The 57,671-nt window shown below is 73.2% G+C and carries 45 protein-coding genes (2 of these 45 cut by a window edge); 18 read left to right on the top strand and 27 right to left on the bottom strand.

Features of this window, described 5'->3' with window-relative positions; translation table 11 throughout:
* A protein-coding gene (locus ACPFP2_RS09575; RefSeq protein ID WP_424088117.1) for an AfsR/SARP family transcriptional regulator crosses the window boundary here: on the bottom strand, positions 1-10 show its start. The gene continues 2,855 nt to the left of window position 1, outside the view; only the first 10 of its 2,865 coding nucleotides appear in the window; the start codon lies at positions 8-10; its stop codon lies off the left edge, out of view.
* A 317-nt stretch (positions 11-327) separates the two neighbouring features.
* Between ACPFP2_RS09575 and ACPFP2_RS09580 the strand changes: the two genes are divergently transcribed.
* Together ACPFP2_RS09580 and ACPFP2_RS09585 are read left to right on the top strand one after the other, a co-directional pair.
* Positions 328-744 carry a hypothetical protein gene (locus tag ACPFP2_RS09580; protein WP_424088119.1) on the top strand — a complete coding sequence of 139 codons (417 nt, stop codon included), beginning with the start codon at positions 328-330 and terminating at the stop codon, positions 742-744.
* Positions 745-967: 223 nt separating this feature from the next.
* Complete coding sequence (locus ACPFP2_RS09585; RefSeq protein ID WP_424088121.1) at positions 968-5,341, top strand: tetratricopeptide repeat protein; 4,374 nt, start codon at positions 968-970, stop codon at positions 5,339-5,341.
* A gap of 3 nt (positions 5,342-5,344) precedes the next feature.
* Here ACPFP2_RS09585 and ACPFP2_RS09590 read toward each other — a convergent pair whose 3' ends face one another.
* Positions 5,345-5,899, bottom strand: a complete 555-nt coding sequence (locus ACPFP2_RS09590) for a DJ-1/PfpI family protein (RefSeq protein WP_424088123.1) — start codon at positions 5,897-5,899, stop codon at positions 5,345-5,347.
* 191 nt (positions 5,900-6,090) lie between these two features.
* Between ACPFP2_RS09590 and ACPFP2_RS09595 the strand changes: the two genes are divergently transcribed.
* Positions 6,091-6,471 carry an SCP2 sterol-binding domain-containing protein gene (locus ACPFP2_RS09595; protein ID WP_424088125.1) on the top strand — a complete coding sequence of 127 codons (381 nt, stop codon included), beginning with the start codon at positions 6,091-6,093 and terminating at the stop codon, positions 6,469-6,471.
* On the top strand, positions 6,468-8,507 hold the full coding sequence (locus tag ACPFP2_RS09600; protein WP_424088127.1) for a glycogen debranching N-terminal domain-containing protein: 2,040 nt from the start codon (positions 6,468-6,470) through the stop codon (positions 8,505-8,507). Before ACPFP2_RS09595 ends, ACPFP2_RS09600 begins: the two co-directional genes overlap by 4 nt.
* 166 nt (positions 8,508-8,673) lie before the next feature.
* Here ACPFP2_RS09600 and ACPFP2_RS09605 read toward each other — a convergent pair whose 3' ends face one another.
* The 5 genes from ACPFP2_RS09605 to ACPFP2_RS09625 form a co-directional block, all read right to left on the bottom strand.
* Complete coding sequence (locus tag ACPFP2_RS09605; RefSeq protein ID WP_424088129.1) at positions 8,674-9,252, bottom strand: AMIN-like domain-containing (lipo)protein; 579 nt, start codon at positions 9,250-9,252, stop codon at positions 8,674-8,676.
* Positions 9,253-9,444: 192 nt separating this feature from the next.
* Positions 9,445-10,353 carry an aminoglycoside phosphotransferase family protein gene (locus ACPFP2_RS09610; protein WP_424088131.1) on the bottom strand — a complete coding sequence of 303 codons (909 nt, stop codon included), beginning with the start codon at positions 10,351-10,353 and terminating at the stop codon, positions 9,445-9,447.
* Positions 10,354-10,454: 101 nt separating this feature from the next.
* The gene (locus tag ACPFP2_RS09615; RefSeq protein ID WP_424088133.1) at positions 10,455-11,552 is read right to left on the bottom strand and encodes a hypothetical protein; all 1,098 of its coding nucleotides are present in this window, start codon (positions 11,550-11,552) and stop codon (positions 10,455-10,457) included.
* Positions 11,553-11,652: 100 nt separating this feature from the next.
* Entirely contained in the window at positions 11,653-13,005 is a 1,353-nt protein-coding gene (locus ACPFP2_RS09620) for a glucose-6-phosphate dehydrogenase (protein ID WP_424088135.1), read from the bottom strand.
* Positions 13,006-13,429: 424 nt separating this feature from the next.
* Entirely contained in the window at positions 13,430-15,085 is a 1,656-nt protein-coding gene (locus ACPFP2_RS09625; protein WP_424088137.1) for a glycoside hydrolase family 10 protein, read from the bottom strand.
* Between the two features lie 438 nt (positions 15,086-15,523).
* Here ACPFP2_RS09625 and ACPFP2_RS09630 point away from each other — a divergent pair, with 438 nt between their 5' ends.
* Positions 15,524-16,756: a cellulose binding domain-containing protein gene (locus ACPFP2_RS09630; protein ID WP_424088139.1), complete on the top strand. Its 1,233-nt coding sequence runs from the start codon at positions 15,524-15,526 to the stop codon at positions 16,754-16,756.
* Between the two features lie 160 nt (positions 16,757-16,916).
* On the opposite strand, the gene ACPFP2_RS09635 is transcribed toward ACPFP2_RS09630, so the two are convergent.
* Complete coding sequence (locus ACPFP2_RS09635; RefSeq protein ID WP_424088141.1) at positions 16,917-17,984, bottom strand: DUF2855 family protein; 1,068 nt, start codon at positions 17,982-17,984, stop codon at positions 16,917-16,919.
* A 260-nt stretch (positions 17,985-18,244) separates the two neighbouring features.
* On the opposite strand from ACPFP2_RS09635, the gene ACPFP2_RS09640 reads away from it, so the two are divergent.
* Positions 18,245-19,018, top strand: a complete 774-nt coding sequence (locus ACPFP2_RS09640; protein WP_424088143.1) for an alpha/beta fold hydrolase — start codon at positions 18,245-18,247, stop codon at positions 19,016-19,018.
* A 24-nt stretch (positions 19,019-19,042) separates the two neighbouring features.
* Here the strand turns inward: ACPFP2_RS09640 and ACPFP2_RS09645 are convergent, their stop codons facing one another.
* Positions 19,043-20,419, bottom strand: a complete 1,377-nt coding sequence (locus tag ACPFP2_RS09645; RefSeq protein WP_424088145.1) for an FAD-dependent oxidoreductase — start codon at positions 20,417-20,419, stop codon at positions 19,043-19,045.
* A gap of 204 nt (positions 20,420-20,623) precedes the next feature.
* Positions 20,624-21,877, bottom strand: a complete 1,254-nt coding sequence (locus ACPFP2_RS09650; protein ID WP_424088147.1) for a family 16 glycosylhydrolase — start codon at positions 21,875-21,877, stop codon at positions 20,624-20,626.
* Between the two features lie 234 nt (positions 21,878-22,111).
* Between ACPFP2_RS09650 and ACPFP2_RS09655 the strand changes: the two genes are divergently transcribed.
* The gene (locus ACPFP2_RS09655; protein ID WP_424088149.1) at positions 22,112-22,954 is read left to right on the top strand and encodes a S1 family peptidase; all 843 of its coding nucleotides are present in this window, start codon (positions 22,112-22,114) and stop codon (positions 22,952-22,954) included.
* 301 nt (positions 22,955-23,255) lie between these two features.
* Complete coding sequence (locus ACPFP2_RS09660; RefSeq protein ID WP_424088151.1) at positions 23,256-24,692, top strand: non-reducing end alpha-L-arabinofuranosidase family hydrolase; 1,437 nt, start codon at positions 23,256-23,258, stop codon at positions 24,690-24,692.
* A gap of 75 nt (positions 24,693-24,767) precedes the next feature.
* Here ACPFP2_RS09660 and ACPFP2_RS09665 read toward each other — a convergent pair whose 3' ends face one another.
* Positions 24,768-25,754, bottom strand: a complete 987-nt coding sequence (locus ACPFP2_RS09665) for a LacI family DNA-binding transcriptional regulator (protein ID WP_424088153.1) — start codon at positions 25,752-25,754, stop codon at positions 24,768-24,770.
* Positions 25,755-25,962: 208 nt separating this feature from the next.
* On the opposite strand from ACPFP2_RS09665, the gene ACPFP2_RS09670 reads away from it, so the two are divergent.
* The 4 genes from ACPFP2_RS09670 (at position 25,963) to manD (ending at position 28,537) form a co-directional block, all read left to right on the top strand.
* Positions 25,963-26,328 (top strand): cellulose binding domain-containing protein, encoded by a 366-nt coding sequence (locus ACPFP2_RS09670; protein WP_424088155.1) that lies wholly within the window; start codon positions 25,963-25,965, stop codon positions 26,326-26,328.
* 261 nt (positions 26,329-26,589) lie between these two features.
* Positions 26,590-27,051, top strand: coding sequence for a LacI family DNA-binding transcriptional regulator (locus ACPFP2_RS09675; RefSeq protein ID WP_424088156.1), 462 nt, complete (start codon positions 26,590-26,592; stop codon positions 27,049-27,051).
* Entirely contained in the window at positions 27,030-27,254 is a 225-nt protein-coding gene (locus tag ACPFP2_RS09680; RefSeq protein ID WP_424088158.1) for a substrate-binding domain-containing protein, read from the top strand. Before ACPFP2_RS09675 ends, ACPFP2_RS09680 begins: the two co-directional genes overlap by 22 nt.
* A gap of 74 nt (positions 27,255-27,328) precedes the next feature.
* Positions 27,329-28,537, top strand: coding sequence for a D-mannonate dehydratase ManD (gene manD, locus ACPFP2_RS09685; protein ID WP_424088160.1), 1,209 nt, complete (start codon positions 27,329-27,331; stop codon positions 28,535-28,537).
* Between the two features lie 65 nt (positions 28,538-28,602).
* Here manD and ACPFP2_RS09690 read toward each other — a convergent pair whose 3' ends face one another.
* The 8 genes from ACPFP2_RS09690 to ACPFP2_RS09725 form a co-directional block, all read right to left on the bottom strand.
* Positions 28,603-30,822 carry an alpha-glucuronidase gene (locus tag ACPFP2_RS09690; RefSeq protein WP_424088162.1) on the bottom strand — a complete coding sequence of 740 codons (2,220 nt, stop codon included), beginning with the start codon at positions 30,820-30,822 and terminating at the stop codon, positions 28,603-28,605.
* Entirely contained in the window at positions 30,819-32,852 is a 2,034-nt protein-coding gene (locus tag ACPFP2_RS09695) for a beta-galactosidase (protein ID WP_424088164.1), read from the bottom strand. Before ACPFP2_RS09695 ends, ACPFP2_RS09690 begins: the two co-directional genes overlap by 4 nt.
* Entirely contained in the window at positions 32,849-33,538 is a 690-nt protein-coding gene (locus tag ACPFP2_RS09700) for a hypothetical protein (protein ID WP_424088166.1), read from the bottom strand. Before ACPFP2_RS09700 ends, ACPFP2_RS09695 begins: the two co-directional genes overlap by 4 nt.
* The gene (locus ACPFP2_RS09705) at positions 33,535-35,064 is read right to left on the bottom strand and encodes a GH39 family glycosyl hydrolase (RefSeq protein ID WP_424088168.1); all 1,530 of its coding nucleotides are present in this window, start codon (positions 35,062-35,064) and stop codon (positions 33,535-33,537) included. The genes ACPFP2_RS09700 and ACPFP2_RS09705 overlap by 4 nt, the downstream gene beginning before the upstream one ends.
* A gap of 79 nt (positions 35,065-35,143) precedes the next feature.
* Entirely contained in the window at positions 35,144-36,778 is a 1,635-nt protein-coding gene (locus ACPFP2_RS09710; protein ID WP_424088170.1) for an extracellular solute-binding protein, read from the bottom strand.
* 53 nt (positions 36,779-36,831) lie between these two features.
* The gene (locus tag ACPFP2_RS09715) at positions 36,832-37,740 is read right to left on the bottom strand and encodes a carbohydrate ABC transporter permease (protein ID WP_424088172.1); all 909 of its coding nucleotides are present in this window, start codon (positions 37,738-37,740) and stop codon (positions 36,832-36,834) included.
* Complete coding sequence (locus ACPFP2_RS09720; RefSeq protein ID WP_424088175.1) at positions 37,737-38,717, bottom strand: ABC transporter permease; 981 nt, start codon at positions 38,715-38,717, stop codon at positions 37,737-37,739. Before ACPFP2_RS09720 ends, ACPFP2_RS09715 begins: the two co-directional genes overlap by 4 nt.
* Positions 38,714-41,122, bottom strand: a complete 2,409-nt coding sequence (locus ACPFP2_RS09725; protein ID WP_424088177.1) for a beta-glucosidase family protein — start codon at positions 41,120-41,122, stop codon at positions 38,714-38,716. The genes ACPFP2_RS09720 and ACPFP2_RS09725 overlap by 4 nt, the downstream gene beginning before the upstream one ends.
* A gap of 292 nt (positions 41,123-41,414) precedes the next feature.
* Here ACPFP2_RS09725 and ACPFP2_RS09730 point away from each other — a divergent pair, with 292 nt between their 5' ends.
* Both ACPFP2_RS09730 and ACPFP2_RS09735 read left to right on the top strand, forming a co-directional pair.
* The gene (locus ACPFP2_RS09730; protein WP_424088179.1) at positions 41,415-42,440 is read left to right on the top strand and encodes an acetylxylan esterase; all 1,026 of its coding nucleotides are present in this window, start codon (positions 41,415-41,417) and stop codon (positions 42,438-42,440) included.
* Between the two features lie 172 nt (positions 42,441-42,612).
* A complete protein-coding gene (locus ACPFP2_RS09735) occupies positions 42,613-43,164 on the top strand; it encodes a dihydrofolate reductase family protein (RefSeq protein ID WP_424088181.1) in 552 nt (183 codons plus the stop codon).
* Here ACPFP2_RS09735 and ACPFP2_RS09740 read toward each other — a convergent pair.
* Complete coding sequence (locus ACPFP2_RS09740; protein WP_424088182.1) at positions 43,133-46,204, bottom strand: BTAD domain-containing putative transcriptional regulator; 3,072 nt, start codon at positions 46,202-46,204, stop codon at positions 43,133-43,135. The two genes, ACPFP2_RS09735 and ACPFP2_RS09740, sit on opposite strands and share 32 nt — an antisense overlap.
* Before the next feature lie 68 nt (positions 46,205-46,272).
* Here ACPFP2_RS09740 and ACPFP2_RS09745 point away from each other — a divergent pair, with 68 nt between their 5' ends.
* Both ACPFP2_RS09745 and ACPFP2_RS09750 read left to right on the top strand, forming a co-directional pair.
* Positions 46,273-47,049: an alpha/beta fold hydrolase gene (locus tag ACPFP2_RS09745; RefSeq protein ID WP_424088184.1), complete on the top strand. Its 777-nt coding sequence runs from the start codon at positions 46,273-46,275 to the stop codon at positions 47,047-47,049.
* A gap of 252 nt (positions 47,050-47,301) precedes the next feature.
* Entirely contained in the window at positions 47,302-48,135 is an 834-nt protein-coding gene (locus ACPFP2_RS09750; RefSeq protein ID WP_424088186.1) for a glycosyltransferase family 8 protein, read from the top strand.
* A gap of 127 nt (positions 48,136-48,262) precedes the next feature.
* Here ACPFP2_RS09750 and ACPFP2_RS09755 read toward each other — a convergent pair whose 3' ends face one another.
* From ACPFP2_RS09755 to ACPFP2_RS09775, 5 genes are all read right to left on the bottom strand, one after another.
* Positions 48,263-48,640 (bottom strand): VOC family protein, encoded by a 378-nt coding sequence (locus ACPFP2_RS09755; RefSeq protein WP_424088187.1) that lies wholly within the window; start codon positions 48,638-48,640, stop codon positions 48,263-48,265.
* Between the two features lie 17 nt (positions 48,641-48,657).
* A complete protein-coding gene (locus ACPFP2_RS09760) occupies positions 48,658-48,972 on the bottom strand; it encodes a DUF5988 family protein (RefSeq protein WP_424088189.1) in 315 nt (104 codons plus the stop codon).
* Positions 48,973-49,220: 248 nt separating this feature from the next.
* Entirely contained in the window at positions 49,221-49,958 is a 738-nt protein-coding gene (locus ACPFP2_RS09765; RefSeq protein ID WP_088978836.1) for an ABC transporter permease, read from the bottom strand.
* Positions 49,955-50,896 carry an ATP-binding cassette domain-containing protein gene (locus tag ACPFP2_RS09770; protein WP_424088191.1) on the bottom strand — a complete coding sequence of 314 codons (942 nt, stop codon included), beginning with the start codon at positions 50,894-50,896 and terminating at the stop codon, positions 49,955-49,957. The genes ACPFP2_RS09765 and ACPFP2_RS09770 overlap by 4 nt, the downstream gene beginning before the upstream one ends.
* Positions 50,897-51,041: 145 nt before the next feature.
* On the bottom strand, positions 51,042-51,797 hold the full coding sequence (locus ACPFP2_RS09775; protein ID WP_424088193.1) for an HAD-IA family hydrolase: 756 nt from the start codon (positions 51,795-51,797) through the stop codon (positions 51,042-51,044).
* A gap of 207 nt (positions 51,798-52,004) precedes the next feature.
* Here ACPFP2_RS09775 and ACPFP2_RS09780 point away from each other — a divergent pair, with 207 nt between their 5' ends.
* Complete coding sequence (locus ACPFP2_RS09780) at positions 52,005-53,414, top strand: acyl-CoA synthetase (protein ID WP_424088195.1); 1,410 nt, start codon at positions 52,005-52,007, stop codon at positions 53,412-53,414.
* An 82-nt stretch (positions 53,415-53,496) separates the two neighbouring features.
* Here ACPFP2_RS09780 and ACPFP2_RS09785 read toward each other — a convergent pair whose 3' ends face one another.
* Complete coding sequence (locus tag ACPFP2_RS09785; protein WP_424088197.1) at positions 53,497-54,159, bottom strand: 4'-phosphopantetheinyl transferase family protein; 663 nt, start codon at positions 54,157-54,159, stop codon at positions 53,497-53,499.
* 208 nt (positions 54,160-54,367) lie between these two features.
* Complete coding sequence (locus tag ACPFP2_RS09790; RefSeq protein WP_424088198.1) at positions 54,368-55,747, bottom strand: AMP-binding protein; 1,380 nt, start codon at positions 55,745-55,747, stop codon at positions 54,368-54,370.
* Between the two features lie 1,454 nt (positions 55,748-57,201).
* Between ACPFP2_RS09790 and ACPFP2_RS09795 the strand changes: the two genes are divergently transcribed.
* Positions 57,202-57,671, top strand: the 5' portion of a protein-coding gene (locus tag ACPFP2_RS09795) for an AAA family ATPase (RefSeq protein WP_424088200.1). The gene runs 2,302 nt beyond the window's last position; only the first 470 of its 2,772 coding nucleotides appear in the window; it begins with the start codon at positions 57,202-57,204; its stop codon lies off the right edge, out of view.

Consider the following 57,671-nt stretch of genomic DNA (forward strand, 5'->3'; position numbering starts at 1 on the left):
CCCGCACCACACCCCCATCCCGGCCGACCCGCCACCTCGGTGTCACTGAAAGTGCAGTTTAGGGAGGGCGGGCGGCAGGCGACCAATCATGATCGACGGTGCCACGGTCTGGGACCACCGCGGCCGTGCCGCGCCGACGGCGTCCCGACGCGGGCGGGTGCGGTCCGGCGGTGGTCGGCCCGGTGTGGGACCGGTCGCCGCGACTCGGCCTCCAGCTCGCCGCGACCCGCGCGTGAGCGGTGCGCCGATCGGACGCCCGTGGGCTCGGCGCGGTGTCCGCTCGTCGGGAGCCCGACCGGCAGCCGCGGTCCGTGGCCCCGACGGGTGATGATGGACGGCGTGGGCGGGCAGTGGTGGAACGGAGTCCGGCGCGGAGCCTGGGTGCTCGTCGCCATCGGCATCGTGGGTGTCGGCTCGTGGGTCGTCACGAAGGCACTCGGCGCGCGTGCCGGTGCGGACTTCGACCAGTGGGTGGGCTGGGCCAACGTCCTGGCACTGCCGGTCGGAGCCCTCGGCACCGCGCTGGTGCTCCTCGACCGGGCCACCCGTCATCGGGCCGGCAGCCGGCCGGCCGACAACGCGGACCTGCCGCCGGGGTCGGCGGGACCTGGCGCCGACGGTCCGCCGGCCGGCGTCCAGCAGACGCAGTACATCCAGGTCACCGGCGGCGGCACCGCGCAGGGCGTGATGAACGGCAACATCATCAACCACCCCGCGCCGACCCGGACCGACGACCCACGCTGACCCGGCGCAGCGCGCTGCCCGCCCTCTCGGTCACCGGCGTCCGCGACCTCGCACCGCTGTCGGCATCGCGACACGGCCGTCGGCGTCGTGCCGGGACGCCGCCTCGGCACACTGGGGCGACGATGCACGGCGACAGTGGAACGGTACCGATGACAGCGGTCGAGACAGCGCCGGTGACCGGCACGGCGGGCCACCTCGCGCCCGCCGCCCGGGGGGCCCGGCGGTGAGCGGGGCGCCGGGCGACGTCGTCCAGCACGTCACCGCCACCGCGGGCTTCGCGTACGGCGCCGTCGGCGCGGACGTCCACGTCCACGGCGACGGCACCCCGCTGTACCTGCTGCACGAGGAACAGCCCCGGCCCGGCTGGAGCGATGCCGACCTGCGTCAACTGCCCAGCCGCATGCTCGACGCGCAGGCGCAGGTGGTGCCGTTCACCGGCCGTGCCCGCGAGCTGGACGCGTTGCGCCGGTGGCGCGACGACGGCCCCCGGCTCGGCGTACGGCTGCTGCACGGCGCGGGCGGCCAGGGCAAGAGCCGGCTCGCCGCACGGCTCGCGGCCGACTCCCGCGCGGCAGGGTGGCGGGTGGTGCTGGCCGGTCTGGGCGTCGGCGCCGCGACGCCCTCCCCCGCTAGCCAGGACCTGCGCCTGGACGAGCACCGGGGGGTGCTGCTGGTGGTGGACTACGCCGACCGGTGGCCGCTGACCACGGTGGTCTGGATGCTGCGCAACAGCCTGCTGCACCGCCCGGACCGGCCGGCCCGGGTGCTGCTGCTGGCCCGCTCCGACGCCGGCTGGCCGGCGGTACGCGGGGAGCTGCGCAGGGCCGGGGTCCAGGCGGACGTCTCGGCGCAGGCCCTGCTGCCGATCACCGGCCGGGACCAGGACGAGCGGTCCACCATGTTCGCCGTGGCCCGGGACGCCTTCGCCGCCGTCCACGGCGTCGACGACCCGTCGGTCATCGCCGCGCCGACCGACCTGCGCCACGAGGACTTCGGGCTCACCCTGGCCCTGCACGTGGCGGCCCTGGTCGCCGTCGACGCCCACGTGACCGGGGCACGGCCGCCGGACGAGCCCGGCCAACTGACCCGGTACCTGCTCGACCGTGAAGAGGCCCACTGGTCCCGGCTGTACGAGGAGCGCACGCGGGGACTGGAGCACCACACCCCGGCGAGCGTCATGGCCCGCACCACGTTCACGGCGGTGCTGGCCGGGCCGCTGGCCTATCCCGACGCGGTCGCGCTGCTCGACCGGGTGGAGCGGGAACTGCCCGCGGACCGGATCATCACCGACCACGACCGCTGCTACCCCGCCCCGGACGAGGGTCGGCAACCGGTGGTGCTCCAGCCGCTGTATCCGGACCGGCTGGCCGAGGACTTCCTCGCCCACACCCTGACGCACCGGCACACCCGGCCCTGGGCGTCGACCCGGCTTCGCGAGGTGCTGCGGGAGCCGACCGCGCCCGGCGAGTACGCGTCGGTGGCGCGGGCGATGGTCTTCCTGGTGGCGGCTGCCGACCGCTGGCCCCGCCTCGCCGACGAGCAGCTCAACCCGCTGCTGCGCGAACGGCCCTGGCTCGCCGTGGTCGCGGGCAGCACGACGTTGAGCATGCTCGCCGCCAGCCCGCACGTCGACGTGGCCGTTCTCGAGGCCGTGGAGGCGGAGCTGCCCGCGGTCCCGTTCGTCGACCTCGACCTGGGCGCCGCCGACGTCGCCGAACGGACCGCGCGCGAGCGGCTGCGGCGGGCCGACGACGACACCGACCGGGCCGTCGCCTACGGGACGCTCGGTCGGCGGCTGGTCAACGCCGGCCGGTACGCGGCGGCGGTCGACGCGCTCGAGCGGGCCACCACGGCGTACCGGGCCCTCGCCGACGGTGACCCCGGCCGGTTCTCCGGCCACCTCGCCGCCTGCCTGGACGTACTGGGGATCGCCCTGGCGGGTCAGGGCCGTCGGGACCGGAGCACCGTCGTCGGCGGCGAAGCGCTCGCGCTGTACCGGCGTCTCGTCGAGTCCGAACCCGACCGCTACCGGTTCCCGATGGCGCTGTGCCTGAACAACCTCAGCAACTGGCTGGCGGACCAAGGCCGGGGCGAGCAGGCGCTGACCGCCAGCCAGGAAGCCATCGAATTGTTGCGTCCGCTCACCTCGACCGACCCACAGCGGTACGAGTCGCATCTCGCCTCGACGCTGGACACCGTGGGTAACCGGCTGCTCGAGGCCGACCGGCCGGACGAGGCCCTCACCATCACGCGGGAGGCCATCGCGCTGCACCGCCGTGGGGTGCGGACGAGCCCGGGCGCGCACCTGCCGCAGTACGCCCGAGCGGTGGGGAACCTCGGCGCGCGTCTGCTGGCGGCGGGCCGGCGGGACGAGGCGGTGGCTCCACTACGGGAGGCGCTGCGGCTGCTGCGGGAGCTGGACCGGGACAACCCGCTCATGAACCGGGCGGAGCTGGCCCACGCGTTGCTCAACCTCGCCTCGGCCGAGAGCGGTCAGCCGGCGCGGGACGCGGCGGCGGAGGCCGTCCAGCTGTATCGCGCGCTGGCCGCCGACAACCCCGACGCCCACCGTGGCGGGCTGATCCTCGCACTCGTGCAGTCGGGCACGCTCTCCGAGCGGGAGGGCGACGACGATGCCGCTCTCGACAGGTACGCCGAGGCCCTCGGGCTGCACCGCGATGGGCCCGGATCGGTCGCGGCCATCTACCGCCCATCGCTGGCGGTGCTGCCGGGTCGGCTCGCCGGCCTGCTGGCCGCGTCCGGGCGGTCGGCCGAGGCCGCCGCCGTCCTGGCCGAGCCGGTGGACGCCGACGAGCTCGCCTGGCTGACGTCGGCCCCGGCCCCGGACCGGGCACTGGTGCTGGTGCAGCGCAGCCTGTCGATGATCAGGGAGGGTTCGCTGGACGAGGCCCAGCAGTCGCTCTCGCAGGTCGCCGACCTGTACCGGGAGCTGGGCGGCGGCGAGTCGACGGGGGTGATCGCCGATGTCGGGGAGCTGCGCGCCGAACTCCTCGGGCGGCTGGAGGACCACGAGTCCGCTGCGGTGGCGGCCCGGGAAGTCGTCCAGTTGCGCCGCGAGCAGCACGGCGGTGATACGCCGACCCACCGTGCGGATCTGTTGCGGGCCCTCGAGCTGCTCGCCGGAGCGTCGGCCCGGTCCGGTCACCACGACGAGGCGCTGGCAGCGACCCGCGAGGCGGTGATGCTGTCACGACAGCTCGCCGAGACCGATCCCGCGCACCTGCCGCAGCTGGCCCGGTCCCTGGACCAGTTCGTCCGGGTCCGCCGTGGCGCTCGCGTCGAGCAGGCCGACGCTCTCGACGCGGCACACGAGTCCGTCCGGGTCCGACGGCGGGCGAACCGGACCGATCGGGCCGACCATCTGGCGCACTTCGGCGCGCTGTACGCGCTCGGGGAATTGCTGCACGAGTCAGGGCGACATCAGGAGGCCGCCGCCACCACCGAGGAGTGCCTGCTGCTCTGTCGGCGACTGGCGCGGTCCGACCCGCGCGAGCACGGCAGGTGGGTCAGCGCCGTGGCCACCGAACTGAGTCGGCGCCTGTGGGACCTGGGACGGGGTGAGGAGGCGCTGGCCGCAGCCTCGGAGGCGGTGACCGTCCTCGAACCGCCGGCCGGGACCGACGACCATCGGGCCGACCACGCCACGTCCCTGTGGAACCAGTACGTCCTGCTCCGAAAGATGGGACGCGCGGACGAGGCCGGGGTGGCCCTCGAGACGGTCCTACCGGTCTACCGTCAGCTCGCCGACGAGGATCCGGACACCCACTCGGCGGACCTCGCCACCTGCCTGAACGACCTCGCCGTCACCCTCCGACGGCAGGGCCGCCTCGAGGGGGCGCTCTCCCCCGCCGAGGAAGCCGTCACCCTCCGCCGTCGCCTGGCGGCGACGGCGCCGGAGCACCTGCCGGACCTCGCGACGTCACTGCACAACCTCGGCAACCTCTGGGCCGACCTCGGGCGCGGACGGGACGCGCTCGGGCCGGTCGAGGAGGCGATCGCCATCCGGCGGCGACTGGTCGACCCGGACGCGCACCGGGGCCTGCTGGCCTGCGCCCTGGACGACCTCGGGGTGCTCCTGTCGGACCTGCGACGGCACGACGAGGCGTTGGCCCCCGCGACGGAGGCCGCCGACATCCGCCGGCAGCTCGCCGCTGCCGATTCCGACGCGTACCTGCCGGACCTGGCCGTGTCGGCGCACAACCTCGGCCTGCTGCTGGCCGACCGGGGGCAGGGCCGGGAGGCATTGACGGCGGTCGCCGAGGCGGTCACCATCCGCCGCCGGTTGGCCGGGCGGGACCGGCCCACCTACCTTCCCCTGCTGGCGCGGTCACTGTCCGCATACACCCATGTCTGCCTGCTGACCGGCCGGAACCTGCCCGGCGCGCTCAGGGCGGCGAGGGAGTCGGTCGAGCTGCACAGGACGCTCGCCGAGCGCGACCCGCAGCGCGCCGGCGCGGCGTACCTGCAGGCGTACCGCTTCCTGGCCGAGGCGTTGGAGAGGTGCGGCGAGCCGGCGGAGGCCACCGCCATCCGGCAGCGGATCGGTACGCCTCCCGGCGACGGCGCCGATCCCTGACGGTCACTGGCGGGACCGGAGGATCCTGAGGAATTCCCGCATCCACGGTGGATTGGCCGACCAGGCCGGCGCGGACACCTGGAGACCGTCGACCAGCACCTCGGTGTCGACGTACTCCGCACCGGCGGCCCTGATGTCGGGCGCGAGCGCCGGGTAGGCCGAGGCGCGCCGACCGTCGAGCGCCCCTGCGGCGGCCAGGATGAGCGGCCCGTGGCAGAGGTGGGCGATCGGCTTGTCCGCCTCGACGAAGTGCCGGACGATCCGCAGGCAGTCCTCGTCGTTGCGCAGATACTCGGGTGCGCGGCCGCCGGGCAGGACCAGTGCGAGGTAGTCCGCGGGGTTCACGTCCGTGAACGCCAGGTCCGCCGGGAAGGCGTATCCGGGCTTCTCGGCGTACGTGTCGAAGCCCTCGACGAACTCGTGGATGACGAACTGGAGCTTCTTGGCGGCCGGTGCGGCGATGTGGACGTCGTACCCCTCCTCGAGCAACCGCTGGTAGGGGTAGAGGACCTCCAGTGACTCCGCCGCGTCCCCGGTGATCAGCAGCACCTTCTCCATGCTCGCCCCGTCCCGCTACTGCTCTGCCGCTGGTCCGCCAAGACGGTGGACCAGCGGAACCTCATGCCTGAGAGCGATGGTATCGATCATAAGGGTCGAATGGGGGCACTTCGTGCGATGATGGCAGGCGATCGGCGGGGCCGGCGGAGGTCGGCCTCGGGCACCGCCGGCGAGCGACGAACGGGGAGCCGATGTCAGCCTCGATCGAGGAGTTCCTGGGCGAACTGGCCGACTGCCCGTACCTGCAACGGCTCGCCAGGGTCGACGGCACGATCCGCCTCGATCTCACCGAGGACGGGCAGATCCACCACTGGCACATCACCATCGCCTCCGGCACGATCACCGTCTCCCGGGAGAACCGCCCGGCGGACTGCGTCCTGCACGGCGACAAGGCGTTGCTGGACGCCGCCGCCCGGGGCGAGCGGAATCTCACCACGGCCTGGCTGACACGAAATCTCGTCCTCGAGGGCCGGGTGGAACTGTTCCGACTGCTGGAGCGGCTGTTCCCCGGCCCACCGGCTGCCCGCAGTCCGCGCGACCTGGTGCCACCGCCGCCGGGAGGGCAGCGGTGAGCGACCTGGTACGCATCCTGGACGGCAACTCCTTCGTCGTCACCGACCGGCGCGGGGACTTCAGCGCCTCGCCGACCTTCCCCACCGGGCTCTTCTCCTGGGACACCCGGTTCCTGTCGAAATGGCAGCTGACCGTCAACGGCAGGTCGCTCTACTCCCTGTCCCTGGACGACCTCCAGTACTACCAGGCCCGGTTCTTCCTCGCCCCGGCGAGCGCCACCCACGACTTCGACTCGACCATGTCGATCATCCGCCAGCAGACGATCAACGACGAGTTCGAAGACCAGTTGACCATCATCAGCCACGGCGACGAGCCCACCGATCTCGTCGTACGGCTCGACGTGGCCAGCGACTTCGCGGACATCTTCGAGATCCGGCATCAGACGAAGAAGAAGGGTGGCTACTCCTCCCGGATCGAGAACGGCAACCTGTTCCTCGGGTACCAGCGGGAGGACTTCCACCGCGAGGTGATGATCAGCTGCGACCTGGGCAGCGAGATCGACCCGAGCAACTGCCGCAGCGACGTCGATCTCGACGGGTTGACCGCCACGGCGCGGCTCGAGCCGAAGAAGATGTGGGTGCTGAAGCTGCGGGCGTCGATGCTCGGCCCGCAGCGCCGTACCGTACGGGCCAGCCTGGGGGGCACCCCCCGACGCAGGCCGCCCCTCGCCGAGGACCTGGAGCTGTGGTTCGACAACGCCCCTCGGCTGGAGACGGACCACGAGTCGCTGATCGGGACGTACCGGCGCAGCATCGCCGACCTGGCTGCGCTGCGCTACACCCCGCTGGTCTCCGCCGGGCTGAGCGTGCCGGCCGCCGGGCTGCCCTGGTTCATGACCATCTTCGGCCGGGACAGCATCATCACCAGTTTTCAGGCGCTCCCCTTCGCCCCGCAGCTCGCCGCGGCCACCATCTACACCCTCTCCATCCCGCAGGGCAGCCGACTGGACGACTTCCGGGACGAGGAGCCGGGAAAGATCCTGCACGAGTTCCGCTACGGCGAGAGCGCCGCGTTCGAGGAGCAGCCCCACACCCCGTACTACGGCTCGGCGGACGCCACCCCGCTCTACGTGGTGCTGATGGACGAGTACGAGCGGTGGACCGGGGACGCGACCATGGTGCACCGGTTCGAGCGGGAAGCGCGCGCCGCCCTGGACTGGATCGACACCTACGGCGACGCTATGGGCAACGGCTACATCTGGTACCAGCGGCGCAGCGCCCGGCGGGGGTTGCAGAACCAGTGCTGGAAGGATTCCGACGACGGCATCTGCTACCGGGACGGGCGGCTTCCCGGCTTCCCCCGGGCCACCTGTGAACTCCAGGGTTACGCCTACGACGCCAAGATCCGCGGCGCTCGGCTCGCCCGGGAGTTCTGGGGCGACCCGGCGTTCGCCGAACGGCTGGAACGGGAGGCCGCCGACCTGAAGGCACGCTTCAACCGGGACTTCTGGATAGAGCGGCACGGCTACTACGCCCTCGCCCTCGATGCGAACGGCGACCAGGTGGACGCGCTGACGTCCAACATCGGCCACCTGCTGTGGAGCGGCATCGTCGACGAGTCCCGCGCCGATGAGGTCGCGCGGCACCTGATGAGCCCGGAACTCTTCTCCGGCTGGGGAGTACGCACCCTCGCCACCGACCAGGCCCGGTACAACCCGATCGGCTACCACATCGGCACGGTGTGGCCGTTCGACAACAGCCTGATCGCCTGGGGGCTGCGCCGCTACGGCTTCGACCGGGAGTCCGCCCGGATCGCCATCGCGATCATCGAGGCGGCCGGCTACTTCGCCGGTCGACTGCCCGAGGCGTTCGGCGGCTACGAACGCGACCTGACCCGCTATCCCGTCGAGTACCCCACCGCGTGCAGCCCACAGGCGTGGTCCGCCGGAACCACGCTCCTGCTGCTGCGGGCGATGCTCGGGTTGGAACCCGTCGGCGACCACCTGGTCAGCCGCCCCAGCCTGCCCGACGGTCTCGACCGGCTGGTGCTGCACAACGTGCCCGGTCGCTGGGGCCGCAAGGACATCTCCGCCTGAGCCACGGAACGACACCGGTCCGAGATCCACCGCCCTCAGCGGTGCCGGAGTCCCACCCGGGTCGACCGCGTCCGGTGTGCGGCACACAGCGGGCGGGCCGCTGTGCCCTGACGGACGGCGACGCTCGAGGGCCCGGCCGGAGCCGGACCCTCGACCTGTCGTCGGATCACTGCTGCCACTGGTGGGCGATGTCGAGCACGATCCGGCTGTGCGTGCCCGGACCCACCAGCACGAACACCCGGAACGGCAGCCGGGCGCGCACACCGACCGCGAAGGTGGTGTAGCCCTCGAAGCTGCCGCCGAAGACCACGTCCCGCAGCGTCGGCGAGCGCAGCGCGTTCACGACGTGCTCACCGACCCGGTACGGGACGGTGGCGACGTGCTCGTCGTCGTACGCCGGGGCCCGCAGCGACACCCGCAGCAGCTCGTCGCCGGCGGTGTACGGCGACAGCGCCAACCCCTCCCCCTCGGTCCAGGTCTCGCCGTAGGCGACCGAGTAGCCACCGACCGCTCCGGCGAACTCGAACACCACCCGGTCGAAGCAGTCGTGCCGTCCGGCGCGCACCTCGATCAGCGGTGCGGCGCTGAGCGTGCCGGCCGACTTCTCCGCGCTGCCCCAGGTGATCCCGCAGTACGGCGATCCCGTCGCCGCGGCCGTGCTGCTCGCCGCCGCGCCGGTGCCCGCGCCGGCGACCAGCCCGGCGAGCACGACGACCACCGCCATGAGTCCGCTTCTGATCCGCATCGTGTCCTCCCGTGGTCTCGCTCCGGTGCTCTCGCCGGCGTCGTCGCCGGCGACCTCGGATCCACGGTGGAAGGTGTCTGCGGCAGCAGCTTCGCTCTCCGGTAACTGCCACGTAACAGTGGCCGGCGGGGTCGGGTACGCGCCGATAGACCGTCGGGACCGGCGTGCGGCCCGCGCCGGGCACGGCGCCGCTCAGCGGGCGGCGGCGTCGGCGCAGATGGCCTGGAGTCGCGCCTGGCACTCGGCGACGAACTCCGGGTAGGTGTGCCAGTAGTAGGAGACCCCGCTCACGCCCACCGCGATCGCCCAGGCGCGGGCGCGGGCCCAGGTCGGCTCGTCGAGGCGCAGGCTGTCCCGGTAGGTGTGCCGGGCCTGGGGCGGCAGGTCCCAGACCGGGGCGTGCTCGGCGTCGGGGAAGCCGATCGAGAGGCCGCCGAAGTCGATGACCGCGTGCAGCCTGCCGTCGCGCGCCAGCAGGTTGGTGGGCCTGAGGTCGCCGTGCAGCCACCCGGGGAGTGCGGTGGGCTCCGGCAGGGCCAGCGCGGCGTGCCACAACCGTCGCAGGGTCGGCACGTCCAGCCGTGACCCCATCAGGGCGCGGCACTCGTCGAGGGACCTGCCGACCCACTCGTCGCAGGCCCGCAGGCTGCCGCCGCGGTACCAGCTGAGGTCGTCCGTGCGGGTCGCCCCCATCAGGTCGACGGCGTGCAACTGGCGTACGAAGTCGGCCAGGTCGGCGCCGAAGGCCGCCCAGTCCCGCACGCTCGCCGGGCTGACGTCGTCGCCGTCGATCCAGCGGTACACCGACCACACCAGCGAAAACGCCGTGGTGGGTGTGCCGGCGTGGACGGGCTCGGGGACGGGCCAGGTCAGCAGCGGCGCCAGGCGGGGCAGCCACCGCTGCTCCTTGCGCACGGACCGCGCCTTGTCCGCGGTGCGCGGCAGCCGTACGAGCAGGTCGTCGCCCAGCCGGTACATGGTGTTGTCGGTGCCCGCGCCCGCCGGGGACAGCCGCAGGTCGGCCCACTGCGGGCACTGTGCCCGCAGCAGCGACCTGACCGTCGTCTCGTCGATCGGAATCTCGTCCTGGTGCAGCGTCACGCCGGAAGTCTCGATGCTGACGGCGCGCGGAGCCAGTCAATTCCTGGCGGACCCGACGCACGGTGCAGCCGGTCGGGTGCCTGACCGGCCGCAGCGGCGAGTCACCGGCGGCGGCGACGTTTCAGGGCCAGTCCGAGCAGCACCAGCGCGGCCACGGCGAGCCCGACCACGCCGACCCCCACGGCAGCCGTGCCGGACTGCCGGCGGTTCGCGGGCGCCGGCGCCGCCCCCGGGCGAGTACCCGGCCCGACGGAGGTGGCCGCCGGGGCCGGCCGGGTCGGGGCGGCGGCCGGGGCGGAGGGCAGCGGATAGCGCAGGATCGTGGGCCGGGTGCCGGGCGGCTGGTCGGCGGTCTCGGAGACGGTGAGCAGGAACCGCCCGTCCCGGCTGTAGGTGACCGATTCGCCCTGCGGCTCGTCCGGCAGCGGGACCACGCGCGGTCTGCCGCTGGTCAGCGCGGCGATCACGTCCCCGTCGGGGACGTCGTACTCGAACGCGTCGGCGTAGGTGCGCAGCACCACCCGCCGCCGGTCCGGCGCGCCCGCCGCGCCGGTGACCAGCCCTCGGCCGAAGAAGCCGTACGGATTGCGGGTCGTGCTGTCGGGCAAACGCACCTCACCGACGCGGGACAGCGGCACGGTCGCCCCCGCGCGCAGCGGTGTCGCCGGGGCGTACAGTCCGGCGGCGCCGCCCTGCTTGGTGACGATCAGCGGCCGGCCGTCGCCGGTGACCAGCAGCGCCTCGGCGTCGTGCGGGCCGTCCGGGTACGTCATCCGGTGCAGCGCCGGCCGGCGGCTTCCCGGGCGCAGCACCCACAGCGCGACCGTGTCGCGGGCGCGGTCGTTGTCGCCGATGTCGGCCACCCAGACCGTGCCGTCGGCGGTGACCGCCAGGTCCTCGGTGTCCCGGGGACGGGAGGGGAACCGCACCGTGCGCAGCACCGCGCAGTCGGCGTCGAGAAAGAAGATCTGGCGGCGGGACTCCTCGTCGCTGCCGTCGTTGACGGCGACGAAGCCGTCGTCGGTGGCGGCCAGCCCCGAGATCTCGTCCAGCCGCTCGTCGGCCACCCGGCACACCGCCGTTGCGGCGGCTGTCGGCGCGGCCGTCGCGGCGCCGGGAATGACGACCAGGGTGACGACGACGCCCGAGGCGAGCAGCGCGGCACACCCCCGCCGGATCCCCGGGTCGAGTTCCCGCATGCCCGCCTCCTCCGCGCCGACCTGAAGGATGGCATCCCGGGGCCATCCGGTGCGGCCCCACCGGACGCTCGCGACGTCACCCGCGTCGCGGACGGGTGGATCAGGGGCCGTCGGATCCGGCAGGGTACGTCAGCATCGGGACCGCACCGTCGGACCAGGCCTTGAGGACGGGTTCGACGATGCGCCAGCCCTCCTCCGCCTCGTCGCCGCGGATGGACAGCGTCGGATCGCCGTGCAGGACACCCAGCAGCACGTGGGCGTAGGGCGGCAGTTGTTGGGCGGGGAAGCGGGCGTCGAGGTGGACACGTTCCAGGCAGAACGGGTCGCCGCTCCCGTTGAGGTTGATGTCCAGGCTGATGGCGTCCGGGTCCAGCCGCATCCGCAGCCGGTTGGCCGGTGCCGTGTCGGGGAAGGGCTGGTGCGGGACGGGCCGGAACCGCACGACGATCTCGCGACGCGCCTTGCCGAGGGCCTTGCCGGTGCGCAGCCGGAACGGCACACCGGCCCACCGCCAGTTGTCGACGAACACGGTGACCTCGGCGAAGGTCTCGGTGTCCCGGCCGGGATCCACCCCGGGCTCGTCGACGTAGGCGGGCACGGACCGACCGTCGACACGGCCGGCGGTGTACCGGGCGCGGCGCGTCAACGTCCCCATCCGGTCCGCCGCCGGAGGGCGCACCGCACGCAGCGCGTCGATCTTGCGGTCCCGCAGGTCCCGGTGGCCGGTGCTGGTCGGTGGTTCCATGGCGACGAGGGCGAGTAGTTGGAGCAGATGGTTCTGGGTCATGTCCTTGAGCGCTCCGGCGCCGTCGTAGTAGCCGGCGCGGCCCTGCAGGGCGACGGTCTCGTCCCAGACGATGTCGACGGCGGCGATGTGCAGGGCGTTCCAGACCGGTTCGAACACCCGGTTGGCGAAGCGCAGGCCGAGGACGTTGAGCACCGTCTGCTTGGCCAGGAAGTGGTCGACGCGGAACACGTCGTCCTCGGCGAAGCAGCCGTGGATGGTCTCGTTGAGCTGCCGGGCATCGGCGAGATCGGCGCCGAACGGCTTCTCCACGATCAGCCGGCTGCCGGCCGGCAGGCCGCTCGCGGCCAGGGCTCGCACCGCGCCCTGGAAGATGGTGTTGGGCAGGGCGAGGTAGACCGCGGCCGGCCCGGTCAGGTCGCCCAGTGCGGCGGACAACTGGGCCGCGTCGGTGACGTCGGCGCTGCGGTGCCGCAAACGGTCGGTGACGCCGCGTACGTCCCGGGCGCTCAGGTCGGGCGCCTGTCGGGCGAGCCGGGCCCGGGCGGCGGCGCGGAACTCCTCGTCGTCGCGCTCGTCCCGGTCGATGGCGAGGATGGTCTGCCGGTCGTCGAGCAGCCCGGCGGCGTGCAGCCGGGCCACCGCGGGCAGCAGGTACCGGGCCGAGAGGTCGCCCGACGCGCCGAGGACGACCATGTTCTGGATCATCGGACGCTCCGCCGACCGGGTGCCGGGGACGGGCCGCACCGGTGCTCCTCGCGTGCCTGGTGGCAGCGGGGGTGCGTCACCGTCGGCCCGTTCACGATGTGCTCCTCGAACTGTTCCGCGCAGGCCCGGGCCCCCGCCGCCGACCGTCGACGGTGCGCCGGTGCCCGATCCGCAGGCGCGACGCCGGCGCGGATCGTCGTTGCCGGCGCGGACACTTCCGAGGCGAAGTGAACGCCACCGCCGGTCCCGGCGCGGCCGTACCGGAGATTCGTCCTCCGATCGGAGGACGGGGTGCGCAGTCACCGCGCCCCACGCCGTGCCCGGGGTGGCGGTGGCGGTGCGGTGGCGGTGGCGGTGGCGGCCCGACGATCTCTCGGTCCGGATCCGGGTCGGGTGTCGCCGGCTCAGCCGTGCCGGGGGCCGCTCACGGCGCGGTGACGGGCACCGGTGCGCTGAGCGGGCCCTCGTTCCCGCTGCGGTCGAGCCCCGACACGCAGTAGGTGAGCGCACTCCCGGCCGGCGCGGTGCGGTCGACCCAACCGGTGCCGCGCGTGGTGCCCACGAGCCGGGCCGTGTCGCCGTCCACCCGGTACACGGCGAAGCTCACGGCGTCCTCCCCGCGCCAGGTCAGCGCCACCTGACCGGCGTCCGCGCGCCGCGCCTCGGTGACCGCCGGTGCGGCCGGCGGGGCTGCCGGCAGGTGCGCCATCACCGGCAGCAGCGCCGGGCCGGCGTAGTGCGCCGCGCGGTAGCGGCTGACCGCCCCGAGCCTGTCGGCGCGTACCTGTCTGGCGCTGAAGTGCACGCTCCCGCTCACCCCGTGCCGGCGGTTGAGGGCGAGTTGGCGGTCCAGCTCGCCCGGGTCGCGCCAGGCGCCACGCTCGCCCACCCGGTAGTCGGCCTGCCCGATGTAGAGCTGCACCCGGGTGCCCCGCACCGTGGCCGTCCACCACGGCAGCAGCTTGGCGTAGTCGGCCTTGCCGAACCCGATGTGCCAGTAGAGCTGCGGCACGACGTAGTCCAGCCACTGCTGCCGTACCCAGAGCCGGGTGTCGGCGTAGATGTCGTCGTAGCTCTGCAACCCGGCCGTCGCCGAGCCGGCCGGATCGGTACGCGCGTTGCGCCAGATGCCGAACGGGCTGATGCCGAACTTCACCCACGGCTTGAGCGCCTTGATCCGCTCGCTCATCTCGCGGACCAGCGTGTTCACGTTGTCTCGGCGCCAGGCGTCCTTGTCGGCGAACCCCCGGCCGTACCGGGCGAACGCGGCGTCGTCCGGGAAGTCCTGCCCGGCCTCCGGGTACGGGTAGAAGAAGTCGTCGAAGTGCACCCCGTCGACGTCGTAGCGGCGGACCGCCTCCAGCATGGAGTCCTCGACGAACGTCCGCGCCTCGGGGATGCCCGGGTTGAAGTAGAGGCGGCTGCCGGGCCGGTCGGCGCTCGGATAGGTCACCACCCAGTCGCGGTGCCGCCGCAGCGGGTGCGTCGGCGCGAGCTGGTCCAGCCGGGGGCCGGGGCCGCCCACCGTGGCCGGCTGCCCGCCCCGGTACGGGTTGAACCAGGCGTGGAACTCCAGGTTGCGGGCGTGCGCCTCGGTGATCATGAACTCCATCGGGTCCCAGCCCGGATCCCTGCCGTCGCGGTGTCCGGTCAGCCACTCCGACCACGGCGCGTACGCCGACGGCCAGAGCGCGTCCCCGCTCGGGCGCACGTGCACGAAGACGGCGTTGTGGTGGTGCCGCACGGCCAGGTCGAGCCAGCCGCGCAACTCGGTGCGCACCGTCTCGGCCGGCAGCCCGCGCCGGCTCGGCCAGTCGATGTTGTTCACCGTGGTGATCCACATGCCGCGCAGCTCGCGGGGCGACCGGGCCGGCCGGCCGGCGCAGGTGGGGGCGCCGCCCGCCGGAGCGGCGTCGGGCGTCGCCCCGGCGCGGTGGGGCGCGCCGCCGTCGCCGCCCACCCGCTCCCGCAGCGACCAGGCGCCGGCCGTGACCGCCACGGCGAGCGCGGCTGTCACCGCGACGAGGGCCTTGGTGCGACGACGGCGGACGGGCTCGGCGGACGGGTCGGCGGCGATCATCGACCCAGTCTGCCCAGTGCGGCCCGCCGGGTGAACCGTTTCGCCCGTTACTTAACGGCCGGCTAAGGCCGACCGCGCCCTCGGACTGGGCCGTCCCGTGGCCTGGACCGGACGTCACAGCGCTACCGGTCCGTTCGCCGCGCCCGGCCCCCGGGGCCCCGGCCGCCTCGGGCGACCGGGGTTGCGCACGACGACCGCCGAGCCGTCGACGCCGGCAAACCGACGGAGTTCATCGATGCATAGCGATATCCAACCCCGCCACTCTGGTCGCCGCGAGCCGTTTCGGCAAGGCGTTCGACCGGTAACGACGAGGGCCGCCAATCGCGGGTCGGGCGGCTTGCCTCCGGCACGCGATTTAGTTTGTATTCCCGTCAATCTTTTCCCTCGCCCGGCGGCCCCCGTCCCGATCACCGCCGGGCACGACGCGGAGGATCATCCATGACACCGTCCAGAACCGGCGCCCGCCTCGCCGTGGCCCTGGTCGCCACCCTGGCCACCACCGGCGGCGCCGCACTCGCCGTCACCGGCGCGCAGGCCGCCGCCAGCGGCTGCCGGGTCGACTACCAGGTCACCAACCAGTGGTCGGGCGGCTTCGGCGCGAACGTGACCGTGACCAATCTCGGCGACCCGATCAACGGCTGGACCCTGACCTGGGCCTACACCGCGGGCCAGACCGTCACCCAGGCGTGGAACGCCACCGTGACCCAGAGCGGCAGCCGGGTCGGCGCGACCAACGTCGGCTACAACGGCAGCCTGGGCACCGGCGCGGGGACCTCGTTCGGCTTCAACGGCTCCTGGGCCGGCAGCAACCCGGCGCCCACCACGTTCGCCCTCAACGGGGTGACGTGCACCGGCGCGCCGAGCACACCGGCGCCCACCACCCCGGCCCCGACCACACCGGCGCCCACGCCCACCACGCCGCCACCCACGTCGGGATGGAACCCGCCGGCCCACCTGGTCACCCCGCTCGGTCAGGTCTGGACGCACCAGGAACAGACCTACACCAACCTGTACGGGTTCCGTAACTACGGCTGGGACCAGGTGACGGCCAACCGGGGCTACCTCAACTTCTGCGTCCGGTGGGACTCCGGCGCGACCGTCACCGCCGCCCAGCGCGACCAGATCCACGCCACGCTCGCCCGGCAGTACAAGAAGTGGATGGACGTCATGGCGGGCCACAACGGCTGGCCGTACGCCGACGTGCCGGTCAGGGTGGTCGGCTGGGCGGTACGGGACCGCAGCCAGTTGCAGTGGTCGGACACCTCGGTCGACATCTACGTCAACGACATCCGCGAGAACGCCCCCCAGTGCGCCGAGCCCTGCGGGCGGTTCTTCCACCAGAACGGCCAGTACCCCGACTGCCCCGGCGGCGCCGACCGGCACTACGACCAGTCACTGTGGCTCACCGACGGATTCTCCGGCGGCGCCGGCGGTGACTGGGGCCAACGGATGGGCCGCGAGTACTTCATGGCCAACCTGAACTCCGACAACGTGCACATCCTGCTGCACGAGATCGGCCACACCTTCGGCCTGGACGACTTCTACGACTGGACCCCGAGCGGCGTCGGCGGATTCCTCATGAAGGCCGGCAGCGCCACCTCGATCACCGAGTTCGACGCCTGGATGCTGCGCGACTGGTGGCGTCACCTCAAGAGCCGCTACGGCTACTGACCGCACCGCCGGCGCCGTCGGCGTACGGTGCCATCGGCCCTCGCTCCGGCGGACGCGCCCCGGCGGCCCCGCGCACGACCTGCCGGCCGGGGGCGTCCGGACCGGAGCCGGCCGCGACGCCGCGCAGCGACGGCACGTGCTGCGCGGCGCCGCGTCGCCGTCACAGCTGGACGACGTGACCCACGCGCGGCGGGGTGCGACCCGCGAGGACCTCCCGCCACGCGGTCCGCAGTGCGTCGGGCCCGGCGCCGACACGGACGTCGAGCCATTCCCCCACCACCTCGGCGAACCGCCGCCAGGCGTCGGTGAAACGCCGGTCGAGCCCGTCGGCGCCCCAGTCCTGGCGGCGCTTGCGCATCTGTACCGGGGCGAAGAACACCTCCCCGGCGGTGTCGGCGTTCGGCACCCGACTGGTGAGCCCGACCGCGACGTCGCGTACCAGCCGGTCGCCGAGGCGCCGCCGCAGGGCGGCCCGGGTCGAGGGCGCCCCCGACAGGTCGAGATAGGCGGTCGGCACCGCGTCGAGCAGGCCGATCTCGTCGTAGGAGACCACCTCGTCGTAGCAGCCGAGCGACTGCGCGAACTCCCGGTTGCCGGGCGAGGTGAGCCCCACCAGGCGCGGACCACGGCCGTGCAGTTCGAACGCGGTGGCGTACGCGGTCTTGCTCGACGCCGAGGACAGCACCACCGACTCCGCCCGGTGGAAGTCGTTGTCGACCACCTGGTCGGCCAGCATGAAGGAGGTGAAGAACAGCGGCCTGAACAGGATCAGCAGATCCTCCTGGTCCGACCGGTAGGCCGGGTCGCCCGTGGTGGACCGGTACGCCTGGTACGGCGAGGGCAGCTCGGCCCGGTGCCCGCTCACGTCGCGGAACCCGTGCGTGTCCACCCGGCCCGGCCGCACCACCAGGTGACCGGCGGGTGGGAGGTAGCCGTAGACGCGTTGCCCCGTCGCGACCCCGGGAACCGTCGACGCGACGACCTCGGCGAAGCCCCACAGCGGCGGGAGCCCCCACTGCGGCCCGAGTCCACGGGGACCGGGCGGGAAGAACTCCCAGTACCGCATCGAGTCGCCGAGCACCGCGTAGGTCACGTTGTTGGCGGTGAGGCCGACGCGGTCCACGCGGAGCAGCGCCTCACCCTCGGACGGATCGGCCGTCGCGCCGTCGACGAGCGCCGTGCGGCCGAGGTCGTCGCGCGCCACGGCGAATGTCCAGGAAGCAGGCATGGTGTGACGCTAAGCGGCGCCGAAACCCGAGACAAGTGCACTGTGAGTGCAAAATCCCACTCCGGGCGGCACCGGCGTCCGCCGCGGGCGCACAGACCACACCCGAGCGACGACGGACCGGGCCGTCCCGGCCACGGCCGCCCTTCCGTTCGGCGCACGTGCCGACTACGGTCGATCCCACGTCGCCGGCACCCGCGTCGCCGGCTCTCACGTCGTTCACCTCGCGTCGCGGCTGCGCGGCAGTGGAAGGGGTCGCCGTCATGACGATCAGCGACAGCACCGGCTCCGCTCCGGTCGTCGTCGGTCAGGGGCCACGCAGGGTGTTGGCCCTGCACGGGTGGTTCGGGTCGGCGCAGGGCTGGGGATGGCTGCCGGAACTGGTCGACACCGAGCGTTTCACCTGGGCGTTCCTGGACTACCGCGGGTACGGCGCGCGGACCGGGGTGGCGGGTGAGCACAGCATCGCCGAGATCTCCCGCGACGCCCTGGACCTCGCCGACTCCCTCGGCTGGGACACGTTCTCGGTGGTCGGGCACTCCATGGGCGGCAGCGCCGCGCAGCGGGTGCTCGCCGACGCGCCCGGACGGGTGGAACGCCTCGTCGGCATCAGCCCGGTCCCGGCCGGCGGGGTGCCCTTCGACCTGCAGAGCTGGGCGCTGTTCGACGGCGCGGCCGCCGACCCGGACAACCGGCGCACGATCATCGACCTCACCACCGGCAACCGGCTCTCCGGTCGCTGGCTGGACGAGATGGTCCGGTTCTCCCTCGCGCACTCCACCCCGGAGGCGTTCGGCGCCTACCTCACCGCCTGGGCGCGGACCGATCTCACCGACGAGGTGAAGGGCAATCCGGTGCCGGCGCTCGCCGTCGTCGGCGAGCACGATCCGGCGCTGGGCGCCGACACGATGCGCGAGACCTGGCTGCGTCACTACCCCAACGCCCGGCTCGAGGTGCTCGCCAACGCGGGGCACTACGCGATGTACGAGACCCCGGTCCGGCTGGTCACGGTGCTGGAGGAGTTCCTCGGGCAGTGACCGCCGGTCACCGGGGACCGGCGCTCACCGTGCCCTCCGGTTGGCGCGCACCGCGCCCAGCAGCACCCCGGGTGTGGCCAGCGAGCGCGGGTGCTCCCGCATGGAGACGACCTGGTTGAACTGCCGCGCGATCGCCACGTCCGTGACGGTCGCCGTGACGATCTGCCTGCTCACCCAGCTGGACATCCGGTAGCCGCGCGGGTAGGGCCCGTCGACGTGTGGAAGCGCCAGGTCGGCGGAGGTCGACATCGACCAGGCGGCGTCGACCACCACCTTCTGCAACGCGAAGAACCGGCGCGCGGGCGCGCCGAGGTCCGCACCGGAGCGCAGGTACACCGACAGGCAGGCCGCGTGCAGGGCCGCCGCGGTCATCCCCTGCCCGTACACCGGATTGAACGACGCGACCGCGTCACCGACGCCGACCAGCCCGGCCGGCAGCCGCGTGAGGGCGTGGAAGTCCCGTCGCCGGCTGTCGGCGTGGGCGTAGGTCCGGACGTCGCCGAGCATCTCGTTGCCGGCGACCTCGCCGAACTCCGGCGGGAACTGCTCGCGCAGCCGGCGGACGAAGTCCTCGGCGGTGCGCCCGGGGCGGTTGTCCCCGTAACCGGCCATCATGGCCATCCACCGGCCGTCCTCCACCGCGAAGTACGCGGCGCCGGCAACGTCCGTGGCCGTCCTCGGAGTGTGCAGCGCCAGGACGACCGCCGGGTCCGGGTCCGTCTCGAAGCGCCGGAACAGCGCCGTGGCGTAGTTGAGGTGCACGGCCATCCGCCGGGTGACGGGCCGCTCCCAGCCGGCCTGCTCCAGCCACTCCGACAGCCTGCTCGACCGTCCCATGGCGTCGACCACCAGGTCGGCGCGCTCGATGCCGGACACCCCGCCGGTGTCACAGCGGACGCCGGTGGTCACCGTACCGTCGATCACGAGACCCGTGGCGCGGGCGGTGACCGTCTTGACGTTGGGCAGGGCCAGCACCCGCTGACGGATCAGCCCTTCCAGCAGGGGCCGACTGCCCGCCAGGCTGTCGTCGTCGTCGGGCACGACGACCTTCAGCCGGCCGTCGAGGTAGTTGCGCCGGGCGGCGGGGGGAGCCTCGACCGCCCCCTGCGCCACGGCCTGCGCGCGGAATCCGGGGAACAGCTGCTCCAACTGGTGCAGGCCGCCGGGCAGCAGCGCGTGCAGCTGCGTCCCCTGTGGCACGCCCGGCCGGACGCCGGTGACGTGCAGGTCGTCCCGGTCGATGACGACGACGCTCTCCGCGTGGTCGGACAGCACCCGGGCGGCCAGCAGCCCGGCGACACTGCCGCCGAGCACGACGGCCTTGCCCAGTACCGGGGACGCCTGGTCGGGCGGTCGCACCGCGTTCAGCGCGGCGAAGACCCGAGCCGGGGAGCGGGACATCGTGCTCTCCAAGGGGGTACGAGGTGTGGCGCCCGTCGACGACCACGCCGGCGGGACGGGCCTTCGACGATCGTCGCACAGACACCGCTCGCTGCCGGGTAGACCCGCTGGCCGCGCAGTCCTCGGGCCCTCGTCACCTTCTTCCGGCCGTCGCCGTGCCGCGGCCACCCGCCTTCCCGCGCGGGCGGCCGCGGAGCCCGGCGCTCAGTATCGGGACCACTTCTGGTTGGCCGCGCCGGTGCAGTCCCAGAGCTGGAGCTTGCCGCCGTTGTTCGGGTTCGCGTCCCGCACGTCCACGCACCGGTTGGCGCTGAGGTTGACCAGGTCGCCGGCGCCGTTGAGGGTGAAGCGTTGCACCGGGTTGCCGTTGCAGGTGACGAGGTTGACCTCGGTGCCGTTGGCGGTGCCGGCCCAGGCCGGGTCCATGCACTTGCCCATCGCCCGTACCGTGCCGTCGGCCGCGAAGGTCCAGGCCTGGGCGGCGGTGGTGTTGCAGTCCCAGATCTGCAGCTTGGCGCCGTCGACGGGGTTCGCGCCGGGGATGTCGATGCAGCGTCCACTCTGGGCGCCGCGGATGCGGGTGGTGCCGGGCGGCGGGTTGCCGCCGGGGACGTACCCGGAGACGCGGACGTAGTCGACGAGCATCTGCTGCGGGAACCGGGTCGAGGCGTCGGGGTAGCCGGGCCAGTTCCCGCCGACCGCCACGTTGAGGATCATGAAGAAGGGGTGGTCGAAGACCCAACGGTTGCCGCCGAGCCGGCCCGGGTCGACCCGGTGGTACTCGACGCCGTCGAGGTACCAGACGATGGAGTTCGGCTGCCAGTCGACCCGGTAGGTGTGGAAGCCGTCGGCGAGCGGGCTGCCGATGGTCCGGCTGCCGGTGATCCCGCCGCCGCCGGAGTAGCCGGGGCCGTGGATGGTGCCGTAGACCGTGTTCGGCTCCCGGCCGATGTTCTCCATGATGTCGATCTCTCCGGCGGCCGGCCATCCCACGCTGCCCATGTCGTTGCCGAGCATCCAGAACGCCGGCCAGATGCCCTGCCCCCGAGGGATCTTGATGCGCGCCTCGAATCGGCCGTACGCCTGGGTGAAGGTCTGGGCGGTCAGCAGCCGCGCGGAGGTGTACTCGCACCGGCCGTAGTGGCACTGGTAGTTGGCCGGGTTCTCCCGCCGGGCCGTGATGACGAGGTTGCCCTGGCCGTCGTGCACCGCGTTGCTGGTGCTGCTGGTGTAGTACTGCCGCTCGTTGTTGCCCCAGCCGCTGCCGCCGATGTCGAACCGCCACCGGCTCTGGTTGACCGGTGTGCCCGCCGGTTCGTTGAACTCGTCCTGCCAGGTGAGCCCGCCGATGTCCGCCTCGGCGGGTCGGGGCGGGGTCCACCAGACGAGCGCCACGGAGATCGCGACCGCGAGCGCGGTGACGATCGCCCAGGCGCGGCGGGCGCGGGTCGGAACCATGGCTACCTCCTCGGCGACGGACGCCCTCCCCGACCGTCCACAGCTGACAGCCGACCCAGAGAGCGCTCTCAGGGAAGTCTGTCGACTTGTTCATCTACTGTCAACACTCTTTGCAGTTTCGCCGCCCGCCTCGGTGGGCCCTTCGCGGGACCGACGTCCAGTGGTGCTTGAATCCGTGGCGCGGAGGGCGGATGCTGGCATATACATCGACGTTCAACGATCGCAGGTGAGGGCATGCGTCGTCTTCCGCCCGTCGTCCTCGCACTCGCCCTGCTGCTCCCGGCCACCCCGGCGGCCGCGCACGACGGCGTCACCGCCGCACCCGGCTCGCACACCCTGGACGAGGTGCGTACGGCCGGCACCGCATGGGGCCTCGACCCGGCCACCGGCCGGACCGTCCTCACCGTCGACGAGTCGGTCACCGGGACCCAGGCCCGCGCGCTGCGCGCGGTCGCCGAGCGGGCCGGGGCGACGGTGCGCCGGGAACCCGGGCGTCTGCGCCTGCTCATCGCCGGCGGACAGGCCATCTACGGCGCCGGCGCCCGGTGCTCCCTCGGCGTCAACGTCCGCAGCGGTGGCACCTACTACTTCATCACCGCCGGGCACTGCACCCGCGTCGCCGCCACCTGGTACGCCAACAGCAGCCAGACCGCTGTGCTCGGCAGCCGTACCGGCAGCAGCTTCCCCGGCAACGACTACGGCATCGTGCGCTACAGCGGCACGGTCAGCCACCCCAGCGCGGTGTACACCTACCCGGGGACGGTCACGATCAACGGCGCCGGCACCGCGTACGTCGGCCAGGCCGTGTGCCGCAGCGGCGCCACCACCGGCGTGCGGTGCGGCTCGGTGACCGGGCTGAACCAGACCGTGAACTACGCCGAGGGCAGCGTCTCCGGGCTCATCCGCACCAACATCTGCGCCGAACCCGGAGACAGCGGCGGACCGCTCTACTCCCCGGCGACCGGCACCGTCCTCGGCATCCTGTCCGGCGGCAGCGGCACCTGCGCCACCGGCGGGACGACCTACTACCAGCCCGTCACCGAGGCACTGGCCGCGTACGGGGCCACCGTCCCGTAGACCGGCGACCCGTCCACACCACTTGAGCATGTTATCGATAACATGCTATTTTTCCCGGCAGGAGCGAAGGGCACGCTCCGAAGGATCACCGGTCACGCAGCGGGCGCCGGATCGTCGGCGCGGCCGTCGTCGGTGACCCGGTCCGGGCCAGGCAGGTCAGTCACCGCGCCGCCCCGACGACCTCGCCACCAGCCGGTCATCGGCAGCACGTGGCCCCTTCCCCGGCAGCGGATCGCGCCGGGCGGCGTCACGTCGACGTCGCCACCCGATCCCGGCGTCCCCACCACCGAGGAGGACCAAGATGCCCACCACCTGGAGAGCGAAGGCCACCCTGTTCGTGGCCGCCACCGGCCTGGTCGCCGCCGCCGGCGCCGCCAGCCTGCCCGCACACGCCGCCACCACCGGCTGCGCGGTCAACTATTCCGTGTCGTCGCAGTGGCAGGGCGGCTTCGGCGCCAACGTCACCGTCACCAACCTCGGCGACCCGATCAACAGTTGGACGCTGACCTGGTCGTACGGCGCGGGACAGCAGGTCACCCAGGCGTGGAACGCCACCGTCACGCAGAGCGGAGCCCAGGTGACCGCGAGGAACGTCAACTACAACCCCGGCATCGCCACCAACGGCACCGTGTCGTTCGGTTTCAACGGATCCTGGGCGGGCAGCAACCCGACCCCGACCGGCTTCACCCTCAACGGCACCCTCTGCACCGGCGGCACGACCACCCCGCCGCCGAGCACGCCACCGCCCACCACGCCACCGCCGAGCACGCCACCGCCCACCGGCAGCCTGCCGAGCAGTTTCCGGTGGAGTTCCAGCGGTTCGCTGATCGGCCCGAAGGCCGACGGTCGGGGCATCGCCGGGATCAAGGACCCGTCGGTGGTGTACCACGACGGGCGGTACCACGTGTTCGCCAGCACGGCGAAGTCGTCGGGCTACAACCTGGTGTACCTGAACTTCACCGACTGGTCGCAGGCCAGCTCGGCCACCTTCCACTACCTCGACCAGTCCCCGATCGGCGCCGGTTACCGGGCCGCGCCGGAGGTCTTCTACTTCGCCCCCCACAAGCTGTGGTACCTGGTCTACCAGACCGGCAACGCGTCCTACTCGACCAACCCCGACATCGGCAACCCGAACGGGTGGAGCGCGCCGAAGCACTTCTACAGCGGCATGCCGGAGATCATCCGTCAGAACATCGGCAACGGCTACTGGGTCGACATGTGGGTGATCTGCGACAGCGTCAACTGCCACCTGTTCTCCTCCGACGACAACGGCCACCTCTACCGGTCCCAGACCAGCGTGGCGAACTTCCCCAACGGGATGAGCCAGCCGGTCATCGCCATGCAGGACGCCGACCGCAACCGCCTGTTCGAGGCCGCCAACGTCTACAAGGTCGCCGGCAGCGACACCTGGCTGCTGATCCACGAGGCGATCGGCAGTGACGGCCGCCGCTGGTTCCGCTCCTGGACGGCGGGCAACATCGCCGGGCCGTGGCGGGCGCTGGCCGACACCGAGGCCAACCCCTTCGCCCGGGCCAACAACGTCACCTTCCCCGCCGGCGCCTGGACCCGCGACATCAGCCACGGGGAGATGATCCGGACCCAGACCGACCAGACCCTCACCATCAGCCCGTGCACCATGCGCTACGTCTACCAGGGCCTGGACCCGAACGCCGGTGGCGACTACAACAGCCTGCCCTGGCGCCTCGGGCTGCTCACCCAGACCAACTCGACCTGCTGAACACAGCCGACGATGTCCCGCGGCGGGCGGGCGGAGGCTCGTCCGCCGCGGGGTGGCCGGGGGACGCCGGGCAGGTCAGCGTGGTGGCGCGGCGACGCTGTCCCGGGCCACCAGGGTCGGCGCGATGGTCCGCCGCAGCCCGCCGCCCGGGTCGCCCTCGATCTGGGCCAGCAGCATGTCGAGGCTCGCCCGGGCCACCGCGGCGAAATCCGGCCGTACGGTGGTCAACGGCGGGATGAAGTAGGCGGCCTCCGGCACGTCGTCGAAGCCCACCACGCTGATCTCGTCGGGCACCCGCCGGCCGTACTCGTGCAGCGCCCGCAGCACACCGAGCGCGAGGTGGTCGTTGGCGGTGAAGACCGCCGTGACCTCCGGCATCCGGGCCAGCATCTGCCCGCACCGGTAACCGGACGCCGCGGACCAGTCCGCCGGCACCGGCTGCGGCAACTCCGCCCCGGCCTCCCGCAACGCCTCCCGCCACCCCTGGATACGACCGGCGCTGTCGAACCAGTCGGAGGGCCCGGACACGTGCCAGACCGTCCGGTGACCGGCGTCGAGCAGGTGTCGGGTGGCCTCCCGGGCGCCGGCGACCTGGTCGACGGTGACCAGCGGCACCGACCCACCCGGGTCTCCGTCGACGGTCACCAGCGGGACGTCCTTCGGGAGGCGTTCCAGCGCCTCGCCGGCCGACTCCACCGGTGCGATCACCACGAGACCGGCGACCCCGTGGGCCAGGTGCCGCTCCACCACCGCCGAGACCGACCGGTGGTCGAGATCGCGCACGCTGCCCACACTCACGGCGAAGCCCGCCTCGGCGGCGACCTGCTCCAGGGCGGCGAGCAGCGACGCCGGCCCGTACAGGGTGGTGTTCTGCGCGACGACGCCGATCACCTGGGAACGGCCGGTGACCAACGCACGGGCCGCCCGGTTGGGCCGGTAGCCCAGCTCGGCGATGGCGGCCTCGACGCGCAGTCGGGTCTGCTCCCGGACGTAGGGGTGCCCGTTGAGCACCCGCGACACCGTCTGGTGGGAGACGCCGGCAAGACGGGCCACATCCGTCATCGCTGGACCCCGCACCGCCATCCCACTCCCCCCGCCTGCCGGCCGCCCTGGCCCGCCGGGACGAGGGACACCGATGCCCGATCGCCTCGCGGCATCGGCACCGGTGCGCGCCTCAGCGGGCGTAGAGCGCTGGAGCCAACACTCTACGCCAGCGCCCGACCCTGCAGCCGGGAGGCCGCCCGGCGCACGATCGAGTCGGGCAGCGCCGGTGTCCCGATCTTCCGCGGCATCCCCGGCGAGTCCGCCGCCCACCACGCCGCCGTCGACCACCCCACCGGCCAGCGGCAGCTGCTCGGCGTCGGCGTCGATCAACCAGTGGACGGGTGGCTTCGTCGCCACCGTACGGGTCGCCGCCGGCTCCTCGCCGGTCAACGGCTGGACGGTCGCCATGACCCTGCCGTCGGGCGCCGCCGTCACCAACACCTGGAACGCCACCGCCGGCGGGAGCACCGGCACCGTGCAGTTCACCAACGTCGGTCACCACGGCGTCCTCGCCGCCGGCCGGTCGACCGAGTTCGGCTTCCAGAGCACCGGCACCGGCACGGGGATGACTTCCACCTGCGCGGCCAGGTAGGCGCCGGGGATCGTCCGGAAGGGCCCGGTGTGCAGACGTGTGCCTCCCACCGGGCCTTCGCGAGCGAGCCGGACGACCGCTCGCCGGCAGTCCACCCTCGCCCGCCGCCGCGCTGCCCGCAGGCCGGCCTGCAACACGCTCGGCGGGGCCGAACCGTTACACCACCTGGGATACGAGCCTCGCGACGTGACACCTTGACACAAAACTGCAAACGGTTTCAGACTTGCCGGGGCAGTCGACCGGACGCCCGGGAGGTGAGCCGTGCGGGCGACGATCCGTGAGGTGGCCCGCGCCGCGGGCGTCTCCGCCTCCACCGCGTCACGGGCGCTGTCCACACCGGACGTCGTGCGGTCCATTACCCGCGAGCGGGTCCTGCGGGCGGCCCGGCAGCTCGGGTACGCGCCCCATCGCGCCGCCCGAGGGCTGGCCACCGGCCGCACCGGCAACCTCGGCGTGATCGTGCCGGACCTGGCGAATCCGGTCTTTCCCAGCGTGGTCAGGGGCGTGCAGGCCCGGGCCCGCGAGTCGGACCACGCCGTCTTCCTGGCCGACAGCGACGAGGATCCCGCGGCGGAGGTCGACCTCCTGCGTGGCCTCGCCAAGCAGGCGGACGGGCTGGTGCTCTGCTCACCCCGGGCCACCGAGCAGCAGCTGCGTCAGGCCGCTGCGCACACCCCACTGGTCACGGCCGGGGCGTACGTGTGCCCGGCGACGTCAGCGTGATCGGCGTCGACGACATCCCGATGGCCGCGCTGTCCACACCGGCCCTGACCACCGTCGCCGCCCCACAGGAGCAGGCCGGGCGCGCCGCGGTCGACCTGCTGCTCAGCCTGCTCTGCTCGCCCGACGGCGATCGCCCCGCCCGACGCGAGCTCCCCACCCAACTGCTCGTGCGCGACTCGACGGGGGTCGCGCGCGACACCTGACCACCCGGCCGCAGCGCGGCGGCCGTCCCACCGTGGCCGCCCCGCCGACGCCACGGACGCACGAAGGAGACCGAGTGAGGATCGTCGACGCCCGGGTCATCGTCACCTGCCCGGGACGCAACTTCGTCACCCTGAAGATCGTCACCGACGAGGGCGTCACCGGCGTCGGGGACGCCACCCTCAACGGCCGGGAACTGGCCGTCGCGTCGTACCTGCGCGACCACGTCGTACCGCTGCTGATCGGACGCGACCCGGCCCGGATCGAGGACACCTGGCAGTACCTGTACCAGGGGGCGTACTGGCGACGAGGGCCGGTGACGATGAGCGCCATCGCGGCCGTGGACACCGCGCTGTGGGACATCAAGGGCAAGGTCGCCGGTCTGCCGGTCTACCAGCTGCTCGGTGGCCGGTCGCGCGAGGGCGTCACCGTGTACGGCCATGCCAACGGCGAGACGGTCGAGGAGGTGCTGGCCGAGGTGGCCCGCTACGTCGACCTGGGCTACCGCGCGGTGCGGGTGCAGTGCGGTGTGCCCGGCCTGCCCAGGACGTACGGCGTCAGCGCCGACAAGCTGTTCTACGAGCCGGCCGACGCCGCGCTGCCCAGCGAGGCGACCTGGTCGACGGAGCGGTACCTGGCGCACGTGCCGACGGTGTTCGCCCGGGTCCGTGACGAGTTCGGGCCCACCGTGCGGCTGCTGCACGACGTGCACCACCGGCTGACCCCGATCGAGGCGGCCCGGCTCGGCCGCAGCCTGGAGCCGTACGCGCTGACCTGGATGGAGGATCCCGTCCCCGCCGACCTGCAGGAGGGCTTCCGGCTCATCCGGCAGCACACCACCACGCCGATCGCCGTCGGCGAGGTGTTCAACACCGTCTTCGACGCCGCCCAGCTCATCCGGGAACAGCTCATCGACTACGTACGCGCCACGGTGGTGCACGCGGGCGGGATCACCCACCTGCGTCGGATCTTCGACCTGGCCGCCCTGCACCACGTGCGCAGCGGCTCGCACGGGGCCACCGACCTCTCCCCCGTCTGCATGGCCGCCGCGCTGCACCTCGACATCGCGATCCCCAACTTCGGCCTGCAGGAGTACATGCGCCACACCGACCCGACCGACGAGGTCTTCCCGCACGGGTACCACTTCGCCGACGGCTACCTGCACCCGGCCGAGACACCGGGCCTCGGGGTGGACATCGACGAGGAGGCGGCGGCCCGGCACCCGTACTCGCCGGCGTACCTGCCGGTGAACCGGCTGCCGGACGGGACCGTGCACCCGTGGTGACCGCGCCACCGGTGGCGTGACCCGCCGGTGGGGTCCTCGACGGCCCCCACCGGCGGCCGGCGCGGTCAGTGGATGCGGCGACCCCGGGCGTCCGGCACCCCGGACTTGCGGAAGAAGTACGTGTTGACCTGGTCGCGCCACTCCTCGGCGCAGCGCACCTGCTCGTCCAGACGCTCCGCCACCCGCTCGTGCACCGCCGGGTCGATCAGCCCGGCGAGGCGCCGCCACCGCAGGCGCGTCCGCCGCACCTGCTCGACCCCGGCGAAGTGGGTGTCGTAGATGTGCTGCACGACGCTGGTGCCGCTGCGCAGCAGGTGCCCGTACGGGACGTGGTGGAAGAAGAGCAGCAGCTCGTCGGGGCAGCGCTCGGGTGACTCGTACACGTCGGACCACGGGGGCGGGTACTGGCCGGTGAAGCCGGTGCCGGTGGCCCGGGTACGGTCCACGCCGACGCCGTCGCGGTCGGCGAAGTGGTACGTGCCCCACGGCGTGTACTCGTAGCCGTCCACGTCGGGGCCGTAGTGGTCGCCGGGGCGGACCATCCACCCGACGCCCAGCGGGGCGGTGTACCGCTCGTAGGTGCGCCAGGAGTCGTCCATCACCGCGTGCAGCGTCGCGCGCACCAGCTCCGGCTGGCCGGTGGTGGCCGGCGGGAAGGTCAAGGTGATCCACTCGTCGAGGACGGCGATCGGGTCCAGCCGAGGGTCCCAGGCGAGCCGGCCGAAGGCGTACAGGTTGGCCTGCGCCAGCGGATGCCCGGTCCAGAACGGGTCGTCGCCCACGTTGGCCACCGCGACCAGGCCGCCGCCGGCCGTCAGGTCGGCCACGGCACGCCCGTGCGGCCCCCAGGGCCGGAAGCCGAGCACCTCGCTCCACCAGGGACCCAGGTAGCAGACGTGCCGCTGCTGGCCGGTGTACTCCTGGGTGACCTGCAACTCCACCGCCAGCCGGGTGTGCGGCATGACCGCGATCACCGGGGAGACCGGCTCGCGCACCTGGAAGTCCATCGGGCCGTACTTGACCTGGAGGATCACGTTGTCCCGGAACCGGCCGTCGAGCGGGGCGAAGTGGTCGTGGGCGGCCCGGGCCCGGTCGGTGGAGCGGTCCCGCCAGTCCTGGCGGTGGTCGTAGACGAACGCCCGCCAGTGCACCACTCCCCCGTGCGGGGCGAGCGCCCCGGCGAGCAGGTTCGCCCCGTCGGCGTGGTCCCGGCCGTACGTGAACGGGCCGGGCTGCCCCTCCGAGTCGGCCTTCACCACGTATCCGCCGAAGTCCGGGATGCGCGCGTACACCCGCGCGGTGGTGGTGGCCCACCAGGCGCGCACCGTCTCGTCGAGCGGGTCGGCGGTGGGCAGTCCGCCGAGGAGCACCGGGGCGGCGAAGGTGACCGACAGGTGCACCCGCACGCCGTACGGGCGCAGCACGTCCGCGATCCAGGCGACGTCGTCGAGCCGGTCGGTCAGCAGCCGCGCCTCGACGGCGTGCACGTTGACGTTGTTCACCGAGATCGCGTTGACCCCGCAGGCGGCGAGCAGCCGCGCGTACGCCCGGACCCGGGCGAGGTCGCGCAGGGCGGACCCGTCGCGCCAGAAGATCGAGCCGCCCGCGTAGCCCCGCTCCACCTGCCCCATCACCGGGTGCACGGCGACGTTGTCCCAGTGGTCGAGCATCCGGCTGCGCAGCGCGGGCCGGTGCCGGCGCGCGGGCACGCCGGCGGCGAAGGCCGCCTCGCCGAGCCGGACCAGGTGGAACAGCCCGTACAGCAGGCCGGCCGGCGCGTCGGCGAGCAGCACCGTCACGTCGCCCGCGCGGGTCACCAGGAACCCCTCGTCGCCGAGCGCCGCGCCGTCCCCGCCGGGTGTCAGCGCCGCCTCGGCCCGGACCACCGCAGCGGGCAGCGGGCCGGCGTCCCGTAGCGCGAGGACCAGGTCTACGCCGTCGTCCGCCGGGCCGGGGTCGACCGTCGACGACGGCCCACCGGGGGACGCCTGCGCCGTGCCGTGGCCGGCCCCGGGCGACGGCCCACCGGCGAGCACCCGCACCGTGCCGTGGCCGACCCTGGGCGACGGCCCGCCGGCGGGCGTCGGGACCGTGCGGCGGGCTCGGCCACCGTGGTCGGCGCAGGCCCGGGCGACCTCGTCGAAGACGGTGTCGACGAGCAGCCCGGCGCCGTGCACCAGCACGCGGCGCGCGCCGAGCGCCCCGAACGCCTCCGGGGGCAGCCAGGCCGGGTGCACCGAATGGTCGACGTCCCGGCTGCCGCGCTGCCCCGCGGGGGCGCTCACCGCTGCTCCCGCAGCACGACGACGCCCCGCGCCGGCAGCCGCAGCGGCCGGCCGCGGGTGATCCGGTCACCGGTGAGCAGGTCCACCCCGCTGCCGGCGGCCGTCACCCGCACCGGCTCGGCCCGGTGGTTGAGCAGGAACAGCAGCCGCGTCCCGTCCGGGGCGACCCGTACCGCCGACTCCAGGTCCGCCACGTCCGGGTACGGCCCCAACAGGTCGTGCCGGGCCAGCACCTGCCGCACCACCCAGGAGACACCGGCCTGCTCCAGGTCGGTGGCGACGTACCAGCCGTGTCCGTCGCCGAAGCAGTTGCGGGTCACCGCCGGGGTGCCGGCGTAGAAGTCGGCCCGGTAGGTGCCGAGCACCTCGGCCCCCTGTGGGATGACGATCTCGAACAGCAGCCGGGCGGCGACCTCGATCCGGTCGTCGCCGGCGCCGAGGCGGACCGGGTTGACGACCTCCGGGCCCCGGGCGTCCCACTCGTCGACGCGTACCCCCGTCAGCGGCCCCAGCGGCCCGGGCACGTCCGTCAGGAAGGCGTTGTCGTTCTCGTCCACCCGCCCGGACAGGAACGTGGTGAGCACCGAGCCGCCCCGCGCGGCCACCGCCTCCAGCCGCTGCGCCAGGTCGCCCTTGACCATGTGCAGGGCCGGTGCGACGACGACGTCGTAGCCGGACAGGTCGGCGGTCACCGCGGCCACGTCCAGGTCCACCCCGGCGTCCCACAGCGCCCGGTGGTACGCCAGTACGACCTGCTGGTAGCGGACCAGCCGGGAAGGGCCGTCGGAGATCTCCAACGCCCACCAGCTGTCCCAGTCGAACAGCAGCGCCACCCGGGCCGGCGTCCGCGCGCCCAGCGAGGCGGGGCCGAGCCGCTCCAGTTCCGCGCCCAGCTCGGCGACCTCGCGGAACACCCGGGTGTCGGAGCGGCCGGCGTGGCCGATGACCGCGCCGTGGTACTTCTCGCAGGCCCCCCGCGAGGCACGCAGCTGGAAGAAGAGCACCGCGTCCGCGCCGTGGGCCACCGCCTGCCAGCTCCACAGCCGCATCAGTCCGGGCCGCTTGAGCGGGTTGACGTCCCGGCAGGCGGTGACGCTCGGGGTCTGCTCCATCAGCCAGAACGGCTGGCCGTCCTTGAGCCCGCGCATCAGGTCGTGGGTCAGCGCCATCCGGGCCGCCGAGTCGTCGTCCGGCGGGTAGTTGTCCCACGAGACGAAGTCCAGGTGCGGCGCCCAGCGGTGGTAGTCGATCGGCCGGTACATGCCCATGAAGTTGGTGGTGACCGGCACGTCGGGGCTGGACTCCCGGATGGCCGCCTTCTCGTCGAGGAAGTTGGTGAGCATGGCGTCCGACATGAACCGCAGATAGTCCAGGGTGATGCCCTGGAAGGCGGTGTGGTCCGGGCCGCGCCAGTGCTCGGTCAGCGCGGACGGGGGTTCGATCTGGTCCCAGTCGGTGAAGGTGTGCGACCAGAAGGTGGTGTACCAGGCCGTGTTGAGCGCGTCGAGGCTGCCGTGGCGGTGGCGCAGCCAGTCCCGGAAGGCGGCGGCGCACAGGTCGCAGTAGCAGGCGCCGCCGTACTCGTTGCCGACGTGCCAGGCGACGACGGCGGGGTTGCCGGCGTACCGGCGGGCGACCCGGCGGGCCAGTTCGGCGGAGAGCCGGCGGAACACCGGCGAGCTGGGGCAGGAGTTGTGCCGCTGCCCGAAGCGGTGCCGGCGTCCCTCGAAGTCCGTCCGGGTCACCTCCGGGTACGCCCGCGCCAGCCACGGCGGGTGCGCGCCCGTCCCGGTCGCCAGGCAGATCTGCCGGCCCCGCGCGGCGGCCCGCTCGACGATCCGGTCCAGCACGGAGAAGTCGTAGACCTCCTGGGCCGGTTGGGTCAGCGCCCAGTCGAACACGCCCAGCGTCACGGTGTCGATCCGGGCGGCGTCGAAGAGCAGGTCGTCCTGCTTCCACACGTCCTCGGGCCACTGCTGCGGGTTGTGGTCGCCGCCGAAGGGCACCTTCGAGGTGACGGGCAGGCTCATGCGGTGAAGTCCTTCCGGATCGTGTCGACCATCGGCTCGGCGGTACGCAGCAGGGCCAGGACCAGGACCGAGCCGAGCATCGCGAGCACCGCGTCGGACCCGACGGCGGTGATCCCGGCCGCCGCGGCCAGCAGGGCGGCCGTGCCGACCGTCACCCCGGGGGCACGCACGAGGAAGTGCAGGGCCAGCCGCAGCACGTCGCGGGTCCGGAAGGCGAACAACGAGGTGATCACCAGGGCGTTGGCCGCGCCGAGGGTCACCCCCACGCCGACGAGCACCAGCGGCGCCACCCACCAGGACGGCACGGCCGCGGCGACGCGGTGGGCGAGGCTCACCGCGATGACGGTGAGCCACAGCAGGGCCGGAACCCAGATCCGCAGCACCCCGGGCAGGTTGGTCCGGTAGCCCCGCCAGAACACGGCGGCGGGCCGCAGGTCGGTCAGTTCGGGACGCTGGTGGCGCAGGGCGTACAGGGCGGCGGAGACCGCCGGGCCGACCGGGAGCAGGCAGGCCGCGACCAGCGGGAGGTTGCTGGCGTCCCGGCCGAGCAGGACCAGCGGCACCAGCCCGGGCAGGGTGGTGAGCAGGAGCAGCAGCTCGACGACGAGCAGGATGTGGATACGGGCGGCGGCCCGCGACAGCGGCCCGTCACCGAACTGCCGCCGGACCTGCGAGGTGTCGCTCACGGCTGCTCCCGCTCCGGCAGGCCGAGCAGCCGGGTGTCGTCCCACCACGGCGGGGTCTCGTCGCGCACCGGGCTCAGCTCGACGAGGGTCACCTCGTGCCGGGTCAGGGTGAGGTCGAGCGCGACCCGCCCGGTCGCGACCGGCAGGGCGCAGTGGGTACGCGCCGGTTCGGCGGCCTCCCGCAGCGCGTCGAGCTGCCGGGGCCGCGGTGAGCGGGGTCGTCCCATCTGCGCCCAGGCGGCGTGGGCGTTGCCCGCCTCCTCGCCGACCGACGAGCGGAGCAGGAACGCCGACGTGGCGCCGGGCGGACCGAGCGGGACCGACAGCGCCAGGGCGTGCCGCTCGGGGACCGGATCGCGGCCGGTGACGTCGACCGGGGCCCAGGCCAGCACGGCGACCCGGCCGTCGGGGTGCCGGGTCACCAGGTGGTCCGGCCCGCGCGCCAGGACCTCGTCACCGAGGCGGGCCATGAAGGCGTACAGGTGGTAGGTGGGTTTCTTGATCTGACGGTGGGTGAGCAGGCCGAACCCGCCGTGGAACAGCGCGGTCGGCACCCCCTGCTCCTCGAACATGTCGCTGAACGTCCAGTACGAGAAGGAATCGACCAGGTCACCGCCGCCGGCCAGCACCGGGGCGAGGTACGCGGCGTGGAACGCGGTGTCGTGCACCGGGTTGTCCGGCCGGTAGGAGGAGTTGAACTCGGTGATGTGCACCGGCAGCTGCGCCAGGGCGGTGCCGGCCAGGTGCCGGCGCGGCGCGGCGAACTGGGCCAGCAGCTCCGTCGCCGGCGCGAGGGTCTGGTGGGTGCCGAACGGCACGTGCTGCGCGGGGCCGGAGGTGTAGGCGTGCCGACTGACGAAGTCGACCGGCACGTCGCGGTCGGTGACGAACTCGGCGAACGGCGCCAGCCACTCGTCCGCGCCCGGGGAGATCGCCGGGCCGCCGACCTGGAGACCGGCGTCGACCTCCTTGACCGCGTGCGCCGTCACCTCGTACAGGCGGTGGTAGGCGTCCCGGTCGGCGCCCTGCCAGAAGGCGGTCAGGTTCGGTTCGTTCCACACCTCGATCGGCCAGCCGCGCACCTCGTCGAGCCCGTACCGGTCGACCAGGTGGGCGACCGTGGCACGGACCAGGTCCGCCCACTGCGACCAGGAGCGGGGCGGGGTGACGTTGCCCCGCCACCAGAACACCGTCTGGTCGCCGGAGGCGAGGTCCGACGGCATGAAGCCCAGCTCGACGAAGGGCCGGATCCCGAGGTCGAGGTACGCGTCGACGACCTGGTCGACGTAGGTGAAGGTGTGGTGCACCCGGCGGGCGCCCCGGTGCTCGTAGGGGCGGTGCACGCCGACGCCGTCGCTGAGCAGCCCGTGCCCGCGGATGTGCCGGAAACCGATGTCGCGTTGGATCAGGGCCAGCGAGTCCTGGTGGTCGCGGCGCAGGGCCAGCTCGAAGCGGCCGGTGCCGACACAGTGGCGCCAGGCGTCGGTCAGCCGGCCGGTGGGCCGGTCGGGAACGGTGCTGCGCATGGTCGTCCTCCGGTCGTCGCCGGGCAGGGTCGGGATGCCGGGTCCGGCCGGGCCCCGTGACCCGGCCGGACCCGGACGGTCAGCCGTTGTCCTTCTCGAACCGCTCGTGGGCCTTGTCGACCAGCTCCATGTACCGGTCGGCGTTCTTGGCCCTGAGTTCACCGACGTAGGCGTCCCACTCGGTGAAGGGCCGCTGGCCGAGGATGAACTTCAGGCCGTTCTGGGTGACGTGGTCCTTGAGCGGGGTCTCCCAGAGCGACGCCTGCTCCCGTTCCTCGTCGGTCAGCGGGTACGGCGGCGCGACCCCGATCGGCGTACGCGCGTTCATCACCTTCTGGAACTCCAGCTCCTCCGGGGAGAAGAAGGACTGCACCAGGTCGAGCCGGCCGCCGTAGGCGAACACGCCGTTGTAGAAGCCGAACTCCTTCTGCAGGTGCCGGGTGCCCGTGGGGTTGAGCCCGAGGACGTTGACGTCGGGGGTGAGGGTGCGCTTGCCCGTGGCGTCCTTGGTGTACGTGGTCCCCTCGACGCCCCACCGGGCGAACTCCTGGCCGGCGTCGGAGTAGTACAGCCAGTCGATGAACTGCATCATCGCCACGAAGTTCTTGCTGTCCCGGGCCTTCTTGGAGATCATGACGCCGTTCTCCAGGCGGCTGGCCGGGTTGATCTCGCCGGCCGGGCCGACCGGCAACGGGATCTTGACCAGCTTCGCATTCGGCTGGGTCTTCGCCAGGTCCGGCCGCAACTCGTTGACCAGGGTCTGCGCGTTGGCGCTGATGACGAACGACTTGCCGTTGGCGAGCTTCTGCCGGGCGGCGTCGTCGGCCTGGGTGAAGCTCTCCGGGTCCATCAGCTTTTCGGCGACGAGCTTGTTCAGGTACTGCAACATCTGCTTGTACTGCTCACTGGCACCGGTGTAGACGAACTTCCTCTCGTTCGGCAGCCAGGTGGCGTGCTGGTAGTTCCAGCCGGCCTGGGTGCCGTAGGACGCGCCGAGGATGTTCAGCAGGGCGCCACCCGGGGTCGGCTTGCCCCACCGGTCGGAGAACGGGTAGACGTCGGGGTACTTCGCCTTCATCGCCTTGAGCACGGTGTACAGCTCGTCCCACGTCTTCGGCACCGGCAGGCCGAGCTGGTCGAGGATGTCGGTGCGCATCGCCAGCGAGTAGTCGTGCCAGGGCTTCTCGTGCACGCCGGGCAGCAGGTAGAACTTGCCGTCGGACTGCCGCAACGTGTCGATCTCCGGTTGCAGGCCCCACTTCTCGATCTTTCCCTTGAAGTGCGGCATCAGGTCCAGGTAGTCGCTCACCGGCAGGATCGCGCCGGAGGAGACGAAGGCGTTCTCCTGCGGGTGGTACGTCTTCGGGATGATCATCGGCGCGTCGCCGGCCCCGATGAGCAGGCTGCGCTTCTGCTCGTAGTCGCTCAGCGGCACGGCCACCGGTTCGAGCTTCACGTTGGTCCGCTTGGTCAGCTCCGACCAGAGCAGCCAGTCGTTCTTCAACGGGTAGAAGGTGTGGTTGTTGTAGAGGATGGAGAAGGAGACCGGTTCGGTGGCGGTGAACTGGTCCCCGACGCCGTAGTCGGCCATCGCGCCGGCCCGGTTGCCGGAGAGGTCCTTGGCGTCGGTCGCCTCCTCGGAGCAGGCGACGAGGGTGAGGGTGAGCAGACCGGCCACGGCTGTCGCCGCGCGGCGCCATGTCTGTCGGAACATGGCTCGTCCTTTCGGTCGGTGGTCGGGTGGCGGGGTGGAACCGACAGGCCGGGCTATCCCTTGACCGCGCCGAGCATCACGCCGGACACGAAGTACCGCTGGACGAAGGGGTAGACCGCCAGGATGGGCAGGGTGGTGAGCACGATGGTCACGGACTGCAGGGTGGCCGCCGCCTGGACCGCGTCGGCGTCGGCGACCCCGCCGGCCGACTGCGCCCCGGTGGCCCCGGCGATGAGGTTGCGCAGGTAGACCGTCACCGGGAACATCTCCTGCCGGTCCAGGTAGAGGAACGCGGTGAACCACGAGTTCCAGAAGGAGACGGCGTAGAACAGCACCATCGTCGCGATGATCGCCTTCGACAGCGGCAGCACGATCCGCAGCAGCGTGCCGTACGTGCCGAGCCCGTCGACCGCGGCGGCCTCCTCCAGTTCCACCGGCAGGCTCTCGAAGAACGCCTTCATCACCAGCAGGTTGAACACGTTGATGGCGTTGGGCACCACCACCGCCCAGACGGTGTTCTTCATGCCGAGGCTGGTGATCAGCACGTAGTTGGGGATCAGGCCGCCGGAGAAGAACATGGTGAACACGGCGATCCCGACGAGCACGCCGCGTCCCCGCAGCTGCGGCTTCGACAGCACGTACGCGTAGCAGGTGGTGAGCACGACGGAGATGAGCGTGGCGAGGACCGTGTAGACCACGGTGTTGCGGTAGTTCGTCCAGAACATCGCGTCGGACATGACCAGCTCGTACGAGGTCAGGTCGAACCCGCGCGGCACCAGGTTCACCCGCCCCGCGATGATGTACGCCTCGTCGCTGAGCGAGCGGGCCACGATGGTGAGGAACGGGTACAGCGTCACGACCACGACGCCGGTCAGGATCACCGCGTTGACCGCCTGGAAGACCCGGTAGCCCCGGGTCGGCCGGATCCCCCGCCGCCGGGCCGGGCGGGCCTCGGCGGTCACCACAGGCTCGTCCCGACCGTGCGACGGGAGATGGTGTTCGCGGTCAACACCAGGATCAGCCCGATCACGGCCTCGAAGAGCCCGATGGCGGCGGCGTAGCTGAAGTTGCTGGACTCGAAGCCCATCCGGTACAGGTACGTGGAGATCACGTCCGCGGTCGGGTAGGTCAGCGGGTTGTAGAGCAGCAGGATCTTCTCGAAGCCGACCGCCATGAAGGTGCCGATGTTGAGGATCAGCAGCGTCACCATCGTCGGGCGGATCCCGGGCAGCGTGACGTGCCAGGTCTGCCGCCACCGGTTGGCCCCGTCGATCCGGGCCGCCTCGTACAGGTTCTCGTCGATGGTGGTGAGGGCGGCGAGATAGAGGATGGTGCCCCAGCCGACGGTCTGCCAGACCTCGGAGGAGACGTAGATGGTGCGGAACCACTGCGGTTGTTGCAGGAACGGCACCGCCTCGCCGCCGAGTGCCCGGACCAGCTGGTTCACCGTCCCGTCGACCGACACCAGCTGCATGACCATGGCTGCCACGATCACGATCGACAGGAAGTGCGGCAGGTAGGACACCGACTGCACGAACCGCTTGAGCCGGCGGGCGCGGACCTCGTTGAGCAGCAGCGCCAGCACGATGGGCAGCGGGAAGCAGAACAGCAGGGTCAGCGTCCCCAGCAGCAGGGTGTTGGTGAACACGTCCCAGAAGGTGGGGTCGGTGAGGAACATCCGGAAGTACCGCAGGCCCACCCAGTACTCGCCGAAGATGCTGCCGCCGGGCTTGAACCGGCGGAACGCGATCACGTTGCCGACCATCGGCAGGTAGCGGAAGACCAGGAAGAACAGCAGCGGCAGGACGGCCAGCGAGTAGAGCTGCCAGTCCCGGCGCAGGGACCGCCGCCAGCTGCGGCGGCGGCGCGGGCGCGGGGTGGTCGCCGCCGGGGCGTGCTCCGGGGTCGGTGGTGGCGGCCGCAGGGTCTCCGACGTCATTGCCCGGCCCCTGGTGCGGGGGACGGTCCGGCGGGCTCGATCCACACCGACGTGAGCAGGTCGCGCCGGTGGCCGACCTGGCGCTCGGCGCCGGTCAGGCGCAGCGGCACGCGCGCCGCCGTCTCGGCGCTGGAGCGGCCGAAGCGCAGTTCGACCTCGCCGGGTTCGACGATGCGCCGGCCGCCCAGCCCGGTGAACGACGTGACGTCGGCCGGCACGTCGAAGGCGACGTGCGCCGCCGCGCCGGGTTCCAGCGGCACCCGGGCGTAGCCGACCAGCCGGACGACCGGCCGGGTGGTCTGCGCGACCGGGTCGTGCAGGTACAGCTGGACCACCTCGGTGCCAGGCCGTGTTCCGGTGTTGCGCACGGTGACGCGCACCGTCACCTCGCCGTCGACCGGCCACCCGGTCGGCACGGCGGGATCGGCGCGCAACCCACCGCCCGGTTCGAGCACCCCCGCGTCGGTCCAGTCGAAGGTGGTGTAGCTCAGCCCGTGCCCGAAGGGGTACGCGGGCGTGGGGTCCACCGACGACACCTCGGTGCGGCGGCCCAACGGTGGCGACAGGTAGGTGCTCGGCAGGCCGCCGGCGTCGCGGGGCACGCTGACCGGCAGTCGGCCGGACGGGTTCACCGCGCCGGTGAGGACCTCGGCGAGTGCCTGCCCGCCGCGCTGGCCGAGGAAGAACGCCTGCACGACAGCGGCCGCGGCGTCGAACTCCGGGCCGAGCGCGTACGGTCGCCCGGTCATCAGCACCAGCACGACCGGGGTGCCGGTGGCGAGCACGGCCCGCGCCAGTTCCGCCTGTGCCCCGGGCAGGCGCAGGTCGGCGGCGTCGCAGCCCTCGCCGGAGGTGCCCCGCCCGAACATCCCCGCCCGGTCGCCGACGGCGAGCACGCACACGTCGGCGGCGGCCGCCGCCGCGACCGCCGCCGCGATGCCCGAGGTGTCCTCGCCGGTGACCGCGCAGCCCGGCTCGTGGACGAGTTCGGGGACCAGACGGGCCAGCTCGTCGCGGAGCGAGGGGATGTCCAGCCCGAGTCCGTGCTCGGGGTGCCGGACCCCGACGTGGTTGGGGAAGGAGTAGCAGCCGAGCATCGCCAGCGGGTCGTCGGCGACCGGTCCCACCAGCGCGACCCGACGGCCGGTGGGCAGCGGCAGCACCCCGTCGTTGCGCAGCAGGACCACGGACTCCCGGGCCAGGCGTACGGCGACGTCCCGGCTCGCCTCGTCGTCGAGGCGCAGGCCCTGCACATCGTCCGGCGACGTCCGCCAGTCGTCGTCGAGCAGTCCGAGTTCGATCTTCTGGGTGAGCACCCGGCGCAGCGCGCGGTCGATCAGCGCCTCGTCGACCTCGCCGCGGCGGACCGCCTGCACCAGTGGCGGGCCGAAGGTGTCCACGGTGGGCAGCTCGACGTCGATGCCCGCCCGCAGGGCCAGCCGGGCGGCGTCGGCGGCGTCGCCGGCGACCCCGTGCAGGGTCTGCAGGAAGCGCACCGCGAAGTAGTCGGCGACGACCGTCCCGGTGAAGCCCCACTCGTCGCGCAGCAGCCCGGTGAGCAGGTCCTCGTCGGCGGCGGCGGGCACGCCGTCGATCTCGGCGTACGAGTTCATCACCGAGCGGGCCCCGCCGAGACGCAGGGCCATCTCGAACGGGGGCAGGATGACGTCGGCGAGTTCCCGGGGGCCTATCGGCGCCGGGGCGAGGTTGCGACCGCCCCGGGAGGCGGAGTAGCCGGCGAAGTGTTTGAGGGTGGCGACGACGCCGGCCCGTTCCAGGCCCCGCACGTACGCCACGCCGGTCGTGCCGACCAGGTACGGGTCCTCGCCGATCGTCTCCTCGGTACGCCCCCAGCGGTAGTCGCGGGTCACGTCGAGCACCGGGGCCAGCCCCTGGTGCACACCGGCGGCCCGCATCGACCGGCCGATCCGGCCGGCCATCTCCTCGACCAGTTCGGGGTCGAAGGACGCGCCCCAGCTCAGCGGGGTCGGGTAGACGGTGGCCCGCCAGGCGGCGAACCCGGTGAGGCACTCCTCGTGCACCTGCGCCGGGATCCCGAACCGGCTCGCCGCGACGATCTGCGCCTGGGACGCGGCCAGCGACCGCGCTCCGACGACCGGGTCGACGGGCGCGGTGCCGAACGGCCGGGTGAGCTGGCCGAGCCCGTGCCGGATGAGGCTGCTCCACGGCGGCGCGCCGTCGATCATGTCGGACTGGTACGGGGCCACCCCCTCGCCGGAGTCCTCCGCGCCGACCCACACCCCGACGAGCTGGGCGACCTTCTCCTCCAGCGTCATCAGCGGCACGAGCGCCTCGGCCCGTTCGGTCGTCGACAGCCGCGGATCGCGCCACGCGGCGGCGGCACGGTCCGTCGGGCCGGAGTCGACGGGCGACGAAGATCTCATGCCACTCCCCCTAGCTGCGGGCACGCCTCGCCCGGGCACGGCGAGGACCGACGGCGGCGCCCCGAAATCCGAAACTTTCGGAAATGGTCCAGACCGTTTTCGGCAACCTATGGGCAGCGTGAAGGTGTGTCAAGAGGTTCAAAAGGAACAGGAAAGCGCGCACCTGCGTCGGCCGTCCCCGTCGGTCCGCACGCATCGCAGCCGCGGCAGTACCCTTTCCGACGGAAACGCGCTACAGTCCGCCGAAAGTTTCGGCCACACTGCAGAAGCTTCGACGACCCGGCGAGGAGCCATGCCCCGCTTCGACCTCCCCCTCGACCAACTCCGGCGCTACGCGCCCACCGTCGCCGAGCCCGCCGACTTCGACGACTTCTGGCGCGACACCCTCGCCGAGGCCGCCACCGTCCCGGTGCTCCTCGACGTCCGGCCGGTCCGCACCGACCTGACCCTGCTCGACACCTGGGACGTCACCTTCACCGGCTTCGGCGGCGACCCGGTCCGGGCCTGGTACACCCGCCCCGCCGCAACGCGGACGCCGCTGCCCACGGTGGTGGAGTACGTCGGCTACGGGCGCGGACGGGGCCTGCCGCACGAGCGGCTGACCTGGCCGGTGGCCGGATACGCGCACCTGCTGATGGACAGCCGGGGACAGTCGGGCCGCTACGGCGTCGGCGACACCCCCGACCCGCACGGCGCGCCCGGCGGCCCGTGGCCCGTGACCTGGGGAATCCTCGACCCGCACGACTACCACTACCGGCGGCTGATCACCGACGCCGTGCGGGCCGTGCACGCGGCGCGCGCCCTGCCCGGGGTCGCCCCGGCCCGGGTCGTCGCCGCCGGCAACAGTCAGGGCGGTGGACTCGCCCTGGCCGTGGCCGGCCTGGTCGGCGATCTCGCGGCGCTGCTGACCACCGCCCCGTTCCTCTGCCACGTCCAGCGGGCGATCGAGCTGACCGACGCCTCGCCGTACAGCGAGATCGCCCAGTACCTCGCCGTCCACCGGGAGGCGGAGGAGGCGGTCCGGCGCACCCTGTCGTACGTCGACGGGGTGTCCTTCGCCCGGCGGGCGAGCGCGCCGGCGCACTTCGGGATCGGCCTGTGCGACACCGTCTGCCCGCCGAGCACCGGCTTCGCCGCCTACAACCAGTACGGCGCCGCGACCGGCCGACCGACGCCGGAACGTGAGATGCACACCTACCCGTTCAACGGGCACGAGGGCGGCGAGGCCGTGCACACCCGGCGTCAGCTGCGGTGGCTCGACACGGTGCTCCGGGCGTCGCGGCAAGCACCGGCCACCGCCGGGGCGGCCCCCGGCTGACGCCCCACGACGGCCCACGACGATCGACGCGCCCGGCGACCGGCAGCTACGGCGCCGGCCGGGGCGGCAGGCGCCGACCGGCCGCCGCACCGGAAGCGCACCTGAAGCGAACCGTAAGCGCGCTCTGGCAGTGTTCCTGGTGTCACCGAGACACCCACCCAGGGAGCACACGATGCGCAGGATCATCAACTCGACGTACATCACCCTCGACGGCGTCATCGAGGACCCGGCGTGGACCATGCCGTACTTCGACGACGAGGCCGCCGCCTTCGCCGGTCAGCAGACGGACGCGGCCGACGCGCTGCTGATGGGCCGCCGCACGTACGACGGCTTCGCCGCCGCCTGGCCGAACATGGACGAGAGCGACCCGAGCACCGGAGCGGCCTACTTCAACAACGTCAAGAAGTACGTCGCCTCGACCACCCTGACCGATCCGGAGTGGAACAACACCGAGGTGTTGCAGGGCGACCTGATCGAGGAGGTCACCAAGCTCAAGGCCCAGCCGGGCAGGGACATCCTGATGTACGGCTACGGCGTGGTCACCCACGCCCTGGTCGAGGCCGGGCTGGTCGACGAGGTCCGGTTCTGGATCCACCCGGTGCTCCAGGGCGGCCCCTCGGTCAGCGCGCCACTGGCCGACGCCCGGACCACGCTCACCCTGGTGGACACGAAGGTGATGAAGAGCGGCGTGATCATCGCCTGCTACCAGCCGGTCCCGCGGTGACCAGGAACGAGTCGGCCTGTGCCCGGGCCTCGTCCGGGCACAGGTCCTGCCCGGCCCGGTAGGCCGCCGCGAACCCGTCCGCGCCGAGCGCGGCGACGCAGCGCGCGACGACCCGCTCGACCTCGTCGCGCTCCGCCGGTGACCTCGGCACCCGGGTGCTCCGCGCGGCCGCCGCCGCGCCCAGGATCCGCGCCGCCACCTGCGGCTGCGGCACCGCCGAGGCCAGCCCGTCCAGCGCGCCGGTCGCGTCGCGGGGCGCGCCGATCGCCACCGCGACGTCGTACGCGCGCGCGTGCAGCGCGAGTGCCCGCGCCGGGTCCTCGTCGGCGATCGCGTACGCCAGCTCACCCAGCACCATCGGCAGGAACAGCGCGTCGTCGCCACCGGAGTCGACCAGCCGTTGCAGGTGGGATACGGCGACGTCCCGCCGGCCCTCGCGACGCGCGGCGATGCCGAGGCTCAGCTCGGCGAAGACCCGGGCGGCGGGCGAGTCCTGCTCGACGGCCAGCCGGTAGGCGCGTTCGGCCAGTTCCCGGGCCTGCCGGTGGTCCTGGGTCTGCACCGCGATCCAGGCCAGCCAGGAAAGCTTGCTGCCGACCTCGGGCCAGAGCGCCAGTTCCTCGGCCCACCGCAGGCCCTCGCGGTGCAGCGCGGCGGCGCACGCGTACTCGCCGGTCAGCTCGGCCAGCCCGCCCACCCACTCGGTGGCCTGCAACCGGCCCCATGGGTCGCCCAGCTCGGCGAAGAGCGCCGCCGACCGCGCGCTGTCGCGCTCCAGAGCGGCGAGGTCGCTCGCGGCGTGCGCCAGCTTGGCCCGGGTGACGCAGACGGCCGCCTCCACCCACGGGTCGGCGCCGGCGGACCGGGCCCGCTCCAACAGCTCGCCCGCCCGGGCCAGCTCGCTGCGGTCGACGAGCGCGGCCGCCACGAACCAGCTGGCCCGACCGTCGGCGTACCCCGCCAGGGCCGCCTCGGTCTCGGCCCCGGTGACCACGCCGCCCTGCAGCAGGGTGAACCCGATCCGCCACACCGCGGCCCGGGCCCGCGCGGCGGCGTCCCCGTCGAGGGCCAGCGCGCGTCGCGCCTCGGTGAACCGGCCGCGCAGGAACCAGTACCAAGTGAGGGCGTTGGCCAACCGCAGCCCGCCGCCGTGCCCGAGCGCCGCCCGCAGGTTGGCGGCCTCGGCGTCCAGCCGCAGCAGCCACTCCCGCTGGCCCGGACCGCGCAGCAGCTCATCGGCCTGTTCGGCCAGCGCGGTGTAGTACGCCGCGTGGCGGGCCCGCACCGCGTCGGCGTCGGTGAGCCGGTCCAGGCAGAATGCGGCGACCGACTCCAGCAGGCGGTAGCGCGGGGCCGGGCCGGAGTCGTCCAGCACCACCAGGGAGCGGTCGACCAGCCGGGTCAGCACGTCCACGTCGGCGTCGCAGACCTGCTCGGCCGCGTCCAGGGTGCAGCCGTCGTGGTGCACGGCGAGCCGCGCGAGCACGGCCTGCTCCCGCGCCGACAGCAGGTCCCAGCTCCAGCCGATCACCGCGGTCAGGGTGCGCTGCCGCTCCGGCACGTCCCGCTGGGTGGTGCCGAGCAGCCGGAACCGGTCGTCCAGCCGCTGCACCACCTGATCGACGCCGAGCGCACGCACCCGGGTCGCGGCCAGCTCCAGCGCCAGCGGCAGGCCGTCGAGGCGGCGGCACAGCCGCGCGACGGCCGGACCGGTCCGCTCGTCGAGCCGGAAGGCGCGCTGCCGCGCGGCGACCCGGGCCGCGAAGAGCCGGGCCGCCGCCGAGCGGCGGACCGCGTCGAGGTCCCCCTCGTCGACGGGCACGGGCAGCGTCGGCACCTCCCACAGCACCTCGGCGGCCAGCCCGAGCGGCTCCCGGCTCGTCGCCAGGACGGTGACGCCGGTGGTCTCCCGCAGCAGGCGGGACACGAGCGCGGCGGCCGGCTCGATCACGTGCTCGCAGTTGTCCAGCAGGAGCAACGCCTGCCGGTGCCGCAGCACGGCGACGAGCCGGTCGTCGGGGGCGACGCCGGCGCCCGTGGTCTCCCGTACGTCGAGGGCGGCCAGGACCAGTTCGGCGACGGCGGTGTCGCCGGGCCGCAACGCGGTCAGCTCGACGAGGCACACCCCGTCCGGGAAGGACAGCTCGCCGGCGACCTCGGTGGCCAGCCGGGTCTTGCCGACACCGCCGGGCCCGGTCAGCGTGACCAGCCGGCGGGCGGGCACCAGCGCGCGCAGCTCGGCGACCGCCTCGGCCCGGCCGACCAGCTCGTCGGGGCGGGCGGGCAGGCTGTTGCGGACCAGCGCCGCCTTCGGCGGAGGGCTCAGCGTGCCGTCCTGGGCCAGGATCCGCCGGTGCAGGGCGACCAGCTCCGGCCCCGGGTCGAGGCCCAGCTCGTCGGCGAGACGCGTGCGCAGCTCGGCGTAGCTGTCCAGCGCCTCGGACTGGCGGCCGGCGGCGTACAGGGCGCGCAGGTGCAGCGCCCGCAGGCTCTCGCGCAGCGGGTGCCGGGCCACCAGTTCGGCGAGCTCGGCGACGACGAGGGCGTGCTCGCCCCGGGCCAGCCGGGCCTCGGCGAGCTTCTCCCGCACGACTAGACGGGCCTCGGCGAGGCGCTCGGCCTCGGCGCGCGCCCACGGCGCGTCGGCGACGTCGGCGTACGGCTCGCCCCGCCACAACCGCAGCGCCTCGGTCAGGCTCGCCGTGTCGTCGGCGGCGGCGAGCGCGGTGAACCGGTCGGCGTCGACCGAGTCGGTGCGCAGCACGTACCCCGGCGGCCGGGACTCGACCAGGTTCCGCGCGCCCGGCTCGGCGTCGTCGAGGGCCTTGCGCAGCTGGGACACGCGCACCTGCAGCGCGCCGGCGGCGTTGGCGGGCGGGTCGTCGCCCCACAGGTCGTCGATCAGCCGGTCGGCGGAGACGACCTGGTTGCGGTGGGCGACCAGGTCGGCCAGCAGGGCCCGGACCTTGGCGCCCGGCACGGTGACGGGCTCGCCGGTGTCGGTGACGACGGCGAGCGGTCCGAGGACGCCGAAACGCATGCGGGCCACCCTACAAGCGGTAAGCGGGTGGGAAGGGGGTCGTAAGGGCCGCGGCGCACGGTGTTCGCATGAGCTACGCACCCGTCAACGGCCTGTCCCTCTACCACGAGTCGCACGGCGACGGCGACGGCCGTCCGGTCGTGCTGATCCACGGTGCCCTCTCCGGCATCGGCACGTCGTTCGGCACGATGCTGCCGCTGCTGGCGAGGACCCGCCGGGTCGTCGCCGTCGAACTGCAGGCCCACGGCCGCACCCCGGACGCGGACCGGCCGCTCACGGTCGACGGGCTCGCCGCGGACGTGGTCGCCCTCCTCGACCACCTCGGCGTCGGCGTCGCGGACGTGTTCGGCTGGAGCATGGGCGCGATGGTGGCGCTGCGGCTCGGTACCCACCACCCGTCCCGGGTCGGCCGGCTCGTGCTGGCGTCGGTGAGCTTCCACCACGCGGGCCTGCACCCCGGCCTGCTCGACGGCATCCAGGAGCTGCGCCCCGAACACCTGCACGGCTCCGAGTTCCACGAGGAGTACCTGCGCACCGCGCCCGACCCGGCCGGCTGGCCGGCGCTGGTCGCCAAGGTCAGGCGTCTCGACGCCGACCTGCCGCAGTGGCCGGCCACGGCGATCCGGGAGCTGGCCGCCCCGACCATGATCGTGCTGGCCGACGCCGACATCGTCCGGCCGGAGCACGCCGTGGAGATGTTCCGGCTGCTCGGCGGCGGAGTGGCCGGCGACCTGGCCGGGCTACCGTCGTGCCGGTTGGCGGTCCTGCCCGGCACGACCCACACGACCCTCCCGCAGCGCGCCCGGTGGCTCGTCCCGATGGTCGAGGAATTCCTCGACGCCTGACCGGGGGCGTACGGCGGCGGACCGTTACCCGGTGCACCGGAATCGCCGCCGCAGAGCGTGCCGGAAAGAAATTCCCGGGCCGATGTCCAGCGCCCGCCCACCATTGAGGGGTCAATTCTGGGGTACCGCTCAGCGATTCGTCGGAGCGCGACCGGAATACGGGTACGAAAGAATGACTCTTCGTTGCCGCAATCCCATTATTCGAGTTAGTTTCGCTGGGTTGCGCTCAACCTGTGCGAAGGAGAGCACCCCGTGGACCTCACCCTGACCTTCGACGCCGCGTACGCGCCCCACGCCGCGGTCGTCATGTCGACCGTCGCCGAGTCGAACCCCGGCGAGGAACTGCGGTACTGGTTGATCGCGGCCGACGACGTGAACGCCTCGACCCGGGCCGCCCTCGGCCGGGTCGCCGGGCCGGACGCCACCGTGGAGTACCTGCGCGTCGACACCTCCCCCGTCAACCTGCCCAAGGGCAACGATCCGGTGATGGCCTACCTGTCGCCGGCGATGTACCTGCGCCTGCTGGTCCCCGCCGCGCTGCCGACCGAGGTGCGCCGCGTGCTCTACCTGGACTGCGACACGTTGTGCACCAACAGCCTCAAGCCGCTGTTCGAGGTGGACATGGGCGGGGCGCCGGTCGGCGCGGTCCGCGACCCGTTCAACCGGCGGCTGCTGGACATGGGCGGCATCCCCGGTCTGGCGACGTACCGGGACCTGGACCCCTTCGCGTACTACTTCAACTCCGGGGTGCTGCTGATCGACGTCGAGCGGTGGAAGGAGTGCGAGGTCACCGAGCGGTCCCTGGCGTACCTCGGCCGGCACGCGCACGAGTCGCGCTACCCGGACCAGGACGCGCTGAACTACGCCGTGTACGACAACTGGCTGCGCCTGCCCCGGCAGTGGAACGACCTGATGGCGTGGCGGCTGGAGCCGGAGTTCGGCGGCAAGCTCTCCGACTCGGCGGTCATCCACCCGGCGGGGCCGATCAAGCCCTGGCAGCCCGGCTTCCCCAAGGGCGCGCGGCGGGACCTGTACTGGCGGCACCGTCGGCGCAGCGGCGGCCTGACCCCCACCGCGCGCCGCTGACCACCCGGGGCCGGCGACCGGTAGCCCCACGCGGGGCCGGTCGCCGGGCAGTGCGACGGCCCGGCCGCACCCCACGAGGGGCGCGGCCGGGCCGCGTCGTTCGTCGCCTACCGTGCTGTGCGCACCGCTACTCCGGTCGGCCGGCCCCGGTCACCGACCACCGCTGCCCGGCCGGGTCCCGGAACACCGCGTCCGCCGCCCCATCGGCCGCCTCGAGCTGCGCGCCGGCCGCGAGGGCCCGCTCGATCAGCGACTGCGGGTCGTCCGGGGTGACGGTCAGCACGGCGGGGCCGTCGACGGCGTCGACCGCCCGGGACCCCTCGCACCACTCGCTGACCGTCAACCGGTGCCCGCCCACGGCCAGTTCGGCGTGCAGGACCCGCCCGTCGAGCAGGCACTCCCGCTCGATCGGGACGGCCTCGAAGACGTCGGTGTAGAACGCGATGACCGGGGCCGCGTCCCTGACCATGAGGTACGGGACGGGCCGCGGCGTCGGGATGCCCATCGGGTTGCTGCCTTCCGCTACTCGGCGATCCGGGTACGCCCGGTCCAGCGGAAGACCACGGGCGCGTCGTCGGTGATCCCGGAGGGGTCCCGTTCGAAATGCTCGTACCCGCCGTAGTGGTGCACCTTGATCTTGTCGTCCACCGGCGAGACCCGGTGGCTGCGCAGTTCGGCCGGCAGGTTGACCGGCCCGCCCTCCAGCACCGCCTCGACGATGCCGACAGCCTCCCTGCTGATCGATGGGGCCGGTACCGACCAGCCGGTCCGGTCGTCGCCGTTGACGATGGAATCGGCCGGCCGGACAGTCGGCACGGGATCGGAAGAATGTGTCATCGCACGACCTCCGTCGTCGTCGTTCCGCCTCGCCGTGCGCCGGTCGCTCATGCGGCGCGGATTATCGAGGAAGGGCGGCACCGGCGTTTCCCGGAATAGGCGCACGATGACGGGAAAAGCATTTTCCCGGCTCCGGTGACGACCACTTCTCACCATTGAAGGTAATCCACGTCACAATCGCCGAACACCCTTAACCACCCCCTAGCGCGAGGCCGCGCTACCACAGCCGCACCGGGCCGGGGGCGGGTTCACTCCCAGCGGAAGAAGCGGGTGGCCAGCACGCTGCCGAGCACGGCGGTGACCGCCAGGGCGAGCAGTTGCGGCAGCGCCGGGCTCTCCCCCGCCCAGGCCGCGGCGAGCGTGTCGACGGTGGCGCCGAGCGGCGAGTAGTCGCCGATGCGGGCCAGCACGGTCGGCATCTGGTCGCGGGGCAGCCAGGCGCCGGCGAGGAAGAGCAGCGGGAAGAAGAGCGCCGGCCCGATCGACTGGGCCGCCCGCGCCGACGGGGCGAGCGCGGCGATGAGCAGCCCGACGGCGAACAGGCAGGCCACGCCGAGCAGGAACGCCAGCACGAACGCCGGTACGTTGGCCGGGGCCGGCTGGTCCAGCAGGAAGCGTACGCCGATCGCGGTGACCACCGCGCCGGCCACGCCCATCGCCAGGTTGACCACGACCTGGGCGATGAGCAGCAGGGCGGGGTGGACCGGCGTGGTGGCGAGCCGCCGCAGCACTCGCCGTTCCCGGTAGATGCCCAGCGCCATGGGCAGGGTGAACAGCGCGAGCATCCCGATGGTGAGGGCCAGCGCGAGGGCCGGCAGGAAGGTCAGCTCGGTGTGCTGGCCCCCGTCGTCGGCGGCCGCGCCGCGCCGGGGCAGGCCGAAGACGAGCATCAGACCCAGCGGCAGGGCGAAGACGAAGAACAGCGACACCGGCTCGCGCAGGAACAGCTTGGCCTCGACGGCGACGAGCTTGGACAGGGCGTTCACGAGGACCTCTCGTCGGTCGTCGGCGGGGTGGCGGTCCGGGTGGCCCGGCCGGTCAGCGAGACGAACGCGTCGTCCAGGGTGGGCTGCTCGACGCGGAGTGCGGCGTACCGGACCTTCCGCTCCGCCAGCGCCGACAGCACCGTCTGCAGGACCTGCTCCGGACCGCTGACGGTCACCTCGTCGCCGACGCGACGCACGTCGGTCACCTCGGGCAGCGCGACGAGCAGCGCGTCGTCCAGCGGGTCGAGCGGCCGGAAGTGCACCCGGTGCTCGGTGCCGACCCGGGAGAGCAGGCCCGACGGGGTGTCGATGGCCACCACCCGGCCGGAGTCGATGATGGCCAGCCGGTCGCAGAGCCGCTCGGCCTCCTCCATGAAATGGGTGACCAGCACGACCGTCACCCCCCGGTCCCGGATGGACTCGACCAGGTCCCAGGTGTCCCGCCGGCCCTGCGGGTCCAGGCCGGTGGTCAGCTCGTCCAGGATCGCGATCTCCGGCCGGCCGACCAGCGCCAGGGCCACCGACAGGCGCTGCTTCTGGCCGCCGGAGAGCTTGTGGAAGGCGGTGTCGCGCTGCCCGGCCAGGCCGAGGTCCGCGAGCAACTCGTCGATGTCGGCGCGGTTGCGGTAGAAGGACCGGTACAGGTCGAGGGCCTCGCGGACCCGCAGCTTGTCCGGCAGTTGGCTCTCCTGCAACTGGGCGCCGACCCGCTGGCGCACCTCGGCGCGGTCGCGTACCGGGTCGAGGCCGAGCACCCGGACGGTCCCCCGGTCGGCGCGTCGCAGGCCCTGCACGCACTCGACGGTGGTGGTCTTGCCCGCCCCGTTGGGGCCGAGCACGCCGAAGATCTCGCCCTGCTCCACGGTGAAGGAGACGTCGTCGACGGCGACCTTGTCACCGTACCGCTTGTGCAGGTGCTCGACTTCGATGGCCGGCATGGGCTGTGGGTCCTCCGTCACGTGCGCGGGCCGTCGGGAGGGTGGGGCCCTCGGGGTGTCGCGGCGTCGGTGTGCAGAACGGTCCAGGGTCGACCCGCGCACGGCCGGCCGACGCCGCCCATCATCCGGGCAACCGAGGCCGCGTTCAACCCATCGGTCGATGAATCGGGGGTGTCGTTCCGGGGACCGGCGGCGCGTCAGGGGTGTCGCGCGGTGACCCTCGGTGTCCGCCGGCCGGCGGCACGCACAGCGGCAGCAGTTCGTCGATGCTCGCCAGCGCCAGGTCCGGGCCGGCGGCCCGCAGTGTCCGCGGGTCGGACTCACCCCACAGCGCCGCCACCGCGACCACTCCCGCCGCGCGGGCGCTGGCCAGGTCGGCCGGCGCGTCACCGACCATGAGCGCCTCGGCGGGATCCACGTCCAACAGCTCCAGCGCCCGCAGGACGATGTCCGGGGCCGGCTTCGGCCGGCTCACCTCGTCCGAGCCGACGACATGGTCCACCAGGGGCAGCATGCCCACCAGGTCCAGGACGTGCCGGGCCCGGGCGCCGCTGCGGCCGGTGGCGACCGCCAGCCCGACGCCCCGCCGGCGCAGCCGCCCGAGCAGTTCCGCCGCCCCGGGCAGCGGCACGACCCGGTGCGCGAGCCGGTTGCTCTCCCGGACGAACGGGGCCGCCATCGCCGCCGGCAGGCCCAGCATCCGCAGCACCTCGGGCAGGTACCGGCCGGGATGGCGGCAGTACTCGTCGACCGGCGCGACGCCGTCACCGACCACCTCGGCGTACGCCAGGGCGAACGCCTCACGGGCCACGGCCAGACTGTCGATCAGCACGCCGTCGAGGTCGAACACGACCGCCCGGACGTCACCGGGGACTCCCCGCCCCGTCGCCGCGCGGGACACCGGCGCCACCTCCTCGACCGCGGGACCCGGCGGCGCGCACCGGTAGGGGTGGCCGGCCCGGGGTGTCCCGACTACGGTCGGGGCGTCCGACATCCGGCGCGGCGGCGCCGACGTCGCCCACCGACCCTATCGGAGTTCCGGCCGCGCCGGCCGTCCCGGGCCCGATGCCGCGCCGGCCGGGACGAACCGTGGAAAGGGGCCCGCACCGTGCGGCTGCTGAACTGGCTCGCCGAGTCCACCGACGAGCGCCCGGACGCGATCCGGATCGACGATCGGGCGGTGTCCTGGGTGGAGCTGCGCCGGCTCGCCTGCGCGGTCGCCGACGACCTGCGGGGCGTCGACCGGGTGGCGATCGAGGCCACCGCCAGCCTGGAGACCGTGGTGGGAGTGGTCGGGGCGCTGCTGGCCGGCGCGGCGGTCGTACCGGTGCCACCGGACGCCGGGCCGGTGGAACGCGGCCACATCCTGCGCGACTCGGCGGCCGGCGCGATGCTCGTGCCGGCTGACGGCGGCGGCACGGCCGATCTCCCGGGGCCACCGACCGTGCCGGTCGACCTGAGCCGCCGCTCGGACACCGTCCCCCCGGAACCGGATCCGGCGGGCACCGCGCTGATCCTCTACACCAGCGGCACCACCGGCGCCCCCAAGGGCGCGGTGCTGTCCCGCCGGGCCGTCGCCGCCTGCCTGGACGGACTCGCCGACGCCTGGGCCTGGACGCCGGACGACCTGCTCGTGCACGGGCTGCCCCTGTTCCACGTGCACGGACTGGTGCTCGGCGTGCTCGGTCCGCTGCGCCTGGGCGGCCGGCTGCACCACGTCGGCCGGCCCCGCCCGCAGCGGTACGCGGCGGCTGCCGGCACGCTCTACTTCGGGGTGCCCACCGTCTGGTCACGGATCGCCGCCGACCCGGAGGCGGCCCGCGCGCTGCGCGGGGCACGCCTGCTGGTCTCCGGCAGCGCGGCGCTGCCGGCAACCGTCTTCGACGACCTCGCCACGCTCACCGGCCACCGGATCGTCGAGCGGTACGGCATGACCGAAACCTTGATCACGGTGAGCGCCCGCGCCGACGGGCCGCGTCGCCCCGGCACCGTCGGCCTGCCACTGCCCGGGGTACGCACCCGGGTGGTCGACGAGCAGGGTGACGCGGTCGCGGCGGACGGGGCCGCGATGGGCGAGCTCCAGGTGTGCGGCCCGACCCTCTTCGACGGGTACCTGAACCGACCCGACGCCGACGCGGCGACCCGCACCCCGGACGGGTGGTTCCGCACCGGGGACGTGGCCACCATCGGCCCGGGCGGCTGGCACCGGATCGTCGGGCGGGCCGCCACCGACCTGATCAAGAGCGGCGGCTACCGGATCGGCGCGGGCGAGGTGGAGGACGCGCTGCTGGCCCACCCCGGTGTCCGGGAGGCCGCCGTGGTCGGCACCCCGCACCCGGACCTGGGCCAGCAGGTGACGGCGTACGTGGTGGGCGACGGGGTGGGCGAGTCGGAGCTGATCGACTTCGTGGCCCGGCAGTTGTCGGCGCACAAGCGTCCCCGCCAGGTACGTCTGGTCGACGCGCTGCCCCGCAACGCCCTGGGCAAGGTGCAGAAGAGCCGGCTGGCGGCGGACTGAGCCCTCACCCCGGCGCCTCCCGGGGTAGCGGCCGGCGACACCGGGACGGTCAACGCCGGCGGGTCGGTGAGCCCCGGGCGTGTCAGGTGGTGGCCGACGGGATGGCGACCGCGGTGAGGACCAGGTCCCGGTCGACCAGGAAGCGGCCCCGGAAGGTGGTCACCGGCACGCCGTCGAGCACCGGGCCGGGCACCAGCAGCCGGGCGGCGAACGTCCCGGCCGGATCCACCACGATGTCGGCCTCGGCGAAGTCCAGCCACCGGCCGGTGAGCGGGAACCACGCCTTGTACACCGACTCCTTCGCGCTGAACAGCAGGCGGTCCCAGCAGAGGGCCGGACGCGCGGCGGCCAGCGCGGCCGTCCGGGCCCGTTCGGCGGGCAGGGCGATCGCGTCGAGCACCCCGTCGGGCAGCGGCGCGTGCGGTTCGGCGTCGACCCCGACGGTGGCGACCGCCGCCGCGCGGGCGACCACCGCACCCCGGTAGCCGTCGCAGTGGGTCATGCTGCCGACCACCCCGGCCGGCCATCCCGGGGCGCCCCGGGTGCCGGGGAGGATCGGCGCCGGGGCGATGCCCAGCTGCCCCAACGCCCGGCGGGCGCAGTCGCGCACGGTGGTGAACTCGCGGCGGCGCTTCGGCACCGAGTTCGCGATCAGCTGCTCCTCCTCGGGGAAGAGGCGCAGACCGGTGGGGTCGGTGAAGGACTCGACGACCGCCACGGCCGGGGGAAGGATCCGCTCGATCACACCGGCCGATGCTAGGCGGCGGGCCGCGGCTCGCCACCCGAGAGACCGGCCCGGGCGGGGCCGATAGGGGTCGGGTACGGGTGCCGGCCGGAAGCGCGGCCTCGGGCGGACCCGACCCGGGCGGTGGGTGGGCCGACCGGACACCGGCCCCGTCCCGGGTGGGGGCGCCGATCACCGGACGGCCACATCCCGGCCGCCTCCGGCCCGTTCAGCCCGCCGCGATCAGCGCCGACTTCCTGACCCGCCCCTGCGCGCCGCGCGGCAACTCGTCGACGAAGTGGACGGCGCGGGGTCGTTGCCCGGCCGAGAGGAGCCGCCCCACGTGGTCGACCAGCACCTGCGCGGTGAGCCCTTCGGCGGCCACGACGTACGCGGTGACCTGCTCGCCGAGGACACGGTGCGCAGTGCCCACCACGGCGACGTCGCGGACCCCGGGGTGGCTGAGCAGCACCTCCTCGACCTGCCCGGCGTGCACCAGGCGCCCACGGGCGCGTACCACGTCGGCGCCGGGCCGGCCCATGATCCGGTGGGAGCCGTCGGCGGCGACGGTGGCCAGGTCGCCGGTGGCGTGCCACCCGTCGGCGGACACCTGACCCGGGCCGCCGAGGTAGCCGCTGAACAACGTCGGCCCGCGGATGCTCAACTCGCCGACCGACTCGCCGTCGGCGGGCACCGGTAGACCGTCGGGGTCGAGGATCCGGGTCTGGACGCCGGGCAGGGGTGTCCCGGCGACCCCGGGAGCGCAGCGGGCGTCGGCGCGGCCGGTCACCGCGACGAGGGTCTCCGTCGTGCCGTACCCCTGGATGGGCGAGTGCGAGGTGAGCAACCGCAGCCGTTCGGTCACGGCGGGGGTCAGCGGCGCGTCGCCGGAGACCAGGATCCGCGCCGAGGACAGGCCGCGGGCCCACGGACGGTCGCGCGAGATCCGGTCCCACTGATCGGGTACGGCCAGGTAGATCGTGCCGACCGGGCCGGCGGCGGCGTGCCGGTCCAGGTGCACGAACCGGCTGCCCACCCGCAGCGCGCCGAGCAGGCCGACCACCAGGCCGTACGCCCGGAAGAGCGGCGCGCCCTGGACGAGGACGTCGTCCCCGCTCCACCGCCAGGCGTCGGCGAGCAGGTCGAGGTCGGCGGCGATCGCGCGGCGGGAGATGCGTACCCCGCGCGACGGCCCGCAGACGCCGCCGGTGTAGAGGATGACCGCGTCCGCGCCCGGCACCGGTTCGGGTTGCGCCGTCCAGGACCGCTGGCGCAGGTCGACCGGGACCACGGGCAGTGGGGGCGCGTCGGGGACGCCGCCGAGCAGGGCCGCTGCTCCGGACTCGCGCAGCATGCGTCGCCGCTCGCCCGCGCCGGCCATCGGGGGCACCGGCACCAGGGGTACGCCGGCCTGGACGGCTCCCACCATGCCGACCAGGGCCTCCAGGCTGGGCGTCGCCTCGACCGCGACCGCGGGGGCGCCCCGGATCCGGTCCGCGACGGCGTTGACGCAGCCGAGCAGGTCCTCACTGGAGAGGGCCCTGCCGGCCACCCGGAGCGCGTCGCCCCGGTCGGCGCCGGATCCCCGCAGCGCCGGCAGCAGTGTCATCCGACCTAACCCCTGTCGAGGGCGGTGACGAGTTTCGCCAGCGGCTGGGTCGCCACGCCAAAAAACCTTCAGGTCATGGGTGCCCACGCCCCATATCCTGTGACTCGGTCGTCGGCGCGGATGCCTCGAAATTAGGCTCTGCTAAGGACGGGCACAACCCCTAGCCGTGCCGGTCGGGCACCGGTGGGTGACCCGCTCGCCACGGGCCGGGGCAGGTGGGACCGGGTTCGACGGGCGGGCCGGCACGGCTTCCGGGCGGGCCCGGGAACCGCGGAACGGCACCGGCGCGAACCACCGGTCGACAGCGGTGTATACGATTCCCGGGCGGCTGCGGACAACGATTTCGATACGCATGCTTTGACCGTGGTGAATCACCGCGTCGACCCGGCGGGTAAGCAGCACGTCACCGGCCGGCATTTCAATTCTCGATTCGTCCGGCACGCCATAGTAATTCTTTAACGGCAAGTTACGCGAAATAGCAATCAGACGCCCGAATCGGGCAAGCCGGGGCGATGATGCGGATCGGGATTTTCCCGCTCGCACGATGTTCGCCCGAACCCGACCTTCGCCGATTCGACGACACCGCCGGAGCAAACGCGAGAGATATTTCGAGTGCGCTGCGTCATCAACCGCACGCACTCCGGTGTCGACGCCGGCGCGGGCCGGAAGCCGGCGGAGTCACCACCGGACGACGCCATCCCCGCAGCATCGCGGCGGCGGACACCCGGAACCTCGCCCCGGAACACGCAGGCGTCGTCGGTCGACGGCGAGCACCGACACACGGACCGGCACTGAGCAGGACATCCGCCCGACAGGACCGCCACCGACCGGACGACCGCCGGGTCGGCGGACCGCAGTGGAGCCGGCGTGCCGGCCCCGACGACGCCCGGGCTCCGGGCCGCCGACCGGCCGCGCCACCGGGGAGAGGATCACCGACCGGAACCGGAGAAGCGCCACGAGAAGGGCCATCAGGGCGGCACACGTTTTCCGACCTATTGCCGGCAAGCCCGAGAAACGGCACCAACCGGCCACTCGACGGCAGCGGCGTCACGTTCCGAATCCGCGTCACAACTGTCCACGGTCGGGTCGGTCGGCAGACGACCACCCGTCGGCGTGCGGCCAAACGGATGTTTGCCTATCCTTTACAAACCTCGACTTGCCGCCCATTTGCCGGGCTGACATACTCCCACGATGCATGGTGATCGATAGCGAGGGATGTGTCCGGGCGGCTCGTCGAATTGCCGAATCAGCAGGTGGAAGCAGGATGTCGAAGCTACGGACCAGGCACGTTGGTCGATGACTTCCATGCGACGTACAATCGCGGGCTATATTTTCGAATGCAGGAATGTGTCGAGGATCGAACGGGCTCGGACCACAGTGGGAGCGCAGGCGGGCCCCGGACGGACGGGCCACCGGGTGGCTGTGGTGACCGTGCGCGGTGCGGGACGGCGCCCATGACGCTGACCGAACGGGGCCCGCAGCTCGACGACCTCACCGACCGGCTCGGCGACCTGCTGCGACCCGGCGGTCCGTCCGCCGCCACCCCGCCGGTGACGGCGGTGTCGGGACCCGTCGGCGCCGGCAAGACCAGCCTGTTGCACGCCTTCGCCCGGCGGGCGGTCGAGTCCGGCGTGGGATTCGTCGGCGCGAGCGCCTCCCGCGCCGAACGCACCGTGCCGCTGGAGGTCGTCCGCCAGCTCGTCCGCACGGCCACCCTCGACGACGAGACCCGCGACCGGATCGGACGGCTGATCGACCAGGGCGCCATCGCCTGGACCGAGGCGGACGAGGACGAGGAACGGCTCGCCCCGATCATCGCCGCGCTCGGCGGCGAACTGCTGGAACTGGCCGGGCGACAGCCGCTCGTCATCGCGATCGACGACGTCCACCACGCCGACGTGCCGTCGCTGCGCTGCCTGGACTA

Origin of the sequence: Micromonospora citrea (assembly GCF_049629545.1) — a bacterium.
GTDB lineage: Bacteria > Actinomycetota > Actinomycetes > Mycobacteriales > Micromonosporaceae > Micromonospora > Micromonospora citrea_A.

Excerpts from the sequence above, each read along its gene's own strand:
- ACPFP2_RS09790 (WP_424088198.1), bottom strand. The coding sequence starts at position 55,747 with ATGACACTGCTGCCGGCGCTGCGGGGATCCGGCGCCGACCGGGGCGAC.
- ACPFP2_RS09630 (WP_424088139.1), top strand. The coding sequence starts at position 15,524 with ATGACACCGTCCAGAACCGGCGCCCGCCTCGCCGTGGCCCTGGTCGCC.
- ACPFP2_RS09705 (WP_424088168.1), bottom strand. The coding sequence starts at position 35,064 with ATGCGCAGCACCGTTCCCGACCGGCCCACCGGCCGGCTGACCGACGCC.
- ACPFP2_RS09620 (WP_424088135.1), bottom strand. The coding sequence starts at position 13,005 with ATGATCCAGAACATGGTCGTCCTCGGCGCGTCGGGCGACCTCTCGGCC.
- ACPFP2_RS09650 (WP_424088147.1), bottom strand. The coding sequence starts at position 21,877 with ATGGTTCCGACCCGCGCCCGCCGCGCCTGGGCGATCGTCACCGCGCTC.
- ACPFP2_RS09580 (WP_424088119.1), top strand. The coding sequence starts at position 328 with ATGATGGACGGCGTGGGCGGGCAGTGGTGGAACGGAGTCCGGCGCGGA.
- ACPFP2_RS09730 (WP_424088179.1), top strand. The coding sequence starts at position 41,415 with ATGCCCCGCTTCGACCTCCCCCTCGACCAACTCCGGCGCTACGCGCCC.
- ACPFP2_RS09720 (WP_424088175.1), bottom strand. The coding sequence starts at position 38,717 with ATGACGTCGGAGACCCTGCGGCCGCCACCACCGACCCCGGAGCACGCC.
- ACPFP2_RS09640 (WP_424088143.1), top strand. The coding sequence starts at position 18,245 with ATGACGATCAGCGACAGCACCGGCTCCGCTCCGGTCGTCGTCGGTCAG.
- ACPFP2_RS09740 (WP_424088182.1), bottom strand. The coding sequence starts at position 46,204 with ATGCGTTTCGGCGTCCTCGGACCGCTCGCCGTCGTCACCGACACCGGC.
- ACPFP2_RS09595 (WP_424088125.1), top strand. The coding sequence starts at position 6,091 with ATGTCAGCCTCGATCGAGGAGTTCCTGGGCGAACTGGCCGACTGCCCG.
- ACPFP2_RS09745 (WP_424088184.1), top strand. The coding sequence starts at position 46,273 with ATGAGCTACGCACCCGTCAACGGCCTGTCCCTCTACCACGAGTCGCAC.
- ACPFP2_RS09655 (WP_424088149.1), top strand. The coding sequence starts at position 22,112 with ATGCGTCGTCTTCCGCCCGTCGTCCTCGCACTCGCCCTGCTGCTCCCG.
- ACPFP2_RS09615 (WP_424088133.1), bottom strand. The coding sequence starts at position 11,552 with ATGCGGGAACTCGACCCGGGGATCCGGCGGGGGTGTGCCGCGCTGCTC.
- ACPFP2_RS09760 (WP_424088189.1), bottom strand. The coding sequence starts at position 48,972 with ATGACACATTCTTCCGATCCCGTGCCGACTGTCCGGCCGGCCGATTCC.
- ACPFP2_RS09665 (WP_424088153.1), bottom strand. The coding sequence starts at position 25,754 with ATGACGGATGTGGCCCGTCTTGCCGGCGTCTCCCACCAGACGGTGTCG.
- ACPFP2_RS09645 (WP_424088145.1), bottom strand. The coding sequence starts at position 20,419 with ATGTCCCGCTCCCCGGCTCGGGTCTTCGCCGCGCTGAACGCGGTGCGA.
- ACPFP2_RS09735 (WP_424088181.1), top strand. The coding sequence starts at position 42,613 with ATGCGCAGGATCATCAACTCGACGTACATCACCCTCGACGGCGTCATC.
- ACPFP2_RS09755 (WP_424088187.1), bottom strand. The coding sequence starts at position 48,640 with ATGGGCATCCCGACGCCGCGGCCCGTCCCGTACCTCATGGTCAGGGAC.
- ACPFP2_RS09635 (WP_424088141.1), bottom strand. The coding sequence starts at position 17,984 with ATGCCTGCTTCCTGGACATTCGCCGTGGCGCGCGACGACCTCGGCCGC.
- ACPFP2_RS09660 (WP_424088151.1), top strand. The coding sequence starts at position 23,256 with ATGCCCACCACCTGGAGAGCGAAGGCCACCCTGTTCGTGGCCGCCACC.
- ACPFP2_RS09590 (WP_424088123.1), bottom strand. The coding sequence starts at position 5,899 with ATGGAGAAGGTGCTGCTGATCACCGGGGACGCGGCGGAGTCACTGGAG.
- ACPFP2_RS09625 (WP_424088137.1), bottom strand. The coding sequence starts at position 15,085 with ATGATCGCCGCCGACCCGTCCGCCGAGCCCGTCCGCCGTCGTCGCACC.
- ACPFP2_RS09725 (WP_424088177.1), bottom strand. The coding sequence starts at position 41,122 with ATGAGATCTTCGTCGCCCGTCGACTCCGGCCCGACGGACCGTGCCGCC.
- ACPFP2_RS09605 (WP_424088129.1), bottom strand. The coding sequence starts at position 9,252 with ATGCGGATCAGAAGCGGACTCATGGCGGTGGTCGTCGTGCTCGCCGGG.
- ACPFP2_RS09770 (WP_424088191.1), bottom strand. The coding sequence starts at position 50,896 with ATGCCGGCCATCGAAGTCGAGCACCTGCACAAGCGGTACGGTGACAAG.
- ACPFP2_RS09695 (WP_424088164.1), bottom strand. The coding sequence starts at position 32,852 with ATGAGCCTGCCCGTCACCTCGAAGGTGCCCTTCGGCGGCGACCACAAC.
- ACPFP2_RS09710 (WP_424088170.1), bottom strand. The coding sequence starts at position 36,778 with ATGTTCCGACAGACATGGCGCCGCGCGGCGACAGCCGTGGCCGGTCTG.